This is a genomic window from Paraburkholderia suaedae, from assembly GCF_040812055.1.
Classification (GTDB): Bacteria; Pseudomonadota; Gammaproteobacteria; order Burkholderiales; family Burkholderiaceae; genus Paraburkholderia.
Genome location: NZ_JBFOAH010000030.1, coordinates 1 through 57,671, shown reverse-complemented (window position 1 = coordinate 57,671; position 57,671 = coordinate 1). Strand labels below are relative to the sequence as shown.

Here is a 57,671-nt window from a genome sequence, read left to right as displayed (position 1 = left end):
AATGACCACCATCGCAATCGAGACTTCGAGGCAGACCGGCGCGGCGCACGAGACGCAATGGCTTGCCAGCTTCGTCCGGCAGCCGATTCTGAACGGGGACGGCATGCTGTGCGGCTACGAGCTCAAGGTCCGCGCGCCCGAAGTGCCGCCGGCCGAAGCCACCGCAGCCACCGCAGCCACCGCAGCAAGCCAGCCGTCAGACCCCGATGCCTTGCCCGGCCGCGCGTGCGATCCGGCGCAACTGGCGGCGCGCGCTATCGTCCGCGGCCTGCTTCAAGGCGATGTGCGCGGCGCGCTCACCGGGCATGTCGCGTATGTCGACGTCAGCCGCGAGATGCTGCTCGACGACTCCATCGTGCGCCTGCCTGCCGATCGCTTCATGTTCGAGCTCGCGCCGCCGCTCGCGGTCGACGACGAACTGATCGCGCGTATCGTGCAGCTCCATGGCCGGCGCTATCGTTTCGTGCTCGACGAAGTGACGCAGCCCAACGAGAGCTTCGCCAAACTGCTGCCGTATGCCGAGGTCGTGAAGATCGACGTCGCGCGTACGCCGGGTGCGCTGCTGCCCAAGCTCGCGAGCGTGCTGAAGTCGGCGGGCAAGCTGCTGGTCGCATCGGGTATCGACACGCAGGCCGATTTCGAAGCCACGCAAGCGCTCGGCTTCGACCGCTTTCAGGGCTACTTCTTCGCGCGCGCGCAAAGCGCGGCCTCGCGCCGCGTCAGCGCCCCCCGCCACGCGCTGCTCAATCTGCTGCAATTGCTGGCGGGCGAGCCCACCGTCGCGCAACTCGAAGCCGAACTGAAGCTCAATCCGCTGCTGGTCATGCATCTGATGAAGCTCGCGAATGCGAGCGGTCTGGCAGTGGGCCATAAAGTGACGACGCTGCGTGACGCGATCAATGCGACCGGCACCGACCGCATCGCGCGCTGGACGCAGTTGCTGCTGTATGCGGATGGCCGCAAGGTCGCGCTCGAGGACGACCCGTTGCTGCAACTCGCGGCGACCCGCGCGCGCTTCATGGAACTGGCGATCGAGCGTCTGCCCGAGGCGGGCCGCGACGAGGCAGACGCCGCGTTTCTCACGGGCGTGTTTTCATTCGTCGACGCGGTGTTCGGCGGCTCGCTCGAAAGCACGTTGAATGTGCTGACGCTGTCGCGTCCGATCCAGGCCGCGATCCTGCGTCGCGAGGGCAAGCTGGGCGAACTGCTGAGCGTGATCGAGGCCCTCGAGGGGGGTGAGTGGGAGAACCTCGCCATGCTGTGCGAACGCCTGTCGCCGTTGACGCTGGAAGAGGTCGCGCAGATGGGCCTCGCCGCGGCGGCGTGGGCGGGCGTCGCGGACCACAGCGCGCAGGGACTGGAACGGATCGAGGATTGACTGGCCGCGACGGGGAGCGGGCGCGGCGCTACAGCTTTTAAGCGCGGGCACGGTCTGAGCCCGCATGAACCGCATGACCCACAGCGCGCACGTCCGGCATACGCCGCCCCCGCGGACTGGGCAGTCTCGAACAGCTTGAAGCAGGGCAGACACTGAATCGGTGAGAGTGAAGCCAGGGCATATGATCAACGATCACGCCACGTCCTCACATCGTCTCCATTTCCCGCATCTGCCCCAAGCCGAAAAAACGGCTTAATTCCTTTGCCAGTTCGTTGAGCACGCTCATCTCCTTCTGCGAGATGCGGCGCGGCTCCTGAGTATGCGACCAGTCGCCGTATAGCAGCGACACTGTCTGGTCGCTCTCGTCGACGACCGGCAGCAGCAAGAACGCGCGGGTGTCGTCGAACGAGCGGCGGAACCACTCCGGTAATCGCGCGACCATCTTCGGGTCGCGCGCGTTCTCGATGAAGATGCCCACCGAATTCGCGATGGCCAGATGAAACACGTCGGGCTCGAACGCGCTGTTGAAGGTCAGCTTGGGAAGCGCCGAATCGATCTTGGGACCTAGACCAAGCCGTGCCTTGAACGTGCCGTTGCTGTGCTTGACGAACACCACCGTGCGCGCAAAGCCGAGGCCGGCCAGCACGGTTTCCGCGGCCATGGCGAGCGCGGGCGCGAGCGGGCTGCCTTCGGGCAGGCCGCGCAGATCCTTGACGCCCACCGCGATGCGCGCCTCGGGGTCGAGCGCCTCGCGTGCGATGGCATCCGCATTCGCGCGCAACTCGACGATCTCGGCCATCACGCCGTCGCCGCCTTCCTCGCGGGCGAGCGCCACACTCATTTCCAGCAGCACCTCGGGGTCGGTATTCAACGCGCTGCTATAGTCCTGCGCGAGTTCGGCGATGCGCGCTTCACGTTCGCAGTCAGGCATGCTCTGCTGGGTCAGCACGTCGGCGACCGCCGTCGAGTAATTGGTGATGGCGCGCAGCCACTGTACCTGGCGGGGTTCTTCCACGTCCTGCGGATCGAACTCGCGCATGCCCGAGCGGATCGTGTCGGGCAGACGCCAACGCACGGCCGCTTCGGCGCCGATCTCGTCGAAGGTCACGCCGAGCACCAGCACGCAGGCTTCGGCTTCGTGCGTGCCCTCGTCGATATGCCGGCGAATCTGGTCCCACTCGGCGTCCAGATAGAACACCACCAGCAGCTTGCCGATCTGCCGCATCAGCGTGCAGACCACCGCTTCCTCGCCGGCACGCAGATCGCCGCGCTCGGTGAGCTTGCGCGCGACGCAGCCCGACAGCAGCGTGCGGTTCAGTTCGAGTTTCGCGTCGATGCGGCGCGGCGCGCTGTGATGAAAGTGATCGACGATCTTCAGGCCGACGACGAGATGGCCGACCGCGTCCATGCCGAGCACCATCAACGCGCGCGATACGGTGGTGATATTGCCGCCGAACGCCATGTACATGGCCGAGTTGGCGAGCCGCAGCACTTTCTGCGTCAATGCGAAGTCCGACAGCACCACCTGCACGAGGCCCGTGAAATCGAGGTCGTCATTGTTCACCGCTGCCATAGTCGTGCGCAGCGACTGCGACAGCATGGGGAAATCGCCCCGCTCGCTCATTCGCGTCCAAAGCCGGTCGAGCACTGCCGCCTTTAGCATGTGAGTCCCGCAAATACCATACACGTTCCATTGATTGCCACGCCGGCTCGCGGCCGGCTTGTTCCACTGAGTAAGCGTTGCGCCCGCACGGCTAGGCGCAGTGCAAGTGAAGCGTGCGCGCTTCGAAACGCTGCGCAAGTTCTTCCGAAGGCAGCGCCTTGCAGACGAGCCATCCCTGAATATGATCGCATCCCATCTCGGTGAGCAGCGTGCGCTGCGCTTCTGTTTCGACGCCTTCGGCGACCAGCTCGAGGTCGAGTGTCTGCGCGAGCCCGACCACCGCGCTAACGATTGCCTGATCGTTTCGCGAGGTTAGCAGATTCTCGACGAAACTCCGGTCGATCTTGAGCTTGGCGAGCGGAAACCGTTGCAGATAAGCGAGGCTCGAATAGCCAGTGCCGAAGTCGTCGACGGCAAAGCGGATGCCCATCGCGGTCAACTCTTCGAGCAGACCCGTGGCGTGGGCCGGGTCGTGCATCAGCAGGCTTTCGGTGATCTCGAACACGAGGCGGCGCGGATCGATGCCGGTCAGCGCGATCGCCTCGCGCACGCTGTCCTTGAAGCGCGGATCGCGGAACTGCTGCGGCGACACGTTCACGGCCACGTATTGCAGCGAGATGCCTTGCGCGTCCCACTGAATCAATTGCATGCACGCGACCTTCAGCACCCAGTTGCCGAGGAAGTTGATCAGGCCGATCGACTCGGCGAGCGGAATGAACATCGACGGCGGCACGAGCCCATGCACCGGATGAGCCCAGCGGATCAACGCCTCGACGCCGACCACGCCATGCGTGCGGCTGCTGGTGATGGGCTGGAAGTGCAGCGCGAACTCGCCGTTGCGCACGCCGTCGTAGAGATCGGCTTCGAGCTTCAGGCGTTCGGCGTCGGCGGGGTTGTCGTCCGGCACGTAGAAAGCGAGCGTGTTGCCGCCGGCCGCCTTGGCTTGCAGCAGCGCATGGTCGGCCCAGCGCAGCAGGTGAGTGTCGTGCGCGGCGGTGTCGTTGACGTGGCGCACGTCGGGGTAGAGCGCGATACCGATGCTCGCCGACAGATGCACCTGCTGGCCCTTGAACACATACGGCTGCTGGATCGCGGCCAACAGGCGCCGCGCCAGCGCTTCCGCGGCGGCGGCCGCGTCGGTGCGGCTGGCGGCGGGCTTGACGAGGATCGCGAACTCGTCGCTCGCCACGCGCGCCACGGTTTCGCTCGGGCTCGTCATGTTCAACAGGCGCCGCGACGTGTCGCGCAGCATCTCGTCGCCGGCGTCGTAGCCGAGCGCGCGGTTCACGCGCTGATAGTCGTCGAGGTCGAGCAGCAGCAGCGCCGCCGGCGTGCCGTGCGCGTCGGCCTGCTGCTGGGCGTCGAGCAGCGCGGGCAGCAGCGCCGACTGGTTGGCGAGATGGGTCAGGCGATCCAGATGCAGTGCCTTGGTCAGGCGCTCCTCGGTGGCGCACCATGCCGATACGTCGAAGCCGGCGATCGCATAGCCGTCGATGCCCTCGTGGCTGCTGCGCACGACGCGCAGCTCGACGGTGATCGGATAGGTCAGCGACTTGATCAGGCCGAGGGTCGCCTTCTCGACGTGGCGTGTGCTCGACGCGCGCGCAAGCAGTGCGTCGAGGCGCGGCACGTCGGCGGGCGCGACGAGGTCGTGCAGAGAGATGGTCTCCAGATACTCGCGGTGGTAGCCGATGAAGCGCAAGCTCGCGTCCGACACATAGATGAAGCGCAGCGCGGCATCGACGTGCGCCAGCAGGTCGACTGCGCCGACTACCTGTTCCAGTTGCAGAGCGCGGTTCGCGCCGGTCTGCCGGGTGCCGTTCACCTGCCGGCCGAACGCACAGAACCGGTCTATGACCGTGCGCAAGGAGCCCCGGCGGGGGGCGGTGATGCTGTTCGCTTCCATGTTTGTCGCTGGCAACCTGGGTTCGTCTGGCTGGCGGGGCGGTGTCCGGCTGTGCCGCTTGGGCGGTCAAGAGGTATCAGGCCGGCTCATCAGAACGAGATAACGACCCGTGCTGGAAAAACTTTAGTGGCTGCCGCCAAAAACAATGCGCAGGCCGGCCTCGCACAATGCGTACGCAGGCCACGCACATCCGTGGCAGCGACGGCGGGCGCAATTCGGTTAAAGTGGCGGCGCTCGATGTCGTTAATATGGCATCCCTGTCCTGCAGCGGCGCCCAGGACGTTGCTGCGGCGTAGCTCTTCCGAACACTTGCACCGATGATCCATGTCCGAACGTCATTTTGCCAGGAGCCATGCCCGGCGCATCGAGGTGCTTGACGCGTCCGCCGAGGCCGCATCCGCCGCGCAGTTCGTCTACCTGGGCCGCCAGCCGATTCTCGATCGCGACGGCGCGCTCCATGCCTATGAGCTGCTGTTCAGAGCCGGTGCGCACAACTACGCCGAGATCAACTGCGACACCAAGGCCACCGCGCAGGTCGTCGCGCACACGATCGGCGGGATCGGTGTGCCGGCCGTGCTGGGGCAGCACCGCGGTTTCGTCAACATCGACCGCGCGCTGCTGTTCAACGACATCGTCCATCTGTTGCCGCCCGAGCGCTTCGTGCTCGAGATCCTCGAAACGGTCAGGTTCGACGCGCAGCTGACGCGCCGCCTCAGCGAGTTGCGCCGCGCCGGCTTTCAGATCGCGCTCGACGATGTCAGCGAACTCTCGGACGAGCTGATGTACGTGCTGCCGTACACCGATATCGTCAAAGTGGACTTTTTGCAGGCCGGACGTGGCGCGCTCGACAAGCTAGCCGCCGTCGTGCGCGGCTACGGCAAGACCTTGCTGGCCGAGAAGGTGGAGACGCGTGGCGATTTCATGCTCGCGCGCGAACTCGGCTTCGATCTGTTCCAGGGCTACTTCTTCGCGCGGCCCCAGGTGCTGAGCGCGCCGCGCAACCGCTCGCTGCGGCCGGGGCTGCTGCGCCTGCTCGCGCTGCTCGCGCGCGATGCCGGCATCGGCGATCTGGAAGCCGAGCTCAAGCTGAACCCGAGCGTGGTGGTGCAACTGCTGCGGCTCGTCAATTCGAGCGCGTTCGGGCTCGGCCGCAATATCGCGTCGCTGCGCGAGGCGATCATCGCCACCGGCACGCGGCAGATTGCGCGCTGGGCGCAACTGCTGCTGTACGCGGACAGCGGCGACTTGCCGTGGCGCGCCGATCCGCTCGTGCAACTGGCCGGCACGCGCTCGCGTTTCATGGAACTGGCCGCCAGCTGGCTGCGCCCGTCCGACGACCAGTTTGCCGATGCGGCGTTCATGACCGGTATTTTCTCGCTGGTGCATGTGGTGCTCGACAGCACGCCGGCGGCGGTCCTGGACAAGCTCGGCCTCGCGCCGCGCATTCGCGAGGCGATCGTCGGGCACACGGGCGAACTCGGCGCACTGTTGCGTCTGGCCGAAGTGGCAGGCGAGGGCGGCGACGCGGCGTCGCTTGCCGCCGCGCCTGATGCGCCGGCCGGCTTTGCGACGCTTACGCCGGATGTGTTGTCCGACCTCAACCTGTCCGCGGCGGCATGGTTCGGCGCGCACGTCGAGGAGACGGCTGGCTGAGCCGGACTGCCGCGCGCCGCGCGTCTTTCGTGGCCGCTTCGTACGCAGCGCGGGCGGCCGTGATTCAATAGCGCGTGCAACGAGAAGCGGGTTGCGTGCAACGCCCCCGCGCCACGATCACGCAACAAACCGCATACTCGCGCGAGGAGAAGCACATGCAGAGAAGATTTATAACCACCGCACTGGCCACCATCATTTCGGCCGGCTTCGCTGTCTATTCGCTGTGCGCGTCGGCCGCGCTCAAGCCGGGCGACGACGCGCCGCCGTTCACCGTGCAGGCATCGCTCGGCGGCAAGACCTACACGTATTCACTCGCCGACGCGTTGAAGCAAGGGCCGGTCGTGCTGTACTTCTATCCGGCGGCTTTCACCACGGGCTGCACGATCGAAGCGCACGAGTTCGCGGATGCGGTCGACCAATACAAGCAGTACGGCGCGACGGTGATCGGCGTATCGCACGACAACATCGACACCTTGACGAAGTTCTCGGTCAGCGAATGCCGCAGCAAATTCCCGGTTGCAGCGGACGCCGATGCGAAAGTGATCGGCGCGTATGACGCGGGCATGCCGATGCGCAGCTCGATGGCCAATCGCGTGTCGTATGTGATCGCGCCCGACGGCAAGATCATCTACGAATACACCAGCCTGTCGCCGGAAAAGCACGTCGCGAACACGTTGAAAGCAGTCAAGGATTGGGCCGAAGCGCACAAGTCGCGGTAACGTGGGGTTCGGTTGCGGCGGCGCGTTGTCCGTGATGGTTTTTGCGCTGACGATGCGGCGTCGCTGTGCCAGGTTGAATTGTCTTTTTCCGGGGTGAGCTGACGATGCCGATTGTGGTTGCGCTAATGGCGCTGATCGGGCTGGTGTACGGGGCTGTGCGCGCGTTCCATGCATTGGAGGCAGCGTTCGGCCTGGCTGTTGCCCTCGGTGTAGCCGTGCTGGTGGCGGCGCTGCTGATTGCTGCCGCCGCGTATGGGTGGCGACGCCGCCAGGAAGTCGCACCGAACGTGCGCGATGGCGACTGGACGCACGAGCTCAAGGGCAACTGGGGCTCGGTGCGGCTCGCGGCCGGCAAGCGGCTGTGCGAGATCGATGTCGGCGAGGAGCGCGGCGCTTATATCTTTGCCGACATACAGGGCGCCGAAGTGCAGGGCCGCGATGATCTGGTGCAGTTGGCCTTGAAGGTCAAAGATCCCAGGCATGGCGATTGGCTGGTGCCGATGTCGAGCGAGCGGCAGGCGCGGCAATGGCAGCGGATTTTTTTGCTGGCGAGGGAGCAGAAGCTTTGAGCGCGCCTGGCCATTGAGCACGCCGTAGCAATCAGCACCATCGCCGCGTCGACTTCGTGCCTCCCGAATACCTTGTTGAAGACCTGAGAGTGGCGCGTATCGCCAGCGCCCACGGCGCCAGGCGATCTATCAAACAGACGGCGCCGCACCGCTTCTGCGCGCCTTCCTCGACTCCCACCGCTGCCGGAGCCGATCCATATACAGATACACCACCGGCGTCGTGTACAGCGTGAGCATCTGACTGACGATCAGCCCGCCGACGATGGAGATGCCCAATGGCGCCCGCAATTCGGCGCCTTCGCCGTGCCCGAACGCGAGCGGCAACGCGCCGAGCAGCGCCGCGAAGGTGGTCATCATGATGGGCCGGAAGCGCAGCAGGCAGGCCTGGAAAATTGCGTCGCGCGAGGACATCCCCTGGCGCGACGCTTCGATGGCGAAATCCACCATCATGATCGCGTTCTTCTTCACGATACCGATCAGCAGGATCACGCCGATCAGCGCGATGATGCTGAACTCCGTCTTGAAGAGCAGCAGCGCGAGCAACGCACCGACGCCCGCCGAAGGCAGCGTCGAGAGAATCGTCAGCGGGTGGATGTAGCTCTCGTACAGCATGCCCAGCACGATGTACACCGCCGCAAGTGCGCTCAGGATCAGGATCGGCTGGTCGGACAACGACTGCTGGAACGCCTGCGCCGTGCCCTGGAAGCTGCCGTGGATCGTGGCCGGCATGCCGATTTGAGCCATGGTGTCGTAGATCGCCTGCGTCGCGGTGGAGAGGGACACGCCCGGCGGCAGATTGAACGAGATCGTCGAGGCCACGAACTGGCTCTGGTGGTTGACCGAGAGCGGCGTGGTGCCCGGCCCGAAGCTGGCGATCGCCGACAACGGCACCATGGTCTCCTTCGACGTCGACACGGCCGCGCCCGACGACGCACTCGACTTGCCGCTCGCCGCAATCGAGTTGATCGCCTGGTTGCGCGCGGAATCGGCGGCGATGCTGGCCGCGCTCGCCGCCGTGGTGCCCGCCGTGCCGCCGGCGGCCGCGCTGGTGCTGGCGCTCGTCGGCGCGTTCTTCTTCGACGTGACCGTGCCCGCCGGCGCGTTGGTGGTCTGCGAGCCGCTCGCGCTGCCGCCCGACGTGCTGATGTAGAGCTGCCTGAGCATCTCGGGACTCTGCCAGTATTGCGGTGCGACTTCCATCACGACGTGATACTGGTTCAGCGGGTTGTAAATGGTCGACACCTGGCGCTGGCCGAACGCGTCGTACAGGGTGTTGTCGATCTGCGAGGGCTTGATCCCGAAGCGCGACGCGGTGGCGCGGTCGATCGTCACCATCGCTTCGAGGCCGCCTTGCTGCTGGTCGGAGTTCACGTCCGTCAGTTCGCGGCGCGCCTGCAACGCCTCGGTGAGCCTGGGCCCCCACAGGTACAGCTGGGGCGTCGAATCGGCCAGCAGCGTGAACTGGTATTGCGCGTTCGACTGCCGTCCGCCGACGCGGATGTCCTGCACCGCCTGCAGAAAGGTGCGGGCGCCCGCGACGTTGCCGAGCGGCGCGCGCAGTTGCTGCATCACCTGCTCGGCGGAGAGCTTGCGTTCGGTCTTCGGTTTGAGCGACACGAACATGAAGCCCGAGTTGGTCTGCCGGCCGCCGGTGAAACCCACCACGCTGTCCACCGCCGGGTTCTTGCCGACGATATCCATCATTTGCGCGAACTTGCCCTTCATTGCCTGGAACGACGTGCTCTGGTCGGCCTGAATGCCGCCGATCAGCCGGCCGGTGTCCTGCTGCGGAAAGAAGCCCTTCGGCACGATGACGTACAGCCAGACGTTCAGGCCGATCGTCAACAGCAGAATGGTGACGATCACGCGCGGATGCAGCAGCGCCCAGCCGAGCGTGCGCTCGTAGCCGCGCTGCATCGACGCGAAGCCGCGTTCCAGCCAGCGCCCGAGACGGCCTTCCTGCTTTTTCTCGTACGACTCGTGCAGCAGACGCGAGCACATCATCGGCGTGAGCGTGAGCGAGACGACCAGCGACACGCCGATCGCGAGCGAGAGCGTCAGCGCGAACTCGCGGAACAGCCTGCCGACAATGCCGCCCATCAGCAGGATCGGCAGGAACACGGCGACCAGCGAAATGCTGATCGACATCACCGTGAAGCCGACTTCGCGCGCGCCGAGAAACGCGGCCTTCATACGCGGCACGCCGTTCTCGATATGCCGGGAGATGTTCTCCAGCACCACGATCGCGTCGTCGACCACGAAGCCGGTCGCGATGGTCAACGCCATCAGCGACAGGTTGTCGATCGAGAAACCCAGCAGGTACATGGCACCGAACGTGCCGATGATCGAGATCGGCACCGCCACGCTCGGAATCAGCGTGGCGCGCCAGTTACGCAGGAACAGGAACACCACCATCACCACCAGCACCACAGCGATCATCAGCGTGCGGCCGGTGTCGCGCAGCGACGCGCGGATCGTGGTGGAGCGATCCGCGGTGGGCGAGATGTCGACCGCGGCGGGCAGCGACGCGCGCAGTTGCGGCAGCATCGCCGTCACCCGGTCGATGGTGTCTATGATGTTCGCGCCCGGCTGACGGTACAGGATCACCAGCACCGAACGCTTGCCGTTGAAGAGTCCCAGGTTGCGCAGATCCTCGACCGAATCGACCACCTCGGCGACGTCGGAGAGTTTCACCGCCGCGCCGTTGCGGTACGCGATCACCAGGTCTTCATATTGCGACGCCCTGGTTGCCTGGTCGTTGGTGTAGATCTGCACGCGGTTCCCGCCGAACTCGATCGAGCCCTTCGGACTGTTCGCGTTGGCCGCGGCGAGCGCGGCGCGCACGTCTTCCAGACCAATGCCGTAGTGCGCGAGCGCCTGCGGCTGCAGTTCGACGCGCACGGCCGGATTGGCCGAGCCGCTCACGTCCACTTCGCCGACGCCGGCCACCTGCGACAGCGACTGCTGCAGCACGGTAGCCGCCGAATCGTACAGCTGGCCGGCGCTCAGCGTGTTCGACGTGAGCGCCAGAATCATGATCGGCGCGTCGGCGGGGTTGACCTTGTGATACGTGGGGTTGCTGCGCAGGCTGCTCGGCAGATCGGCGCGCGCGGCGTTGATGGCGGCCTGCACGTCGCGCGCGGCGCCGTCGATATTGCGGTTCAGGCCGAACTGCATGGTGATCCGCGTCGAGCCCACGGAGCTGGTCGAGGTCATTTCCGTGACGTCGGCGATCGAGCCCAGATGCCGCTCCAGTGGACTGGCGACACTGGTGGCCACGGTCTCCGGGCTCGCGCCCGGCAACGAGGCCTGAATCGAAATGGTCGGGAAGTCGACTTGCGGCAGCGGCGCGACCGGCAGTTTGGTGAACGCGACGATACCGGCCAGCGCAACGCCGATCGCCAGCAACGTCGTGGCGACCGGGCGCGAGATAAACGGACGCGACAGATTCATCGCTCAGGTCCCCGCATCGGCGGCGGGCGGCGCCGTCGGCTTGCCGCGGTTAAAGCGCTCGCGCGCGCGGCGGCCGAGCGAATCGAACGCGAGGTAGATCACCGGCGTGGTGAACAGCGTCAACAGCTGACTGACGATCAGCCCGCCCGCGATCGCGATACCGAGCGGCCGGCGCAGCTCCGAACCTGCACCGGTGCCGAGCATCAGCGGCAGTGCGCCGAGCAGTGCGGCAAGGGTGGTCATCAGGATCGGCCGAAAGCGCAGCAGACACGCCTGGTAGATCGCTTCGCGCGGCGGCTTGCCTTCCTCGCGCTCGGCGTACAGCGCGAAGTCGATCATCATGATCGCGTTCTTCTTCACGATGCCGATCAGCAGCACGATCCCGATGATGCCGATGATGTCCAGATCATGCCCCGTGATCAGCAGCGCGAGCAACGCGCCGACCCCCGCCGACGGCAGCGTGGAGAGAATCGTAATCGGATGGATGAAGCTCTCGTAGAGCACGCCGAGCACGATGTACATCGTGACGATGGCCGCGAGAATCAGGAGCAGCTCGTTGCTCAGCGACGCCTGGAACGCGAGCGCCGCGCCCTGGTAGCGCGTCTGGAACGATGCCGGCAAGCCGATGTCCTTCTGCGCCTGAGCGATCGCCTTGACCGCCGCGCCGAGCGACGAGCCCGGTGCGAGGTTGAACGACACCGTGGTGGCCGGGAACTGGCTCAGATGCGTGACGAGCAGCGGCGCCGGTTGTTCGACGAACTTCGCGACCGCCGACAGCGGCACCTGGCCGCCTGTCGACGTGGAAGAGGGCAGGTAGATCGAGTTGAGCGAGTCGGTGTAGTGCTGCATCTCCGGCAAGGCTTCCAGAATCACGCGGTACTGGTTCGACTGGGTGAAGATGGTCGAGATGATGCGCTGGCCGTACGCGTCGTACAGTGCGTTGTCGATGGTGGCTGGCGTGATGCCGAAGCGCGACGCGGTGGGGCGGTCGATCTGGATGAACACCGAGCGGCCGTTGTCCTGCAGATTGGTCGCCACGTCCGCGAGTTCGGGCGCCTGTTTCAGCCGGTCGACCAGCTTCGGCACCCACGTCGTGAATTCGCTGATGTTCGCATCGGTCAGCATGAACTGGTACTGCGTCGGGCTCACGGTGGAGTCGATCGTCAGATCCTGCACCGGCTGCATGAAGAGCGACGCACCCGCGATATGCGCGACGTCCTTCTGCAACTGGCGGATCACCTCGCTCGCGGTGTTGCTGCGGTCGTCGCGCGGCTTGAGGTTGATCAGCATGCGGCCGCTGTTGAGCGTGATGTTGTTGCCGTCCACGCCGATGAACGAGGTCAGGCTTTCGACGTCCGGATTCTTCAGGATCTGCGCGGCGAGTTCCTGCTGGCGCTCGGCCATCGACGCATACGACACCGACTGCGGCGCCTGCGTGATCGCCTGGATCACGCCGGTATCCTGAACCGGGAAGAAACCCTTCGGAATGAACACATAGAGCACTGCGGTCAGCACCAGCGTGAGCAGCGCGACCACCAGCGTGGAGCGTTGCCGGTTCAGCACCCACGTGAGCGCGACCGCATAGCGGGCGATCACCCAGTCGATGAAGCGGTGCGCTTTCGCCTCGAAGCGGTGGCTGTCATGCGGCGGCGTGTGGCGCAGCAGCTTCGCGCACATCATCGGCACGAGCGTCAGCGAGACGACCGCCGAAATCACGATGGTCACCGCCAGCGTAATCGCAAATTCATGGAACAAGCGGCCCACCACGTCGCCCATGAAGAGCAGCGGAATCAGCACGGCGATCAGCGATACGGTCAGCGAAATGATCGTGAAGCCGATCTGCTTCGAGCCCTTCAGGGCCGCTTCGAGCGGCGGATCGCCGTCCTCGACGTAGCGCGCGATGTTCTCGATCATCACAATCGCGTCGTCGACCACGAAGCCGGTGGCGATGGTCAGCGCCATCAGCGACAGGTTGTCGAGCGAGAAGCCGCACAGGTACATCACGGCTAGCGTGCCGATCAGCGACAGCGGCACCGACAGGCTCGGAATGATGGTGGCATAGACGTTGGCGAGGAACAGGTACATCACCAGCACCACCAGCACCACCGACATCGCCAGTTCGAACTGCACGTCGCGCACCGATGCGCGGATCGTCGTGGTGCGGTCGGTGACGATCTGCACGTCGAGCGCTGCGGGCAGCGCCTGTTGCAATTGCGGCAGCAGCGCCTTGATGTGTTCCACCACCTGAATCACGTTGGCGCCCGGCTGGCGCTGCACGTTCAGGATGATCGCCGGCGTGCCGTCGACCCACGCGCCGAGCTTGGTGTTCTCCGCGCCCTGGACGATCTTCGCGACGTCGGTCAACATCACCGGACGGCCGCTCTTGTATGCGATCACCGCGCTCTGGTACTGGTCGGCGTCGGTCAACTGGTCGTTCGAGTTGATCGTGTAGTTGCGCGTCGGACCGTCGAAATTGCCCTTCGGCGTATTGACGTTCAGGTTGGAGACGGTGGTGCGCAGGTCGTCCAGATTGAGGCCGTACGCGGCGAGCGCGCGCGGGTTCGCCTGAATCCGCACCGCCGGGCGCTGGCCGCCCGACACGCTCACCAGACCCACGCCCGCGACCTGGGAGATTTTCTGCGCGAGACGGGTGTCGGCCATGTCCTGCACCTGGGTCATCGGCAGCGACTTCGAGGTGATCGCGAGCGTCATGATCGGCGCGTCGGCCGGATTGACCTTCGCGTAGATCGGCGGCGCGGGCAGGTCGGAGGGCAGCAGGTTGCCCGCCGCGTTGATCGCGGCCTGGACTTCCTGCTCGGCGATGTCGAGCGGCAGATCGAGGCTGAATTGCAGCGTGATGATCGACGAGCCGGCCGAGCTTTGCGACGACATCTGATTGAGCGACGGCATCTGGCCGAATTGCCGCTCGAGCGGCGCCGTCACGGACGAGGTCATCACTTCCGGGCTCGCGCCCGGATAGAACGTCTGCACCTGGATGGTCGGATAGTCGACCTGAGGCAGCGCCGACAGCGGCAAAAAGCGCAGCGCGACGAGGCCGACCAGCATGATCGCCGCCATCAGCAGCGCAGTGCCGACGGGACGCAGAATAAAAGCGCGGGATGGATTCATGCGATCAGTGCCGTGCCTTTATTGCGAAGCTTGCGATGCGTGTCTGCCATGATGCGCGTGGGCGCCTGATGCACCCGCTGCACCCGAAGCGGTTGCCGCGCCGCTTCCACCGCTTGCACCGCGCATGCCGGAGGCGGCGCGCGGCCGGTCGGCCGGAATCGTGATCTTCGCGCCTTCGCGCAGCCGGTCAGAGCCGTCGGTCACGACGCGCTCGCCGACCTGCAGGCCCGATTTGATGCTGGTGCGTTCGCCGTCCACCGGGCCGGTTTTGACAGGGCGCACCGTGACCGTATTGTCCGGCTTCACGACGTACACGAACTGACCCATCGAGCCGTTGAGCACGGCGGTAGTCGGCACGATGACTGCGTCCTTGATGGTGTCGACCAACAGACGCGTATTGACGAACTGATTGGGAAACAGCCTGTTGCCGTCGTTCGGGAAGATCGCGCGCAGCCGCACGGTGCCGGTGGTCGTGTCGATCTGGTTGTCCATCGTCTTGAGCGTGCCGGCTGCGAGCGACCGGGTGTTGCTGCGGTCGTACGCGGTGGCAGAGAGTTGCTCGCCGTTCTGCGTGTGCTGGATGATCTGCTGCAGGTTGTCTTCCGAGGTGGTGAAAATCACGCTGATCGGGTCCAACTGCGTGATCACGACGATGCCGGTGCTGAGGCTCGACGTCACGTAGTTGCCCGGGTCGACCTGGCGCAGCCCGACGCGGCCGGACACCGGCGCCGTGATGCGCGCGTAGACGAGATCGAGCTTGAAGCTATCGACGTTCGCCTTGTCGGATTTCACGGTGCCCTCGTATTGCCGTACCAGCGACGCTTGCGTGTCCACCTGCTGGCTCGCGATCGAGTCCTGCGCAAGCAGCGTCTGATAGCGTTTCAGGTCGCGGCGGGCGGTCTCCAGCAGCGCCTCGTCGCGCACCAGCGTGCCTTGCGCATTCTCGAGCGAGATCTGATACGGACGCGGATCGATCTGGGCGAGCACGTCGCCCTTCTTGACCATCTGGCCTTCCTTGAAATACACGTCCTGCAACACGCCGCTCAACTGCGGCAGCACCGTGACCGTGGCGAGCGGGGTGACCGTGCCGAGCGCGGTCAGCACCACCGGCATCTCGCCTTGCGTGGCGGTTGCCACATGGACCGGCTGCGGCATGTTGGCCAAGGCGCCGCGGCCCCCCCGGCCGCCGCTGCGGCTGCCCGACGCGCCGCTGGCCGCACTCGCCGCGCTGGCGCCGGCGCCCGGGCCGGCCCACGGATGCCAGCGCCACAGCGCGACAGCGAGAATCACCAGGGCCGCGACGATCAGTGCGATGTTGCGGCCGCGGCGAGGCTTGACTGCGCCGGGAGGCTCGTCGGGCGCGCCCGTCGTGGTGCCGCGGGAGGACGGTGGTGAAGCCGGAGCGGCAGGGCGTTGGGATTCCGAATGCTTTTGCTGTTCGTCCATCGGTTCGGTCAGGTGGCTAACTTGGATGTGAGCCGCTCGGGGCGGTCGCGGCGATACAAAGATTCGTCGGACCGGCGGGCGCGGCATGGCAGGCGGCTTCGACAGCGGGTGCGCCGTGCTTGTTCAGCGCGATGCTACCCGGGGCGCAGGGCAGAGATGTTAGCGCAACGCGGCGCATCACAGGTTGGCAAGCGGTTTTCGATGCGGATGGCGACTCGCCGGGCGAGCGCTTTGCGACGGAAATGCATGATCCTACGTTGCGGGGTCCGTAACAGTCCACCTGCGGATTTTTCTGTAGATTACGAGCGTTACAGTCGGGTCAGGCGAAGGCGTAGTCCGGCTCAGCAGGTCGCCTTCCGGCTATGTCCGCGCTGCGAGGTATGCGGGACATCGCCGGGTGGCTCAGATTCATCCGTGAGCCAATCTCGAGGCGCGGCACCCATGCGCCGAATAGTGCCGGGACGTTTTGCCGGCACGAATGAGGCCCGCTCTAATTTTGCTTGACTTAGTCAGCATAACCGTAAAGAATCCGCTTCTATCTCGAAAGACGATTACAGATTTCGCTCCTGCAGTTCTGAACTCGCCACGCTCCGCAGTGTCCGCTCCAGCATCTTCCCCCCGTTGCTCGTCAAGGCCCGCGCGGGTATCGCAGCGGCGGCCCAACTTTCGAATGACCGTCTCTCAGGTTCTAGCACGGCCCTCGGAATGGCTAGAACTTTTTAAGGCGTCACGGCAACGTGACGCTTTTTTTTCGTTCTTATTGACGCACAACAAAGTCTGCACCAATCGATAACGACGCGTTAACACACAACATAGTCTGCTCCAACGGTAAAATACGTGATGCGGTGCAGCATTTGTCAGGGAAAGAGCTATCAGAGCGCCCGATGCTTCCAGCATAAGAACACAACGCCGGGCGCGTCGGCCGGGAGTGCCTTTTACATCTGGCGTAAACTTGACTCTGGACGGGCAGAAGAGGGCGGCGGTGAGAGTCCTGCGGCGTTGGCCCGCAGGTCCGGTTCGTATCGTTCGTTCCTGGTTTCCACGTTCGAGCCTGATAAGGGCGGTTGAGCCTATCGCCCACGTCCTGCAAACCACCACCTCGTGTGTTGGGAGGCGAAATGACGAAGGTACCTGACGACTTTCCGCATGATGTCGCGCCAGCCGCGCTCGCCGGGGCACAGCCGAAGCTGGCGGCGCGCATGATCGACGTCCAGTTTGTCGTCGGACTGACCGAAGAAGAGCGATTGGACCGATGGCAGATATGTGAGGACCTGGCACTGCAACTGATGGTGCCCGCCCGGAAGGACGCCGCAAAGTACCCGCAGAAGGCTCACGATGTGGTGCTTGGGCGCATCGGGGACGCTATCGTGGGCAAGGACTGGTGCAATGTAGTCGAAATGAACTGGATCATTGCCCGGTTGCGCGAACTGCTCGATGGTGATCCCTCATCGGCTACCGGGCGTGTGTCGAAAGCCGGCTCAGATTCACCGGACATTTTCATCCATCTGGCCGCGAAGTAATCCGGCGACACTGATGTCTTCGTCGAGGGCGTCCCAATGCAGACCCGCGCCTGAGGCGGAGATGCGGAATCCGTCGCGTTGTCCAGGCGTTGCCGCGGCCAGTCGCGGGAAACACCGTAGTGGAATTTTGAGCCTGCGGCCGTCGCCCAGGACGACGGTGAAGCTGATTTCGTCAAACAGCAGGTCTGTTGCGAACGGTGTCATCACGATACCTTCTGCAGTTTCGTCGGTAGTGTCGCAGTAAAGCTCTGCGGCAAGATTCGCCACTCCATATTGTTGACGGGCGCGCAATGGCAAAAACGAAGAAGACACTGCCTCCATGCATCGGCACGGTGCTCAAACGCCTGCACTACCCCCTGAATGTGATGTTGTTGTGCGTGCGGTGGCACGTGGCCTACTCACTGAGTCTGCGCAATCTCGAAGAATGAAATGAACGCGTCCCGCCCGTGAGCGTGGGAGCAAAAGAAGGTGGATCCTCACGGGCCAACGGCATCGATGTGCCCACGCGGAAAATATGAGTTTTCCCAGGCCTGTCACCCGTCTGCGTGGACTCGCAGGTGAGCCTGCGAAATCTCGAAGAGATGATGTCGGAGCGCGGAATCTCGGTCGACCGTTCAACCGTGCACCGATGGGCGGTGAAGTTGCTGCCGGTGATGGAGAAGCTCTTTCGGCGACGCAAGCACCCGGTGGGCAAGAGCTGGCGCATGGACGAAACGTATATCGAGATTAACGGCCAGTGGCAATACCTGTACCGGGTCGTGGATAGGGACGGAGCCACCGTCGATTTCCTGTTGCGAGCCCACCGGGACAAGGTTGCGGCACGGCGGTACTTTGAGAAGGCAATCAGACACAACGGCGAGCCCGGGACGGTAACCATCGACAAAAGCGGAGCCAACCTGGCGGCGCTCGAGAGCATCAACGCCGGCCGGGAGCAGCCCATGAAGGTTCGTCAGGCGAAGTACCTGAACAACATCGTGGAGCAGGATCATCGGGCGATCAAACGCCGAACGCGATCCATGATGGACTTCAAGGATTTCCGATGTGCTCGCATTCTGCTCGGCGGTATAGAGTTGATGCACATGATCGCCAAGGGGCAAATGCAGACCCACGGTTTGAATCAGACATCTGCCGACCAATTTTACTCGCTTGCCAAATAAGGATTCCTATTTGCTAAGGATGGCTTCTCCACGCCACGCCTTATCGCGACAAAACCTGTCGCTTTCTCTCAGAGTCAAGGACTGCAAGCGCTCGTCGCAGCGGCACCATGTGTTTCGCATAGCGCGTGAGACGGAATGCCAGCGGCCTCTTCACAGGCAAGTACGCAACCCTGCAAAAATGTCGTTGCGGTGCGGTAGATAAAAGTTTCGGTATCGGGGATTACGCATTCGATCGTGTGTGGCGAACGACGCGCCGCGCACGCTTCGGTGCGTATGAAACCACGGAGCCGAATAGTCTTCATATGGGTCCGCCGAAAAGCCCGGATAAGGCGCGAACGGACCAGCCGTCCATTCCCAGACCGAGTCGCCCCACTCGATCAGCCCATTGCAAGCCGCATACTCCCATTCGGCCTCCGTAGGCAAGCGCCGGCCTCGCCAGCGGCAAAAGGCTTCCGCTTCGTACGCGTTGACGTGACAAACCGGCAGTGATAGGGGCAGCGGTTCCCAGCGCCCGAACCAGCGATGCTCCCATCGTGCGGAGCCGCCGCGTGCCGCTTCGCGCCACCGCCGCGGCGCCTTCAACCCGGAGGCCGTCAACCACGCGATTCCGTCGTTCGACCACCAGCGTTCATCCTGATAGCCGTTCGCCGCAACGAACTCTGCAAACCGGGCGTTGCTCACGCATTGGCGGTCGATCTGCACCGGCCCAATCGGCACGGCGTGCCGCCATTTTTCGTTGTCGAACACGAATCCTTCGTCACGCGATCCTCCGATCAGGAACGTCTCGCCCTCAATCGCGATTTCGCCCGCGCCAGAGGAACGCTCGACGGGCGACATCGCCAAAGGTGCGTGCGCGGCATAGTCCAGCGTCTGCCGCATGTAGGTCAGTGCCTCGGCATGCATGTCCTCATGGTACAAGGCAAGACGGAAGTAATAGAGATCCTCGTCAGAATTCGTGACTGCCGCCAGTTTTGTGCGTACATATTCCAGCACTGCGCCTGTGTAGTCGATAATCTGTGCAAGCGGCGGCAGGTTCAGATGCCAGCGAACGTCGTGAGCCACGCGACCCGAATCGAACCATCGGTCCGCGTCTGCCAGCAGCGAGAGGCGGGTGGGCGCGAACCGGCCCTGCGAGTCCCGTTGCGGATCCCGCAGTATCCAGTACTCCGTGAACCAGGAAATATGCGCATACTCCCACAATGGCGGATTGATCCCGGGATCGCAGGGCACCTGCATCTGCGCGGGTGTCAGGTCCGCGAGGATGGCCCATGTGCGCCGGTGAGCATCGACAAATGCCGCATCCAGCTGGGTCTTGTCCAGTTTACGTGTTCCCGCTGGGTTAATTTGTAACCTCATCCGTCCTCCAATGGCCAGAATTTTCATTGCCAGCCCTGCACTGCGTAGCGCCAACAACGGAAACTGGCAGACCGCATATCGTTGGTTCAGGTTCCTGCGCACAGGCTATCAGGTTTCACTTGGCGCCGAGTGGCCTGCGGCCGAGCCACTGCAGGAGCCACCGGCCTGTCTGATCGCATTGCACGCCCGGCGGTCGGCTCCGACTATCGCCAGGTTTGCCGATGCCTGCCCGGATCGTCCGCTGGTGGTCGTGCTTACCGGCACCGATCTCTACCGGGACATTCGCGTGGACGATTCCGCGCGCCGTTCGCTCGACCTCGCTACACATCTGGTCGTGCTGCAGGAAGAAGGGCTGGCCGAAATGCCTGCTGCACATCGCGCGAAATGCCGTGTCATTTACCAGTCCGCTCCGGCGCCCAAATCAGATATTCCCGCAATTCGCGGACGGCGAACCTTCGACGTGGTGCTGGTGGGTCATATGCGCACAGAGAAAGATCCGCGCACACCGATGCGCGCACTGGAACGGCTGCCCGACGATTCGCGAGTGCGACTGATCCATATCGGTCGCGCGCTGGAAGAGGAGTATCGGCTCGCGGCGCAGGCGTTGCAAGCGCGGACATGGCCCACGGTGCAGCGGTACGTCTGGGACGGTGGGCTGTCGCATGGCGCTACGCTGCGACGCATTGCCAACGCGGACGCGATGGTCATTTCGAGTGTGATGGAAGGAGGCGCGAACGTGATCATCGAAGCGGTGAATGCGGGCGTACCGGTGCTGGCCAGCTGCATTCCAGGCAACGTCGGTATGCTGGGCCGCGACTACGACGGCTATTTCCCCCCCGGCGACGACCAGGCGCTGGCCCGGCTGCTCGATCGGGTGAGCCGGGACTGCGCATTCCTGACGGCGCTGCAGAAGCAATGTACCCGTCGGGCGCCACTGTTTGCTCCTGCACGGGAAGAGGCGGACGTTACAGGTTTGATCAGCGATGCCTTGGCGCAGAGATCTCAGTCAGCTGGAGCTAGGTCGGGGTAAGCCACAGTCACCTTCCTTCGAGATGGTCAGCTGCATGACATCGGCGAAATGCAACGCTTTTCTTCTCCCGTGCGCCGGATCGATGTAACGAATGCGGCAGGACACCAGAGACACAAACGGCATTGTCACGTTGGCGTGTTGATGACGCGATAGCCGATAGAACTCACCGCTGGCTCAGAAATCGGACGGATCTTGGGTAGACCCGGTGAAGCGATGCCACGTAGCAAAGCGTACGGCGAGCTGTTTGCGATACAGTGATGCACGCAGTAAATGTCGCTTGAGCGCGAAGTGCTGGCGGATCGGTCCGAAGCTCGACAGGAAAGCTTGCGTGCGTTTCGGGTCGCGGAAGCCACGCATCCGGCGCTCGCGTTCACGCGTAGGCTGATGGCTGTTTTCGGCACGGTTGTTCACCCGTGCACTCGCTTTGACGAAAACGTGTTTGACGTTTGCCAGTTCGGCAATTTCGGCCTTCGCCGCCGGATAGCTGCGCAACTGGTCGGTGACGATCTTGCCCGGCACTTTGGGACACGACGCCAGCTTGAGAAACTCCATCTCGATCAGCCGCTCGTGCCGGAGCACTGTCGTATCCAAGCCTAGCGCTTTGACTTGCGCGGGAGAGCGCTGTACAAGATGCAGTGTGGAAATCTCGTGGTGGCTGAGCATTGAATTCTCCGAAAGGGAGCGCGGTCAAAGCCGGTGTGTCAGTCACATCCTAGTGAGCCAAGGTTCCACTATGCCTACGGCACTGTGTCCGCCGGTTACGCAGTTACATTGATGAACGGTGGATATGCGGGTGGCTGGGCACGCCCAGTGGAGTCCGAAATGATCCGTTTCAATTCAAGGTCAACGGAAACCATCCGGCGCCCGCTTGCGCCTTCCCTCTGAGCATTAGGTTTGTCCTCAAAGCTTCGCTACCCCCACCAGTTCGGTCATACCTGAGCGCAGCGATGCGCCTCACGATGGACGTATCGGCTGCTCCGGAATCGCTAATCTGGCGGTCCCTGCATGAGAGACAGATCGGCGAATCATCATCTGCTCGAAGGGGTTCTGGTGCAAATAGGAAAGCAGGTTGAAAATTTTCTGCTCATCGCGGGTCATCAGTTCGTTTTGCTCAGACAACTCTAACCGATTTGCCGGCCCTATTTGCAACAGAGCCGGCGTTTGCGGGTTTGCTCTTTCGCCTGATCGGATTGACTTCGAGATCCCCTACGGTCAGGACATCGCGTGTCGCACACGGTGCCCGGCGAATGAGCGAGCGAATCCGCGCGAGCAATTCGACGTAAGCAAACGGTTTGGAGAGGTAGTCGTCTGCGCCCAATTCGAAGCCGGCGACCTTGTCGTCGACCGTGTCTCGTGCGGTGAGCAATAGCACCGGCGTGTTCTTCGCCATCCGCAAGCGCTTGAGCACCTCAAGCCCGCTCAGTTCCGGGAGCACCCCGTCGAGCACGATCAGATCGAACTCTTCATGTAGTGCCAGGAAGAGGCCGTTTTTCCCGTCCGCAGCGGTATCGACAGTGAAGCTTGCTTCCGTTAGCCCTTTTGAAGATAGGACGACATCTTCGGCTCGTCCTCGATAATGAGTATCCGCATTGCACGATCAATTTGATGTCGAAAACCGGTGGGATCAACCTCTTACCTACGTCCGGGTTGAGGGCAGTAGCAGCGAGACACTTCGCAGCTGGCCGAGCGGTCATGTCGCTGGACGGTACACGGAGCTCAGGTGCGTCCCGCCACGTGGCTGGGTTTTAACGACGTCAGCTCCCCATCTCGGATCAGCACAACTTCTTCCGGAAAGGACTGAACGACTTCGACGCCTTCGTTCTCAAGACGGTCGAGTAGTTCAGGCAGTCTTTTCAGCGAAGCGTTTTCGATATCGTGCAAGACAACTACCGTCCAGTCCAGTTTGGCAACGTCCGACAAGCAGCGTTCCACCCAATGGTCGTGATCATCCCAGTCGTGCGGCACACTGTTCCACGCCAGGCACGTGAAACGGTGCTGCACCAGATAAGCCAGTGCTTCTTCACTAAGAAGATGCGGCCCCAGGAGACCGAAATTGCCAAAAGGGCGAAAAAGTCGCTCCGATATACCCCGTGCGGCAATCAGCGCCTGCGTGTCTCCTATCTCACGTGTCGCATAACCTGACTCGGTGCTATCACCGAACGCGACGGAATGACTGAACGAGTGATTACCGACCTTGTGCTCGTGCGCGACTATCCGGTCAAGCAAAGCCGCGCCCTCAGCATTGCCGATGCGGTTCCCAAGCACGAAGAACGTCGATTTGATACCGCGCTCGGCCAGGATGTCCAGAATCGACTCGGTGACGCCCGGGGTCGGGCCGTTATCGAACGTAAGGGTAACTTTCTTCATAGTCCATGTTCTGCGCTACGCAGCGGCAGATCGGCCGGCACGTACGCAGTGACGTTGTGTACCGAGCCCGGTTATCGACATCTCGACGATGTCGCCGTGCGCCAGATACGTTTTCGGCGTCATGCCAAAGCCAACGCCCGCCGGTGTTCCGGTAATGATGAGATGTCCTGGGCGTAATGTCATAAACTGGCTGCAATAGCTGACGATCGTATCGACATCGAAAATCATATCGGCTGTGTTGCCGCGCTGGCGCGCGGTGCCGTTCACATCGAGCTTCAGTTCGAGCGCCCCGGGCTCGCGCAACTCGCTCGCACTCACGATCCAAGGGCCGAGCGGCGTGAAGGTATCAAAGCTCTTGCCTTTGCTCCATTGACCACCCCGCTCGACTTGCCAATGCCGGTCGGACACGTCGTTGACCATCACGTAGCCGGCAATGCACTTGCGTGCCTCCTCTTTGCCGATACGCGAGGCGGCGCTGCCAATGACGATCCCGAGTTCGATTTCCCAGTCGGTGCTGATCGAGCCCGGCGGCAACAGAATGTCGTCGCCGGGTCCGCAAATCGACGACGTCGATTTAAAGAAGACCACCGGTTCGGAAGGGATCGGCAGGCTGGCTTCCACCGCATGTTGGCGGTAATTCAGCCCAACGGCGATGATTTCCTTAACGTCGCCAAGTGGCGAGCCGATCCGTCCAGGGGCGTCCACCTTCGGCAGCTTCAATGGGTCAAGTGCTTCGAGAAAGCGCATGCCATCAGCCGACAGCACGGACTCGTCGATATCTTTGACAATCGGGCTCAAAGCGCGCACCGAGCCATCGGCGGCGAGTATGGCGGGAAGTTCGTGGCCCTGAGGCCCATAGCGAAGCAGTTTCATCGGGTACTTCCTTATCCAGGCGGGAAAATTACTGGCGCACGAACCACGGTTCTTTTTCGATCTGCAAGGGCAGAAGAATACGAACGACGCAGTTGTACCAGGCGATTGTCACGAGTAGCTCGAGGCGTTGTTGCGGACCGAGGAACCCAGCAGCGTCCCACGTGCTGTCCGTGACATGACCCTCGAGGCTGACTTCCCTCGCCAGACGAATCACAGCGCGCTCCTCGGCCGTGAAGTGTGCCGACTCCTCAAAGTCCTGCAGGCTCTCGAGCTGTTCGCGTCGCACGCCCGCGCTCAAAGCCGCATTCCAATGGTGGTCCACTTCATACGGCGCATTGGCCACGAGCCCTACGGTCACGACTGCAAGTTCGCGGAAGACTCTGGGGAAAGTGGTCTGCTTGCGCAGCGCGGTTGCCATTCCAAGAACCGCTTCCGTGAGTGCCGGGGCGTTCGCCAGTGCCAGGAAAATGTTTTCGGGATTGGGGCCCCGTTCAGCAATCAGCCGGTCATAGAGATCCGTTCTGCCGTCCGGTATGGTCTGCCTGCTCACATAGGGGATGCGTGCCATATCTAAAAACCTTCACTTTTTTCAAAAGAGATTGACCGTTGCTCCCATGAGCAACGATCAGCTACTCGACTACGCCAACTAGCCTCAACTCATGCCCAGATAGGCCTCCAGGGACGGCTCCGGCCCTCCCGGCAGCGGGCTCGTGCGATCCACGCCACGGAAGGGGGAGGCGTTCGTCAGCCAGGTCAACCGCGGCGGCAGCCCCCACGACTCGGTCACCCGGGAAATGCCGGTCAGGTCGTGGACGATTGGCTCGTCTTGCGCATCGCCGCAGTAGATCGGCGGCGGCAGCAATTCGATGCGATGACCGTCCGGATCGAGCAGGTAGACGTAGTACGAATGGCCCAGGCTGTGCCTGCCCGGTCCGAACTCCACGTTGTCGCCAAAGCCCAGACTACCCGCGACATCGCAAGCCTTCATGATTTCATTGATACCGTGGACGACGTATGCAAAATGATGCAACTCGGGGCCTGGCCGCCTGATAAAAACTATGTCGTATTGGGAATCCTTGCTGTGCAAGAAGACGCCGATCGGCTGCTCTGCGACGACCATATAATCCAGGATTCGAAACCCAAAATCGGCGTAGAAACTTGCTGCCCGTTGTACGTCGGGGGCCGTGACCTGGTAATGATCGAAGCGAAGTGCACCCCCGCCCCGAATGCTTTCAAACTTCTGGTCGACTCTTTCGACGCGGGGCATGGCGGAGCAAAACTCCAGCGGCGTTCCGCTGATGTCCGAAGCATGCAGGGTGCGTGACTGGTACGGTGCATCGACGAATTCGGCTTTGATTCCACGCTTTTCGAAGTAGAACTTGGCTTTATCCAGGTCCTCGTCGTCAAATGTCCGCAGACCAGTCCTGATACACGCGGGCGCATCAGTGGTGCGCTTCAGGATCAAGCTATGGTGTGACCGCTCTTCAACGCCTCGTAGATAGATGGTGTCATTGTCCTCGTCACTAACGGTCAGGCCAACGACTTCCGTATAGAAATCGCGGCTTCGCGCCAGGTCACGGACGGTAAAGGTAAGGTGGCTCGCACGAGTCACTTGAAACGGTGCGGGCCGGGCTGTCTTGGGTATCTGGATCATCGCATCTCCTTGGCTTCCTGACGAATGGTTTGGGGCGTAGCTTCTTAATTTGAACAGCCTTCTTCACGAGAACCGGCTTTGAACATGTCTCGTGTACGTCATTAAGGTAGTTAAATTCATGCATCTAACGCCATGATTTCCCCCACCCTGTGACGAATCCTCACGCGATTCATCGGACTGCGAATGTTGCTGCTTTCAACACCATTCCCCGTCTTAAGCACATCGTATTCTCCTATATTGTCGCCGGCGGACCGCAATCGCATATGGACGCTATGCGCTCTCCCGTCATCCGGCACCAGGCAAGCCCGGTATGCTCACACCGAAGGTCTGAAGCAGGAAAATGGTGTTAAGAAACAAAATTACCACGGTGCCTAGAATCGCAGCGACCGACACAAGCCGACTGTTCACGAACGGTCCCATGATGTCGCGCCGGCATGTAAAGATCACCAATGCGGCCATGGGGACCGGCAACGCGAAGCTCAGTACCACCTGGCTATAGACGAGTGCATCCGTTGCATTGACACCGAACGCTATGACCGCAAACGCCGGCACCATCGTCGCAATCCGGCGCAACCAGATCGGGATACGAAACCCTACGAAACCTTGCATGATCATTTGGGCCGCCATCGTTCCGACGACCGAACTCGAAACACCGGAGGCGAGTAGCGCAATCAGGAAGACACCCGCCGCGCCAGCGCCGAGCAAGGGCGTCAAGGTGTGATACGCCGTTTCGATGTCACCCACGTCAGGATGACCCGCATGAAACGCACCGGAGGCCATGACCACCATTGCCATGTTGACCAGACCCGCGAGTGTCAGCGCAATCATCACCTCGAAGTTGGAGAATCGCAGCAGGTTCCCGCGATCGGCATCAGTGCGCGCCGGCGCGCGATTTTGCGTCAGGCCGGAATGCAGATAGATGGCGTGCGGCATCACCGTGGCGCCGAACATGCCGACCGCGACGGTCAGCGCGTCACTGTTAGGTAACTGCGGCATGAACGTCCCGCGTGCGGCGGCTCTCCACGCTATGTGAACCATGAACAGTTCGGCCAAATAGGACAATGCAATGGCAGCGACAAGACAGCCGATGATTAACTCGATCGGACGAAATCCGCGCTTTTCGACCATCAGGATTGCGCACGTAATAAGTCCGGTAACCACCATGCCGGCCAGCAACGGCAGATGGAAAAGCAGCGACAAACCTATCGCGCCGCCCAGGAACTCCGCGAGATCCGTTGCCATCGCCGCGATCTCGCTGATCCCCCACATCGCATAAACCAGGGGTGCCGGAAACTGCTCGCGGCACACTTCGGCGAGGTTGCGATTCGTGACCATACCCAGTTTGGCCGACAGCGCCTGAAACAGCATCGCGACAACGTTGGCACCAAGCACTACCCAAAGCAGTGCGTAGCCGAATCGGGCACCTGCCTGAAGGTTCGTGGCGAAGTTACCGGGGTCCATGTAGGCGATCGAAGCGATCACCGCCGGTCCGGCAAATAGCAAGTTGGCGCGTCCGGAGATTCTGCGCCCTGCCAGGACCTCGCCGATGGCCTGGATAGTCCGTTCGGTGAGCCCCAGCTGTACTTTGACACTATCCATTGCGTCGAATCTCTGAGAGTCCACTTGCGTAAAACAGGTCGGTACCAAGAAGTCTATATAGAGTACTGATCAGTACTGTTTGTCTAGTATATAAGATTTCGCATCCGGAAACATGACACTGGGGTAAACCATCATTAATGGTCGTTTTCGGCGATGGGATATCGGCAAACGATTAGCAGGGAAATCCTTGAGCTGGTCGTACCAACGGGTATTGTCAAGAGAGATTTCGATGACGCTGACGGAAGCGGCAAGGGCGACCTTTGCAGACTTGGTTTCTCCGTCCTTCAAAGCGTCCTTCAGAGGCGCGGGCCGAGCCGGAGATTCGCTGTTGCCGCGTCGCCGCTGCAAGCGCTTGAACCCACCAGGAGTGAATGTGAATTGTTCAGGCTTGACTACCGGCGCATAGGAGATAGGCGGCGTTGGCGCCTGCTAAAATGCAAGTGTTTATACGTCCCGCTTCCGTCAGAAGTTTGTTTGAAAACGCAAGGAAGGTTTGCATGCCCCCTAGAAAGACGCCTGCCCAGAAGAAACTCCCATCGCGTCTACCGGTGAGCAGATCGACGCAAAGACGCCGCGAACTACTGACCACCGCAGCAGACATGTTCTTGGCGCGCGGCTACGACCGCGTCACCCTGGATGAGATCGTTGCCGAGGTAGGCGGCTCCAAGTCGAACGTCTATAAGCACTTCAAGGGCAAAGAGGGCCTCTTCATCGCTGCGCTCGAAAATCTTAGCCGCGAGATATCCGGCGAAATCCTGGCCTCTGAGGGCTTCTCGCTGCCTCTGCGTCAGGCGTTGACCAAGATCGGTCAAACGTTCTACAAGGCCGTGCTGCATCCCCGAACTATCGCAGTGCAGCGCCTGGCCATTGCCGAATCGAGTCGCTTTCCACAAGTGGGGCAGACGTGGTTTGATCAGGGGCCACGTATATTTTACGAGGCAATGACAAAGTTCTTCGAAGAGCGCCAGGCACGCGGGGAACTGCGTGCTTGCGACGCACGGGAGGCTGCCATCCTCTTTCACGACATGATGGCATTCGATTTTCCGCAACAACTCCTGCTTGGAATCATGCGCCCACCGAAGGCGTCGGTCGTCGAGGCAAAGGTTCACTCAGTCGTCGAAGCTTTCCTGAACGGGTTCGCTCAAGAGCGGGAACAAAATGTTTCGAGCGGTGGGCAGCACACCGCGGCGGCCGGCCGCCGCACTTCCGGATCGGTTGAAGGTGTAGGCGCACGCGCGCGACGATGACGCAGACGCGTCGCTTAAGACAGGTAGCCACGAAGTGATCTCTGACCGCGGAGCTTGCGTATCGTGGCGAGGTCGCACCCTTCCAGGAGCGTGGTTTCTGGACAATGCAATCGAAACGGCTACCTGTCGAGTAAAAACTCACGGCGTCGTAACCCTCACCATTGCCGGATCGCATCATACCGGCGCACTCGAGACTTACCTCCCTCGAATCACACAACTGGTTGCGGGGCATTGTCACGATGCCAAAGCGGTCGCGTAAGATAGCGCGATGAAGAAAGCCAAATCGCTCTATCACGGACATCGGTTCCCGGCGGTGGTCATCAGCCATGCGGTGCGCTGGTACTTTCGTTTTCAGCTCAGCCTTCGTGATATCGAAGAGCTGCTGTTCGAGCGCGGGGTGATTGTCAGTTACGAAACGATCCGGCGTTGGTGCGACAAGTTTGGGGCTGGCTTCGCGCATCGCGTCAAAGCGGTTCGCCGAAAGGCGGGTACCACCTGGCATGTGGACGAAGTGTTTGTTACGCTGCGCGGCGAGCCTTATTTGCTGTGGCGAGCAGTCGATCAGCACGGCGCTGAACTCGATATCCTGTTGCAGAAGCGTCGCGACAAGGCTGCGGCCAAGCGGTTTTTCAAGCGCGTGCTGGCGTCGTGTCCCAAAGTGCCGGGCAAGATCGTCACCGACCAGTTGCGCAGCTATCCGGCGGCGAAGGCCGAAATTGCCGAACTGGCAAACGTCAAACACGTTTTCGTCAAAGCGAGTGCACGGGTGAACAACCGTGCCGAAAACAGCCATCAGCCTACGCGTGAACGCGAGCGCCGGATGCGTGGCTTCCGCGACCCGAAACGCACGCAAGCTTTCCTGTCGAGCTTCGGACCGATCCGCCAGCACTTCGCGCTCAAGCGACATTTACTGCGTGCATCACTGTATCGCAAACAGCTCGCCGTACGCTTTGCTACGTGGCATCGCTTCACCGGGCTTACCCAAGATCCGTCCGACTTCTGAGCCAGCGGTACGCTCTATCGGCTATCGCGTCATCAACACGCCAACGTGACAATGCCCGGAGGTTATCTGTACCCGGCCTCCGACGACTCCGGCCCCAGTGGCTGACGCGTTTGACATGTACACGTCAGCGTCCTGTCCAGATGGTGCGTCTAGACTACTGCTGTGCTGTGGCGATTGACAGGCGACGGCGGCTCTCGTGTTCGCACGCAGGGAGTCGACCGTGAGCACGCTTTTTGTCTCTTCGAGCTAGATCCGACGCGAGCCGATTCGTGAACAGCCGTGGCGGCTGCGCTGCCGGCCCGGCGCAAAGCTCTCCGCGGCCCGCATCGTCATGTCCACACAGCATCAAGCGGAGGTCACCATGAGTCGAGATCCTGCTCGTTCAACGAGCGTCGATTTCCTGCGCGGCCTCGCGCTGATCGTGATCACACTCGATCACGACTCGCAGAGCGCGCTCTCGCATCTGACACTGCATGCCTATGCATTTTGCGACGCGGCCGAGGCCTTCGTCTTTTTCGGCGGCTATGCGAGCGCGGCCGCTTATTGCGCGATGACAGCGGGCGGTGGCGCAGTGCAGGCCTATCGCCGCTTTGTAAAACGCAGCGGGGAAATTTATCGCGGCTATCTCCTGACGGCCGCTCTGATGCTGCTTTGCGGCCTGGCGATGCTCGCGCTGCACATCCACACCGCCGCACTTACCTACACCGATGCGCAACTGTTTTTGGTCCGGCCATTCCAAACGCTGCTCGATATCGCCATGCTACGGCGCCAGCCTGATCTGGCTGCGGTGCTGCCGATGTATATAGGGTTCGCGCTGTGCGTGCCGCTGGTCGCACCGGCGATTCGCCGGCGGCCGGTCACCGCTCTGCTGGCGAGCCTGGCGTTGTGGTTGTGCGCTCCCTCGCTTTCGCATTTGCTGCCGAGCGCCGATCCTATCGGCTGGTCATTCGATCCATTCGCGTGGCAGTTGATGTTTGTGTTTGGCATGCTGTGCCGGCTGCATCCGGTGTCCCCCGTCTTCCAGGCCTCGCGCGCCGGACTGCGGCTGACGTGGATCGCGCTCGCCATAGCGCTGGCTTTCGCCACTTACAAGTTGCTGATCGAGAACCAGCCGGAAGCGGGCTATTTGAAACAGCACCTGAGTTCCCTGAGAGTCGTCAGCTTTGTCTCGATCGCCTGGCTTGTCGCCCAGTTGGGTCGGTTCGGATGGATCGACCGGCTTGCCGCGGCGCTACCGCCGATTGTCACGGTCGGTCGCCAGGGACTGACCTGTTTTATCTGGGGAACGCTCACTTCGATCGTTGCCGACACCGCGCTGCAGGTCGCGGCGCCCACTTTTCATACACGCACGCAAGCGGTTGCCGCGGCGCTATCGGCAGACTTCTTGACGATCGCAGCGGTGCTCGCCGTCGCCATCTTTAGCGCCAGGCTCAAGGCGGACGGACCAGTACTGCGGCGGCCACACACAATTGGCCGATAAGGATGCCAAAGGTTCATTGCCGCCGCCTTGGCGCGATGAACGTTGCGCAAACGGCCCGTCATGACTCAGGCAACGGTAAATAACCGATTCGGTATCCTTACGAACAAGGAGCCGGTCTTATCAACGACATCGCGAACGCGTGCAATGATGCGATACGCGAGCTGGCGTGACCGCACTAAAAGTTCCCGCTGACCTGTGCATCGAGAAGCCGCACGGAAGGTTCAGGGGCAGCCCGGTCAACTTTCACGATGAAATGCAGGCCGGTTGCAAGGCCGCTAGCGGTTGCCTGTGTTGGTGCGCGAGAGTTTGCGTCGCGCATGCTAGATACCGGTTCGCCGATGCGAGGTCGGTGATACGTTAAAATGTACTTGCATCGCAGTGATTCGAGGCATTGCATCGCTCTTAATCTGACACTCCCTAACTTCCACCTGGATTTACATGAAACTCGTTTTCAAGAATTAAGCGTGCCGCAGCGCCAAGGCCGGCCTAGGCAAGAAACGGTTTGGCCCGCGACGGGCGAACCGTTTCTGATTTGACCGCATATGTGTTACCCCTGCGTCTTTTCGCCTGGACCCAGATACATCTCCGCCACAACGAGAAAGTCACGGGACCGGCACGAGGCCAGGCACCCGATGCGCAAGCTGCTCAGCAAGCACGGACGCGCGCCGCGTACGTTGATCACCGACAAGCTCAAGAGCTATGCGGCAACGGAGAGCGATGCAGGGGTAAGGTTGTAATGCGCGTTCACTTCGTAGTTCGTGAAATGGACATATGCGGAGTTCGCAAGCGACAGAGCCGCGGTGCCACTGGTGAAACCAGTTGCATTGAAGCACCGCTTCGTCGAGAACGACGGATGTCGCTGCCGCCATGACATTGTATGCGGCGCCAATCAGCATTCCCGCACTCGATGCGACCGCCGAGACAGTGTCGGTGACTACGAGCACGTGAACTTTTTTGCCGCAGGACGAAGCCAGTTTGCCGGTGCGCTCAAGTGCACACTTGGCCTCGGCTGAGCCGTCGTAGTAAACCAAAATCGGTCCAGACTGAGTCATGGGCAATGTTTGGGTTTTGTCGCGATAAGGCGTGGCGTGGAGAAGCCATCCTTAGCAAATAGGAATCCTTATTTGGCAAGCGAGTAAAATTTGGTCGGCAGATGTCTGATTCAAACCGTGGGTCTGCATTTGCCCCTTTCGTCATGTTCTCTAATTCGGCTAATGTGGCTGCCGATCGACGCGACAGGTCCGCGAGCCACAGGCGGCGGCAAGGGAGATTGACGAAGGTCATTTATTTCGATATTCAGGCGGTGCCAATCTTTTGAGGTGAACGAAAACACCATACAGGGCTGGACTTTTTTTTGCCTTATATCGGATTACTTATTAAGTGCGTGCTTTGACGGCGACAACCGAAGTGTCGTGCTGCGCCTAGTTAGTCGTTCCAAGCAGAGTGTTCGTGTACCGCTGGAAAAGCCACGCTAGCAGAATTAATGGACACCATTAGCGCCCTTATGGGCACCGCTAGCAGAATTAGCGATCTTCAACACCATCTGGCCATCTCGCTCGACCCTGCCGGCGATGACTTCAAACTTTCGAACTTCCTGGAACTGGTTGGCGCTTAGCACCGTTCCATCGATCGCGATCCGCAAGTGGCTGGCGCGGTTGCGTTTCACTCCCGCTGCTCACGCAGCTTCTATTGTGTTGCATCGACCGGTTGAATCCGCCGTGCGCATCGTCGCCCCGGCAACGCGGACGCGTCGAAGTTGAAAAAAGATTCAGGCGCACTTGCCAGCGATGCCCGCCGCATTTAGAACGACGGCATTGCCGCCGCGGCTTTTGGCCTGGTACATCGCGTGGTCGGCATTGACCTGCAGGGTCTGTTCGTCCAGTCCGTCGTCCGGATAAACAGCCACGCCCACGCTGGCCGAAACCCCCAGGATGCAACTTTCAACTGCAAAGGGTTTTTCGACAGACTGACGCAGCTTTTCGGCGATCGAAACCGCGTCTTCAGCCTCATTCACGGCCGGTAAAATGGCGACGAATTCGTCTCCACCGATGCGCGCGATAGTGTCCGACTCGCGTAGGCATTGCTTCATACGCTTGCCGATGCGCTGCAGCAACATGTCGCCCACGGCATGGCCGTAGCGGTCGTTGACCGGCTTGAACCCGTCGATGTCGACAAACAGCAGGGCGAATTTCGTACGCGAACGTTTTGCGTTGAGTATTGCCTGCTTGAGCCGGTCGGCAAACAGAATGCGGTTAGGGAGATCGGTGAGGGGGCAATGCTGGGTGAGATAGATGATGTGCTGCTCGGCTTTCTTTCTTTCTGAGATATCTCGAAAAACCACGGTTACCCCATACATGTTGCCGGCGTTATCGCGCAAGGGGGCGCACTTGTATTCAACGGGAAAGCAGGTATTGTCCCTGCGCCAGAATACGTCTTCCAGGACATGGCGGTACTTGCCATCCGATAGCGTCGCATGGATCGGACAGTCTTCGACAGGAAAAATCGAGTTGTCGGCGTGATGGTGGTGGATAGTGTCGTGTCCGAGCCTTCCGACCAGACTGTCGGCATCTTGCCAGCCAAACATGATCATGGATGCGGCGTTCTCGGCGATGATCACGCCGTGCATGTCGAGGACATGAACCCCTTCACTGACCGAGTTCAGGATATTGTTCAGCGTGCCGTTCGCCGTTTCCAGTTGACGCCTCACTGTCGACGTCCTGACCATGGCGAGGATTTTCGCTTTCAAAACCTCTTCAGGCGCTGTTTGCGAAACAAGATCGTCAGCTCCAGCCTGAATAACGGTGGCAGGGTTTTCCAATGAATCCGGAGCGGTGAGTACAACTATCGGTGTCCATGGCAATTCCTGCATCGCCTCGATCACCCGGATCTTGCCCGCAATCTCGAGTCCCGACATGACAGGCAGATCGCTCTCCATCAATATCAGATCGACGCGTTCAGTGCAGAACATATCGAGTGCGTCGCGTCCATCGGAGGCGACGATCAAGTCGTAGCCGGATAAAGACAGGACCGGCTTCAGGAAGGCAATAAAAGCAGGGGTTACGCCGGCAAACAGGATTTTCACGACTGCGATCTCGGAGAAGCGCGGAGCCAGATATATCAGGGACAGACATAGTGCCGAAGCAGATGATGCGCCAAGCCTGGAGCATCATCAAGCGGCACCCCGCGGGTCCCCAGCCAGTCTTCAACTGCATCGGCCGGCGCCTCCGACGGCAAAAGGTCGGGAGAACAGATGGCCCACGGATGTGTGATGCTAGCCGACGATCAGACGACAACCCCTTAAGGCGTTTTTCAATCCATTGGTCGGCTCCAACATCGATGACGCCGCGCCCAGTACATCTCTGCCTATAGCCATATATTAACGACCGGCTCGTTCAATGCGTGTGAAACGGAAGAGTGAATACCTGCGCCGAGTCCAGTAAACCCTGCGCCTGTTCCTTCAGCGTCTGCGCCGCAGCGGCCGACTGCTGCACCAGCGTCACGTTTTGCTGCGTGTTTTGCTCAAGGTGCCCGATCACACCACGTACTTCGCCGATCTGCTGGGTCTGCGCACGGCAAGCCTGGTGCATCGCTTCCATGATGTGCGTCACGCGCCGCGATGCTTCGACAATGTTGGTGATCGTCGTGCCCGCCGCGTCGACCTGCCGCTCCCCCTCGTTAATCCGCGCGCTGCTCGCGCCGATGAGTTCCTTGATTTCCTTCGCCGCAGATGCGCTGCGCTGTGCGAGCATGCGCACCTCGCTGGCGACGACCGCGAAGCCGCGACCTTCAGTACCGGCCCGCGCCGCTTCGACTGCGGCATTCAACGACAGCAAATTAGTCTGGAATGCGATCGAATCGATGACGGAGATGATGTCTTCAATGCGGTTTGACGATTCGCTGATCGCGCGCATCGTGTTCACGACCTGACCAACCACGGTGCCACCCTGTGCCGACGTAGCGGAAGCATGCTTTGCCAGTTCGTCGGCGTTGCCCGCGCTTTGGGCATTGGCCGCAACGCTGGAGTCGAACTCCTCGAGCGCGCCGCTCGCCTGTTCGAGCTCGGCGGCCTGCCGTTCGGTGCGCGTACTCAGGTCGGCGTTACCCAGCGCGATTTGCTCCGTGGCGGCCGCGACGCCCTGCGCGGCGTCGCGCATCTGGGTGACGATTTCGGCGAGCCTTTGCTGCATGCGCGCCATCGCGGCGATCACGCTCGACGTATCGCCCGGCCGCAACTCGATTCGGCGCGCGAGGTTGCCCGCACGGATCGACTCGGCCAGTTCCACCACGTCGCCCGGCTCAGCCCCGAGGGCCTGGGTGATGTTGCGCACGGTCGCGTAGACGATGGCGATGCCAACCCCGCACGCGAGCAGCGTCAGCACGCCCATCAACCAGCGAAAATCGGTGCTGATCTTCCGCGCCTCGGCGCTTTCCTGCTGGTTGAGGTGCTCCTGATAGTCGATTAGCGCGTTGATCCCGGCAAGCCATTCGACAAGCGCGGGACGTGCATCATCGAGCAGGATCTTGCGCGCGCCCTCCACGTCGCCCGCCTGCTGGAGGCTGATCACCTGCTGGATCAGCGGCAGGCTTCGCTCCCGCGCGGCGTTGACCCGTGCATAGATCGCCCGTTCCTCGGCTGTGATGTCGGTACGTTCGGCGTAGATCCTGGCGAGCGGTCCGGCCGATTCCTCGTACTCGCTCGCGAGCACCTTAATGTGATTGATGACCGAAGGCAGTTCCGCCGCCGATACAAGCGTCACATCACGCACCGCAATGGAGCGGTCGTGAACACTTCCGCGAAAGTTGATCGCGTACCGTTCCTTTACGCCGTTTACGTCGATGATGTCGTCGAGCCGCGCCCGAACCATCTCGACCCGGCTGATCGCGATGATAGTCAGCGCGACGAGCGCAATGAGAACCACGCCGAACCCTGCGATCAACCGCGCCCGAATGCTCAATGTGTTCTTGTTTGTGTTCATGGGTTCCCCGTGTGCTGACGTAGCCTTGACTTGTGTGGGCCGTTGCGGGCCAAGCCACCCTGCGCGGCGCGCCCTCTCTGTTCGGGTCTAATAATAACAACAAAAAGCCCTTTTGATAATCTTTATGTATTGCCATACCGTCGTCAATTGACTTTGACTATCCTATTCCGCACCCGTACTGCGGTTTTCCTGCCGTTGCTTTGTCACTCGGACAGGATTCCCGGATCTTCGTCGAATCGTTCGTACCGGCGTACGGCAGGCCTTCGGTTCTCGCGGTCGTTGGAGATTGTCTTGCGGTGCCACGCGCTCAGACCTTCAGCGTAGGACAGATTCGACGGCCTCCGGCTTGCCATAAAGCCAGCCTTGGGCGAGTTCGATACCGCAACCCTGCAATGCGGCATGCTGATTTTCTCTTTCCACGCCTTCGGCGAGCACCAGGCAACCCCGCTTGCAGAGCCGCTCTGCTGACTCACGAATCGCGGCCATAAAGTGCGATCCCTTGTCGGCGTTGCGAATCACCGTGATGCAAAGTTTGACGATGTCCGGCCGCAACAGGCGGACGGTGTCGAAGTCGGCGAACCCGCATCCTGTGTCATCCAAAGCCAGCCGAATCCCCAGGGTGCGCAAACGATTGACCACTTCCACCAAACCCTCTGCTTCGTTGAGGGGCAGGTGCTCAGTGAGTTCGATCATCACTTCCGGTCTACCGGCTAACGCCAGCTTGTCCGCCGCGAGGGTCAAAGCATCCGGGCCCAAATTGATGGTCAGGAAGGCGTCTGGCGGTAATTTGTCTTTCGTGCGCTCGAGAGCCAATTCGGCACACAACAATTCCGCATCCACGGTACGCCCGGCGGCGGAGGCCGCATCAAATAACTTATCCGGGCGTTCAAGAGGTGAGCCCTGCGGACCTCGGGAAAGGGCTTCGAAGCCAACCACCGCACGATCGCTGACGCGCACGATCGGCTGCAGAAATGTCTGTATGCAGCGGTCCGTCAGAATCGCTGTCACGTCGGTAGAAGATCCTGCCTGGTCCACAACGTGACGTTGGGGTTGAGACCTCAACTGGTCTTCGGTCCATTGAGTCCAGCATGCCTTTGCATCCCGCTCGCCTGTTTCGGGGGACATGAGGAATACGGACAAGTCGGCGGTTATGCGAGCGCCCGTCGCGCCGCCGAATACAGTCATCAGTGACTGCCGGATCAGGTTGCGCCCTGCGTGTTCGATGGCCTCCGCCACTTCCCTGGCATCGCGCGGCAGGCCGTCCGAAAGGACACGAAAGCATGCCGCCCACCTTCCATCGGCAGCGCAACCATATCGGTCAATCACCGCATGTTGAGCCAACAAACGCGCGAGCACGCCATCTGCTGCTTCGCCAAAATCAGCCATCGCCTGGCGGCCTGCTTCATCACCGAAGATTTCAGACAGGTGCACGCTCTCCGCAATGTTCACGCTCAGGACGCCAATGATCCCGGTCATTTGCGATAATCCCGATCGCCCCGGCACGTAGACTTCAGCGACTTCATTTGCATGTATCAAACTATTTTCTATATTTGGCGAGTATCGGATCCGTCATCGGCACGGCCTGTATGATCCGGATTCGGTAAAGCTGCTGTGTGTTGCGTCAGACGACTATTTCGGGCAGAGGCCCAACTGGACCCGGCAATCATGAGCATCCCGTTTCTGTTTTGAATCCTGCTGCACCATATTCGATCAGTGTAACTTTCATCAGCATGACATGATCCGGTCGTCGAGATGGCATCTTTGTCATGTCTGCCCTGACCGTCAAAAAGTGGTCGAACTTCGGACATTCGCACGCTTATGTCGAAGGGTAGCTCAGGGTCGTCTTCGGTCCTCCGCTGTTGCCGGTAACGGTTGTCGGTGCAGAGAATCCAAAGCTCTGGCGATAGTGCTGCGGCGTCACGCCCAGGCGTCGTCGAAAAGCGCTTCTCATCCTGCCTGCATCCTTAAACCCGCATTCGTACGCGATCGACTTGAGAGGACTCACCGAGTTCTCCAGCAGTGCGCGCGCCGCATCCATTCGGGCACCTTCAACGAATTCCGCCGGGGGGATGTTCGCTTCCCGTACGAAGGTTCTTGCAAAGTTTCTGACACTCATATTGGCGACTGCGGCCAGTTCCTTGACGGAAAGCTCCGCTACAAATTGAGCCGAACCGTCTTGCCCTGGAGGCGGCCGCACGCAGCCACTGCTGGAAATCTTCGCCGAACGTTTGATTCACGAGTCCTGGACCTCCTGCAACCAGAACCAGATCGATGGGCTCGTTCACCTCGCTCCAATGACGATCCGCAATCAGACCGACACCATTCGAACACCGCAGTGGTGAGCGATCGATTCCGATGATCTCAAGCTGATAGTGCTCATCAGTCAGCAGGAAACGGTTCGCTTCCGCAAACACATCCATCGGTCCGGCGACGTCGAGCGACTGAGCACCGGTGAAAGCGATAAGGGCGACGGTCGTCATGGAGATGCGCAGTAAGTCAGGGGCAGACGGGCGCGTCTATAGCGCAATGGTGATCGAGTCCGAACTGGCTCGCGACACGCAGACGGCCATATACGACTGACGAGCCTGGGCCGTCAGGCACATGTCTTTGTGCTGAACCGCACCATTTGAATAAGGCACCACGCAGGTTCCACAAGTGCCGGTTTCGCAGGACGAAGGCGCATAGACGTTGTTTTGCCTGACCGCGTTGAGGATGGTTTGCCCTGGCGCAACTGCGATACGGAGCTTGCTGATCAACAGGTCGACCACAAAAGGGGATGCGTCGCTAGCGTCTGCGGGTGAGACGAATGCCTCGAAATGAAAGTGTGTCTCAGGCAACGTCGACTTCGCGTCACGAACCGCCTGCATCAGCGGCGCAGGGCCACAGCAATACACATGCGCACCTTCGGGCAATGCCGCTATTTCCGCCTCTACGTCGAAAAGACGGTTCTGATTGTCGTCCGAGAAATACAATACCGTGTGATCGGCGGAGGCTTCGATCTTCTTCACGAATGCGGCGGATGACCTTCTTCTTGCAAGGTAATAGAGCCGGAAGGGGGCATTGATGCTTTGGAAATGCTCGATCATCGACAGGAACGGTGTGATCCCGATGCCTCCGGCGAACATGACGTGCAAAGATGCATCTTCGGCCACGGGAAAGCTGTTCGACGGCGGCGAGCATTCAATGCTGTCGCCCACATCTAGCGACTCGTGTATCCAGCGTGATCCACCCCGACTCTCAGCAGCACGTGCCACACCTATCGTATAGGCGTCGCCGTTTGAATTCGAGCAAAGCGAATATTGACGGACGAGTCCGTTCGGCAAGCGGAGTTTGACGTGGTCCCCGGGTCCTGAAGCGGGCAGCAAAGCGCGATCGGTGGGCACGAGTACATAGGAACGGACAGTGTTCGACTCCTCTACCACGCGCTCGACGCGAACGTTCATCCAGTCAGGATCCGAGGCGCACTCAATACGGGTTTTCTTAACGTCGTCTATTGAATCCGCAACAGCAATATTTGACACAACATTCTCCGTAGTCCGAGATTCCCTATGCGAGTCGATGACTGGTTTGATCCGGTCAATTACTCTGCGGGATTATCTGGCAAGAACCCGCTCCTCAGATTGGTTGGTCTGCATGGATTACAGCCAGATTGACGCCGATTCCTGCCATCGCAGCCATGACCCTGCCCGTGGCTCGATTCGCATGCTGCTTGGCTCGAATAGCTGCCATTCGCTTCGTGCCACGTAACTCTGCAGGTTTGATAATCGACGCCGACTTACCCCACAAGCTACTCACTATGGAGAAAGACTGATGAACATCGCTGTCACTAACCCGGCGGAACGGGTCGGCCCTGCATTTTCAGTTGATGGTATGTTACTGGCCCGTCAAAAGACGCGCGAGGCGATTCGCGACATCGCGGCACGTGTCGTCCCCGGCATGGTGGAAGAAGACGCAGTTGAAATGGCCAAGCAAGTCATGTTCGATTCGGGCTTGGCGCTGACTTGGCACCCGACCCGTGTGCGCTTCGGAAGCAACACGATGAAACCCATGAAGGTGGAATCCGTTGCCGGCGTGGTGCTGAAGGAGAACGACATCTTCTTCCTCGACATTGCGCCACGCGTCGAAGCATGGGAAGGAGACGGAGGCAAATCATTCGTCGTGGGGCAGCACGCAGAATATGAACGCTGCGCCCGTGATGCCGAGCGCCTGTTCCACGAGGTACGTGCCGTCTGGTCCAAAGAGAAGCCGTCAGGAGAGAAGCTTTACGCGTTTGCCGACAAGATGGCCAAAGCGATGGGATGGGAACTGAACTTCGATTTGCCCGGCCACCGCGTTTCCGACTTCCCGCACGCCGCTATTCACAACGGCTCACTGGCCGAATTCGACGCAAGCCCAGCGGCTATGCGCTGGATTCTCGAGATACACGTCAGAGACCCGCAGGGGAGGTTCGGCGCGTTTTTCGAAGACATGCTGCTCGACGACAGCTTCTATGCATAACCGCTACTAAAGTCTGGCCAAGCGCCTTGGCGTCAGGATGTGTCACGAATCGGCGTAATGAGGCCATTTCGGGATCGGCGTAATCAAGCCACGAGATGATCGCCGTAATCGAGCCAGTGTAGGATCGGCGTATTGGAGCCACTCGATGATCGGCGTATAGGAGCCACCTGAGGATCGGCGTAATCAGGCCACTTGACCGGCTCGTTGTTATGTCGGGCTGCAGCCCCGAAACTCATTTGAATTTCCGTAACCCGGTACCTTCGGATTCTTTGTCCGGAGGGCCGATGAGTAAGAGGAGGTTCGTTAGGCGCGCGTGGAAATTAGGTTCAGAGGCGACACGGTGAGTGCCCTTGTACGCGGACTGTATCGTAAAGAGCCGCGATGCGACCTTTGTTGAAGCGCACCTTGCACGGGGATGACACTCGTGCTCTGTTCGCCGCGATCCTGAAGACGGCGCCACCAATGCCGGCACGTCTGCCGTTGTGACGACCGACAGGGAGTTGGATCGTTTTTTCGCAGCGTTCGATTTGACCAAACCGATTGGCATGCGCGATTTCGCAATTGCACGATGTATGGCCGATATGGCGTTGCGTCGCATGGAAGTCGTGCGACTGCAGCTGGGATCATTCGATTGGTCGAATGGAACGTTGACGCTAACTCATAACCAGAGCGGACGAGAATGCAAGCTACCGCTGCGGGTACAAACGGCCCACGCACTTGTCCGCTATTTACAGTACGGACGGCCCCATACGAGTAATCGGGCCGTCTTTGTCCGGCAAATCGCGCCGTACGACAAGCCCAGCGACGCCGTTGCCATCAATCACCTCATCAGAGGCACCTTCGTACGTGCCGGTCTCGACGACCGATTTCATGGCGTCCACGTGTTGCGACGCACGGCAGCAACCCGCCTCATTCAAGGTGGGGCATCGCTAAAAGAAGTTGCCGATGTACTGGGACGCTTTACACCAGGGTTGATCTTGATCGTCTGCGTAAGGTAGCGCAACCATGGCCGAAGCGTCGATCATGATCGCGCCCGGACTTTGGACCGAGCGCATCGAAGACTACCTTGTATATCGGCGCAACGCTGGATTTAATGTCGTGGGCGACGCGCCCAGACTGCGGCAATTCGGGCGGTTCGCTGATCGGCAGACGCCTCCGCAGTCACACCTTCTCGTCGAACTCCCAGGTGCCCCCGGCGTGAGCATTGAGCTCGCGCAACTGATGGAAGACCTGATCGGCGACGTGACCGCGGTGCCACAGCCGGTGCAGATCAAGATCTACTCCGACGATCAGAACACGCTTGACACCACCGCACGCAAGGTCGCCGCGCTGATCGGCAAGATTCAGGGCGTCGTGGACGCGAACGACGGCATCAATCCGGCGGGCGATGCGCTGGAATCGCACATCCGGCCGGAGGCCGCGGCAGCCGAGGGCATGGACCCGCAGTCGATTGCACAGGCCGTTTCCGACATGGTGGAAGGCAACGTTGCAACGCAATTCCAGACCGGGCCGAAGACCGTGGGTGTGCGTGTGCGTGTGCGAGCGGCCGGAGCACTGAAGCTGACCGATACGCAACTGGGGCAGTTGCAGATTCGCGCGCCGGACGGCCATCTGTTCGCGCTGGATCGTGTTGCCGAACAGGTGACGGTGACCGGTCAGCCGGAAATCAGCCGTGACAACCTCAAGCGGATGGTGGCCGTGACGGCGCGAATCGATGGCCGCGATATCGGCTCAACGATCGCCGATGTGCAGAAGGCGCGCAGCGACAAGAGCCTGTTGCCGACCGGCGTGTATTACGAGTTGGGTGGTTTGTATCAGCAACAGCCGATCGCCTTCAAAGGTGTGTTGACCGTATTTGGCGCCGCGATTGCGTTGGTGTTCGGGTTGCTGCTGTTTCTGTACGAGCGCTTCCGCGTTGCGCTGGCGGTGATGGCGATGCCTTTGCTGGCAGCGGTGCGGTGTTTATCGGCTTGTGGATGACCGGCATCGAGTTGAACATCTCCGCGATGATGGGGATGACGATGATTATCGGTATCGTGACTGAGGTAGCGATTTTTATGTATCGGAGTTGCAGGGGGCTCGTCAGCGATGAGGGGATGCAGTTCGAATAAGCATTGCTCGCGATTGGCCGCAACCGGTTGCGGCCAATCGCGATGACCACGATCGCTGCCATTCTAGCGTTGTTGCCGTTGGCGTTTGCTCTTGGGCAAGGCTCAGCGATGCAGCAGCCGCTAGCAGTAGCCATCATTTCCGGGCTGATCGTTCAACTGCCATTGGTGCTTCTGCTGTTACCGGTGCTGCTCAAACTGCTGATGAAGCGGGAAGCGTAAAGGTGCAGCCGCGCGCCCAGTGCGTGCGGGCCTGGGGATCGAGGACATCCTGCGCCTGAAAGAACCTATCTGCCTGTCCTAAATAGCTTAGCCACTACGCAGACGCCACCGCATCGAAGAGCACGGCAGAATATCCCGTACGCTTGGCAGGATTCGGCGCTTCGCGCTGGTTGTCGGATAGTGGCTGTTTGGCCAATACTGGTTCTCGTTGACATGCCGCCAGGTACGCTGATCCGATCCATTGCACTCAGTAATGTACGTTTTCCGGATGAACATCTAGGAGGATGTCCAGGTCAATCGTTGACAAACATATTAGCAACTCGGTAACGATTGTCGACGCCTTGGATGTACGCATGTGCGCCACCCGCTTGCCAACTGAGGAACCGGAAAATGAGCACCACAATCGCAGGCATCAAGATACCCGACAGCGTAATTGCACGCGCGGCCACCCAGCTGGTACGGGATACCGAAACCGACCTGCTGTACAACCACTCGCGGCGGGTTTTCCTGTTCGGCGCCCTCAGCGGAGAACGCGGGGGTCTTAAGTACGACCCGGAACTGCTGTACCTCGGCGCCATGTTCCACGACATGGGCCTGATGCCGGTGTATAGCAGCGAGGGCTACCGTTTCGAAGTGGATGGCGCCAACGCCGCGCGTGATTTCATGACGCAGCACGGCATGAACGACTACGACATTGAGCAGGTGTGGTTGTCGATTGCCCTGCACACGACGCCGGGCGTGCCTGAGCACCTGAAGCCGGTGGTCGCGCTCGTCACCGCCGGGGTCGAGATGGACGTGCTTGGGATGGCCTACCACGAGTTCAGCGACGAGCAACGGATTCAGGTCGTGGCTGCGCATCCGCGTGAGAAGGCGTTCAAGAACGGCATCATCGACGCCTTTGCGCAGGGAACGATCAAGAAACCCGAGACGACCTTCGGCAACGTTAAGGCGGACGTGCTCGAACTGCGCGATCCGTCGTACAAGCGCCTGAACTTCTGCCAGATCATCCTGGGTTCCGCATGGGACGACAGCGACGCGGGTCACGCTCACAATGCGGCCTGCGGTTGCAACACCGCTGCGACAGTGCAGGACAGCTGAACGACCACCGTCACCCCGTTGCGAAGATAGAGGATCTTTCATGAAAAAGCTGACTACCGTTTTCGGCGCACCCGTCGTCGACAACCAGAACATCAAGACCGCCGGTCCACGCGGACCGGCACTGCTCGAAGACGTATGGTTTCTCGAGAAACTGGCCCACTTCGACCGTGAAGTGATTCCTGAACGTCGCATGCACGCGAAAGGCTCCGGCGCATTCGGCACCTTCACCGTGACCCACGACATCACGCAGTACACCCGCGCGAAGATCTTCTCGGAGATCGGTAAGAAGACCGAGATGTTCGCGCGCTTCTCGACCGTCGCGGGTGAGCGCGGCGCGGCGGACGCCGAGCGGGATATCCGCGGCTTCGCGTTGAAGTTTTACACTGAAGAAGGTAACTGGGATCTGGTCGGCAACAACACGCCGGTGTTTTTCCTGCGCGATCCGCTCAAGTTCCCCGACCTGAACCATGCGATCAAGCGCGATCCGCGCACGGGTTTGCGCAGCGCAGAGAGCAACTGGGACTTCTGGACGCAACTCCCGGAAGCGCTGCATCAGGTCACGATCGTCATGAGCGATCGCGGTATTCCGAAGACGTTCCGCCACATGCACGGATTCGGCAGCCACACATTCAGCTTTATTAATGCCGCACACGAGCGCTTCTGGGTGAAGTTCCATTTCCGTTCGCAACAGGGTATCGAAAACCTGACGGATGCAGAGGCGGAAGCGCTCGTCGGCCGGGATCGCGAGACGCATCATCGCGACCTGTACGAAGCGATTGAACGCCAGGAGTCTCCCCGCTGGACGTTGTGTGTGCAGATCATGCCGGAGAAGGAAGCAGGTAGCTACCCGATTAACCCGTTCGATCTGACGAAGGTATGGCCGAAGCGTGACTACCCGCTTATCGAAGTCGGTGTGGTTGAGTTGAACCGCAATCCCGCCAATCATTTTGCCGATGTAGAACAGGCTGCTTTTTCTCCTGCCAACGTGGTGCCTGGCATCAGCTTTTCGCCCGACAAGATGTTGCAAGGCCGGCTGTTCTCATACGGAGATGCGCAACGCTATCGCCTGAGTGTCAACTACCATCAGGTTCCGGTAAATGCGCCGCGTGGAGCGAAGTACGTTCATAGCTACCATCGGGACGGTCTGTTGCGCGTCGATGCCAACACGGGAGGCGCCACCCCCTATGAGCCGAATACGCGGGGTGACTGGCAGGAGCAACCTGATTTTCGCGAACCGCCCTTGTCGATTGATGGCTCGGCGGATCACTGGAATCACCGCGTCGACGACGACTACTACTCGCAGCCAGGGGCGCTGTTCCGCCAGATGACGGCGGTGCAGCAGCAGACGTTGTTCGATAACACGGCGCGAGCGCTGAACGGCGTATCGAAACCGGTCCAGCAATTGCATATCGAACACTGCACGATGGCGGATCCGGCATACGGCGCCGGTGTGGCGAAGGCAATTGCTGAACTCGAGAAGGCAGCGGCATAGCCGTTCTGCCTTTCCGGGCGGGCTCAGTGCTGGGCGCTGGTCAAGAGGGCAAGTCATGCTTGCCCGGTCGTCTCGATTGTCAGCTCGCGGCCCCGGCACAACCGGGTAGGCGGAGGTGTTTTGTTACTGATTTGGCTTTCGAGCCGGGCGGGTTCTACGGTTTCGATGCGCGCCGGCGTTTCGAAGATGCCATCATCCATGTCGCCGTTCTGGAGTCCGAGTTGACCCGACATAAACGAATCCGGGATCTGCATACGACCTCGGCATTTGTTGATCGACACGGGAGTTGGCAAAACGGACGTGCGACAGTTGAGTGATTTCAGTCTGTGGTTGTCCGTCGCAAACTGGATACGCTGGAGGGATAGTGAACAAGCGTAATGCTGGACGTTTGCAATGGAGCGACGTTGTTGCCGAAGTATCGCGATCTTTGGACTGGGAAGACCTGGTATGGCAGGGGACCCCCCGCTGGATTGAAGGCTAGGACCGCAGGCCGCCTGCAGATAGTCTTGGTACTTCTGCAGGTACCGCAGCGATGCGCGCCCGAGCGCGATTCGGAGAACTCGAACACGACCGCCGGCGGGTGGACGACCTAGACGCCGTTCTTTTCGCGCTGGCCCATCTGAACCGGCTTTACGCCATCGGCGCACTCAAGCCCACCGTTGGCGGGTGCCTTCTGCGCGTCGGGTTATGTCTGGGAAAACTGGCCGATGTGCTTGAGCTTATCCACCGCGCCCGATGTCGGATCCAGCCTTCACGCTCTTACCCTCGACCACCCAGAAAAGCAAAGCCCCATCATCACCTGGCGTACAAGCTCGCTTGATGGAATGGGGCTTTAGTCGAGAGCATTGGTTCGCCGCGGCCACCATCATGCCGACGGTGAGCGCGCTGATCGGCACGCGCATCGGTTGGGGCTACGCGATATATACGCTGATCGCCGCAGCAGTGTCAGGGGTGCTTGCAACCCTGCTGATTCGTCCGTCCCAGAAAATCAGCTGAATGGAAAACGGCCCTATCGAAAAATGCTTTTTCCCGTTCAGTCTGAGTTGCATGGAAAGGGAAATGAGCTACACCATTTTAAGGTCCCGGTATGGCGGTGGCGGCATCTTGACAGTGATTTCGTCGCCCGAGGTTACCGGTCCCGCGGTGGTCACAACAGCCATCACGCCGGCCTTTCGCAAGAGCTTTCCTTCTGGCGAACGACCAAGAACGGCTTTCATGAGCCCAGCCTGGAAATGATCTATTTGCGCGCATGGGTTTCTCAGGCCAGTGAGCGTGACGACCGAATGCTCGCCGATATGTAATTCTGTACCCACGGGCAACGAGAGAAGATCAAGCCCGTGCGTCGTGATGTTTTCGCCGAGATCACCGGGTCGGACTCTAAACGCCTTTTCCGATAGCTCGTCGAATAATTCTCCCTGGATGAGGTGCACCTGGCGTAGATTGGGTTGCGAGGGATCCCGAGCGACACGAGAGCGGTGTTTAACCGTGGCGCCACAGTGAGCATCGCCTTCAACACCCAACCCTTTCAGCAACATGATCTGCCAAACGGATTGTTTGGAAAATGTGTGTGAGGCATTAACGTGAACCGCAATGACTTTTCCGTTCATTATCGAGTGAGCTTTAACGATTTGGCGTGGTGAAGGGTATGCATGGGTTAGTTCAGCCAGTCGACGTCTTTCAGATGACTTATTGCGGGCATTACGCTCGTCAAAATCCGAGCGTAATGCCCGCGCATCCGATTTGTACCGGAACCCTCACACACCCTCAACGAGACTACAGCGGCAGTTCGGTCTTCCGGCGGCGCGGCTTGGCCGGATCGGGCCGTGCGCACGGCAGGAATTCGCCGCGTCCGGCATCGCCGCACGGCTTTTCGCCGTCCCACACCACGTCGCCGCGCGACATCGTCAAGGCGGGCCACGCGCTCAGATGCATGCCTTCGTATGGCGTGTAATCGACGTTGTGATGCAGCATCGCGTTTTCCACATGGAACGTGCGGCTCTCGTCCCAGATGACGAGGTCGGCGTCCGCGCCAATCGCGATGCTGCCCTTGCGCGGATAGAGACCGTAGAGCTTTGCCGCGTTGGTCGAGGTCAGCGCAACGAAGCTTTGCGGTGTGATGCGGCCGGTGCGCACGCCTTCGGACCACAGCAAAGCCATGCGCGTTTCCACGCCGGGAATGCCGTTGGCGATCTGGTCGAACGAGACAGCTTCGCCATGCGCTTTCTTGCCGTCCGGACCGTCGTAGCGAAACGGCGCGTGATCGGACGAGAACACTTCGAACGCGCCGTTTTCAAGTCCGTCCCAGATTACCTGCTGGTTGGCCTTGTCGCGCGGCGGCGGGCTGCAGATGCACTTCGCGCCTTCGAAGCTGTCGTCGCAGCCTAGCGAGTCCGCGGTCAGAAAAAGATACTGCGGGCAGGTTTCGCCGTAAACCTTGAGCCCGTGGCTTTGCGCCCAGCGAATCTGCTCGACCGCTTCACGGCCCGATACGTGCACGATCAGGATCGGCACGTCCACCAGTTCGGCGAACGCGATCGCCCGATGCGTCGCCTCACGTTCCACCAGCATGGGCCGTGACGTCGCGTGATAACGTGGCGCGGTATGGCCGGCGGCGAGCAGCCGCTCCGTCAGCCACGCGATGCAGTCTGCGTTTTCCGCATGGATCATCACCATCGCGCCCTCGCTGCGCGCCACCGAGAGCGTGTCGAGCATTTCGCGATCGCTCAGCTTGAGCGCATCGTAGGTCATGTAGATCTTGAACGACGTGTAGCCTTCGGCGATCAATGCGGGCAACTCGTCGCGCAGAATCTCCGGCGTCGGGTCGGTGACGATCAGGTGGAACGCGTAGTCGATCACGGGCTTCCTGTGCGCGCGTCGATGGTAGTCGTCGATCGCTTCGCGCAGCGTGTGGCCTTTCTGCTGGCACGCGAACGGAATCACGGTCGTGGTGCCGCCGCAGGCCGCGGACGTCGTGCCGGAGAGGAAATCGTCGGCCATGATCGAGCCATCGCCGGTGGGCTGATCGAAGTGAACGTGGCTGTCGACGCCGCCGGGCGTCACGTGCCGTCCAGCCGCGTCGATTTCGCGCGCGCCGGCTTCGAGATGCAGGCCGAGCGCGACGATGCGGCCGTTGCGAATGCCGATGTCGCTGGTGAAGATGTCCGCGGCCGTGACCACGCGGGCGTTGCGAATGACGGTATCGAAGGTTTGCATGTCAAATTTCCTGAACGAGCCGGCCCCAGCCGGTGATGCGGCGTGTATCGACGCCGCAGCGGCGCAACATGTCCCATACGATGGTGGTGACGGTGTCGAACACCGGCACGCCGTGTTGCGCTTCCCAATGCGCAACGCGGTGCGCGGCGTAAAGATTGGTGCAGAAGGTCGTCACCGCTTGCACGCCTTCGGCCACCACGTCGGCCACCTGACGGTCGAGCGTCGCTTCGTCGACGAGCGCAAAGGCAAAGTTTTCCTGAAGTTCCAGATGGCTTTCGCGGCTCGCATCGATGCCGAGCGCGGCGTAGTTCGCAACAATCTTCTGCTGCACGTCCGCGAGATACGGCGAGACGAGGCCGAGCCGGCGAATGCCGAAGGCCTCCAGCGCGCGATTGAGCGCGAGTACGGATGTGCTGGCGGGTATGCCCGTCGTCTCCGTGATCGCGGCGCACAGCGCTTCGTCCTGATCGAAGCCAAGCCAGCCGGCGGACGTGCCGCTCCAGCCAATCATGTCGACATGTGCATCGGCGAGCAGGCGCGCGGCATCGAGAATGCGTTCGCGCTGGAACTGGCCGAGCGCGTCAGGACTGAGCGCGATCTGCGTGACGGAAAAACGCGCGAAATGCACGCTGACTTCAGGCAGCCCGGCTACCAGCGCCTGCGTCAGCGGTTCGAGGGAAGTATTGGATGAGGGCGTCAGAATGCCCAGACGGATACGTCGGCTCATGAACGGATAGTAGAAATAGGGGGATAAGGGCGAAGCGGATTCGGGCAGCGCCGCCAGACCGCATCGACGGCGCGTTGAGCGTCAGCGCGGATCTGGTGTTCGTCGACACATAACGCGCGGCCTTGCTCGATCACGAGCCGGCCGTCGACGATCACACTTTCCACGTCCGGGCCGGTGGCGTTGTGCACGAGCGTGCCGAGCGGATCGATGCTCGGCGTCAGATGCAGTTGGCGAAAATCGAAGATTGCCAGATCGGCGAGCCGGCCAACATCGAGTGTGCCGAGCCGCGCGCCCCAGCCGAGCGCGGCGGCGCCATGGCGCGTGGCCATCGCGAACACGTCGGACGGTTGCCAGTCGTTGCCCACCGCGCCGGCTTGCAGACGGCCCATCGCGAGCGCCCAGCGCATCACGTCGATCATGTCGCCGTGCATGGTGTCGGTGGCGAGGCACAACGGCGCGCCGGCGTCGAGCAGGCGGCGCGTCGGTGCGATACGCCCTGACATCGCGTTGCCGAGCGGAATGTGCACCACGTGCGCGCCGCTTCGGCCCAGACGCGCGATGTCGGCGTCGTCGACGTGAATGCAGTGGCCTGCGAGCAGCCGGCTGTCGAGCAGGCCGATTTCGTCGAGCAATTCCACCGGCGAGCGACCATGCTGCTGACGGACCCAATCGACTTCATCCGTGCTTTGCGCGAGGTGCGTGCTGATCGGCAGATCGTGACGGCGGGCTAGCGTGGCGATGTCTTCGAGCAGCGCGACTGAACAGGTGTCCGGCGCATGCGCGGTGAGGTGCGCCTGGATGCGGCCGTTCGCCTGACCGGCCCAACGCGCGACGAACGCGTCGGCACGTTCCAGCTGGCGCTCGCCGAGGGCGCGGTCAAAGCGCCGTTCGCCTGCCAGCACCGAGGCGAAATCCACGTCCGCGAGCCGCTGGCTGGCGAACACTCGCACGCCGGTCTGCGCGATACCTTCGACGGTTGCGTCGGCATGCACGAAGCTGTCCGCAAGCGTGGTGCAGCCGGCGCGCAGCGCTTCGAGCGCGCCGAGCCGCGACAGCGCGCGGGCTTCTTCAGCGTCAAGCCACGAGGCCTGCGGCAACCCCGGCGTATAGGACGGCGCGAAGCCGCAATCCGGCGCCACGCCACGCACAAAGTTCAGGCCCGCGTGATAGTGCGCGTTGACGAATCCCGGCGTCACAACGCGTCCCGGCAGCGACAGCGTGCGCGTCGCCGCGGGCCGCGCGTCGCCGATATAGGCGATGTGTGCGCCACGAATGCCGAGTTGCGCCGCGTGGGCCGAGCCGTCGGCGAAAATCAGCGTGGCATCCGCGATCAGCAGATCGAGCGGGCCGTTCGGGACGGGCGTGTCGTGCGTATCGTGCGTGCTCATGCCGCCATCCAGCCGCCGTCCACCATCAGCGTGGTGCCGGTCGTGAAAGTCGAGAGGTCGCTGCACAGGAACAGCACCGCGCGCGCGACGTCGTCCGGCTGTCCGAGACGCGGCCAGGGCGTGCGCCGGTTGGCGCGTTCGAGCACGGCCGGATCGACCGCACGGCCGCCGGCGCCGGTCCGGATCTTGCCCGGCGCGACCGCGTTGCAGACGATGCCGTGCGGCGCGTAATCGGTGGCGATCTGGCGCGTCATATAGTCGATCGCGGCCTTGGTTGTGCCGTAGCCGAGGTCGCCTGGCGCGGCGATCATGCCGTGCTGTGACGACAGATTGACGATCCGCCCGCGCACTTCGCCTTCAGGCGCTTGCTGAAGCATCTGCCGGACGGCCGCGCGGCAGCAGCGGAATACGCCTGTCAGATTGACGTCGAGAAGACGTTGCCAGTCTGCGTCTTCGAGTTCCAGCAGCGGCCGTGCATGACGAACACAGGCGTTGTTGACCAGCACGTCGAGCCGCCCGAAGCGCTCGACCGTGTGTGCCACCAGCGCATCGACCTGTGCCGTGTCGGATACGTCGGTCGCGACGAAATGGGCGTGGCCGCCATCGCGCGCGATCAGTGCGGCGGTCGGCTCGCCGCCTTCGATCACGTCCGTCGTGACGTCGGCGATCACGACCGTCGCGCCGTTGACGGCGAGCTGGCGCGCAGTCGCCCGGCCGATGCCCGACGCGGCGCCGGTGACGATGCATACCTTGCCGGCCATGTTCACGCTTACGGCCGGGGAGGGCGAGGGTAGGGTCATGACGTTACTCGTACAATCGCGGGGCAGGCGTTCACGCGCCCAGCGTGGTTATCCAGTGATGGAAGTCGGCTTCCGCTTCGGCCAGATCGAACCGTGGCGCAAAGCCGGTATCGGCGACCAGCCGCGTGTTGTCCATCGACGCGCGGTCGTAATCGGCGAAGTAATCGATATTCGGCGCCTCCCCGTGCTGCGCAATGCGCCACGTGAACGCGGGATAACGCCGCGCGAGCCGTTCGCACAGGTCGGCGACGCTCCACTCGAAACCCGCGGCGAGGTTGTAGACGGAGTGAGGCCAGTGCGGCGCTTCGAGCAAGGCAAGCAGCGCCGAGGCCGCATCGCGCACGTAGAGCCAGTCGCGGCGGCCGGCGCGTGGCAGCACGGCGGTTTCGCCCCGGCGCGCTTTCGTGACCACCTGCAGCGGCGCGCTCAAGGTGTCGCGTACGCCCGAGTCGGCTTCCCACGGGCCGAAGCAGGTGCCGAGCCGTCCGATCACGAGCGGTACGCCGTGCAACGCGGAAAGACGCAATGCAGCGTCTTCGGCGGCGCGTTTGGAGATGCCGTAGAGGCCTTCGGGCAGTAGCGGCGTGACGTCTTCGACGAGCGGGTGCGGCGCGCGGCCGCTCAGTCCGTACGCCGAGCCGGAACTGCCATGAAGAATGCGTTCGACACCCGCATCGGCGGCCGTGGCAATGGCGGCGAGCACACCGCCGACGTTCACCTCGAAAATGGTCTGCGGCATGTGACGCTCGCGCTGCGCGTCCGCGGTGATCGCGGCGAGCGTGACGAGCCGCGACGGCCGATGTGTGCGCATTGCCTCGCGCAACGCATCGCCATCGCGTACGTCGCCGGTCAGCGCAACGAAACGGCCCGGCAGCGCGGCAAATGCCTGCAACGCTTGCGCGCGCGGCGCGCTACGGTCGAAGCCGATGACCGTCTCGCCGCCGGCGAGCAGGCGCTCGACAAGCGCGAGACCGACGAAACCGCTGCTGCCCGTGATGAACGTGGTCATCTCAGGCAGGCTCCATCACCGCTTCCGGCCGCAGCAGCGAGAGGATATGGCGCTTGTAGTCGTTGAATTCGGCGCTGGTCGGATCGCGCGGCCGGTCGAGTGCGATCGGCAACAGTTCGCGAATGCGGCCCGGACGCGCCGACATCACCGCGACATGCGTGCCGAGCGCAAGCGATTCGTCGATACCGTGCGTGACGAACACGATCGTGCTGCGACTTTCGCGCCAGATGCGGATCAGCTCGGCGTGCATGTCCATCTTGGTCTGCTCGTCGAGCGCGCCGAACGGCTCGTCCATCAGAATCACTTCCGGGTTCATCAACAGCGCGCGCGCAATGCCCACGCGCTGGTTCATACCGCCGGAGAGCTCGCTCGGGAAGTGATTTTCGAAACCCTTGAGACCGACCATCTCGATGAAGCGCTGCGCGCGCTCGCGGCGTTCCGGTTTGGCGACGTTGCCCATCTTCAGATGAAACGCGACGTTCTCCCACACCGGTAGCCACGGCATCAGGTTGGCCTGCTGGAACACCACACCGCGGTCCGCGCCCGGCCCGGTGACGATCGAGCCGCCGACGCTCACCGTGCCCGAAGAAGGATTGTCGAAACCGGCGATCATGTTCAGCAGCGTGGACTTGCCGCAGCCGCTCGGGCCAAGCAGACAAAGGAAGTCGTTGCGCTGGACCTTGAGACTCACGTTGTCGAGCGCGGTGACCACCTGTTTGCGCTTGGTGTCTTCGAACGTGCGCGAGACGCTATCGATTGTGATGAGGGTCATGCTGTCAACCTTCCCTTGCTTGCAGAGTAGAACCGCGTTGCCAGCGCAGAACGCGCCCGGCGATGTACTTGATCATGTAGTCGCTCAGGAAACCGAGCAGACCGATGCTCACCATCGACGCGATCACGATGTCGTAGCGCAGGAAGTAATACGAATCCCACAGTACGTAGCCCACGCCGCTCTTCACCGCGACCATCTCGGCCGTCACCGTCAGCATCCATGCGGAGCCGATCGCGATGCGCAGCCCCGAGAAGATGCTTGGCAACGCAGCGGGAAATACGATGTGCCGCAGCAACATCGAGGACGTGCCGCCCGTCATCGCGCCGGCGCGCAGCAGGTTGCGGTCGCAGGTCTTCACGCCGTGAATCGTGCTGAGCAGCACCGGGAAGAACGACCCCATGAAGACGAGAAAGATCGCCGGCTTGTTGGCGATGCCGAACCAGATGATCGCGAGCGGAATCCACGAGACGGGCGGCACCGGGCGCAGCGTCTGCAGAGTCGGTTCGAGCAGCGATTCGATCGAGCGCGACCAGCCGATCGCCATGCCAATGGCGACGCCCAGCACCGTGGCGATCGAAAAGCCCGCGAACACGCGGCCGGAACTGGCCGCGATATCGAAGAGCCAGTGGCCGGAGTAGGTCTGCGTGTTGCCGTCGGTGCTGAAAATCCAGTCGGCCCAGGCGAGCGCGACCTGCGACGGCGCCGGCAGCAACGCCGCCGGCAGGATGCCCGAGCGGGAGAACGCCTCCCAGCCGGCCAGCAGCAGCACCGGCACGATGCCGCGCTCGATCCGCTTGTAGAAGCGTGAGGAAAACAGGGTTGACATGGCGCGGTCCGGATCAGTAACCGAGTTCGGTCTTGGGTTTGCCGGTCACTTTCTCGAGGAAGCTGTAGTCGAGGTTCTTCTGTACGGCATCGCTGACGTCCGAATTCACGTACTTCAGGTCGCGCATCATTTTTGCAATCGACACAGCGGAGGCGCGATACATCTTGTAGTCCGGATAGAGGTTGTCGGCCGCGCCGGTGGCGATGGTCTTGTCGAGGCCCGTCACTTTCTGGATCGTATTGACGAAGAGCGGCTTGTTGGCGGCCATCATGTCGTCCACCTTGACGATCGCGCGAACGGTTTCCAGCACGCCTTGCGGATTGCTCTCGATCACATCCGGGCGCGTGACGATCAGGTTGGTCAGCTTGCCGGCCGCCTGGTCATACGGAAACGCGAAGAACTTGGCCGCCTTGACCTGGCGGATCTGCGTGGCGAACGGCTCGACCGAAGTGATCAGCTCGACTTCGCCGCGGCGCAACGCCTGTACGTGGTCCGCCGGATTCGGAATGTTGACGAACTGGACATCCTTGTTGATGTCGATGCCGTGCGTGAGGAACGCGCCGCGCATGTGAATGTCCTGCGCGTTGCCGCGCGAGGCCGCCACGCGGAACGGCTTGCCGTCCTTCTTGTACTGCATGATGAGTTTCTTCAGGCCGTCCCAGTCGCCCGGCTGTACCGGCAGGTTGTTGGCGATCAGCACCTGCGAGCCGCCGTTGATCTGGCCGGAGATGCCGACCACCTTGAAGCCCTTGTCGAGCGCCGTCGCATAGTGCAGATAGGTGACCTGCGCGACGTCGATGCTCTTCGAGAGCAAGGCGGTCAGCACGTCGTTGCCCGTGTTGAACGAGGTCGCCGTGAGTTTGACGCCGGTGGCGTACTGCGGCGTCAGCGACAATGGCGTGCAGTGCGCACACTTGGCGTAGCCGAGGTTGATCGGATCGGCATCCTTGGCGTGGCCGACCGTCGGCATGAGCGCAGTGGCAACGACGAGGGGCGCGAGCAGCACGCGTGCGGCGCGCTGCAGGGCGGCGAGAGACGGGCGGATGAATCGCATCAGAGGAGCTCCGTTATTGTCACAAAATGAAATACGTTTGTGACAAATAAAGCAATAGTCGTGCCAATCGATTGTCAGGCCGTCTCCAGCGACTTCGAGCGATATGCTTGTACATGGCTTAAGTCCGCGTGGCCGCGTGTATCCGCGTTACAGGTACTGTGAGGCAAAACGACGCGATCCATATCGCCAGCCGGCCGGCGAAACCGGTCTGCCGCTGCGCGCACAAACCTGGCACCGTTCGGGTGCCTTTGGGATACGTAAGCGGTGCCGGGGTACGCTGATGGTGCAAATTCGAACAATTACAATTATTTTTGTCACAATATATAATTGTATTGTCACAAAAAACCGTTGGTCAGTCGAGGAAAGCTAGCGTGTTAACCGACAAAGCATCCCTCCGCCCGCGTAAGGCGCGGCCGGCCGCCCAGATCCTGGATGCGGAAGACAACTCCGACACGATCTACGAGCGCATCCTGACCGCCGTGATGGAGCACCGGCTGATTCCGGGCACCCAACTCGTCGAGGAAAAGCTCGCCGCCGTGTTCAAGGTGAACCGCACGCGAATCCGCAAGGTGCTGGCGCGGCTCACGCACGAAGGCATCGTCACCACCATCCCGAATCGCGGAGCGTTTATCGCTAGCCCGTCGGTGCAGGATGCACGCCATATCTTCCAGGCGCGGCGCATTCTGGAGCCGGCGCTAGTCCGCAGCCTGGTCGAACGTGGCAGCGCCGAAGGTTCCCGGCGACTCCATGCGCACGTCGCCAGGGAACGCGCCGCGCGAGAAAAGGGCGACAAGCATGCGGTGATTCGCCTCTCCGGTGAATTTCATGTGCTAATCGCCGAGATGGTGGGAAGCCCGCCGCTCACCAAACTGATGCGCGAACTCGCGTCGCTGACCTGCCTCATCATCTTGCTGTTCGATTCGCCGAACGTGCCGGCCTGCCCGAACCATGAGCACACGGAAATCGTCGAGCTGATGGAGAAAGGCGAACTGGAGGCGGCGATCGCGGCAGCGGTCGGACATCTCGATCATATCGAGGCGACGCTTGACCTGTCGTTGCCTGAAGACACCGAGGTCGATCTGAACGCCATCTTCGGATGAACGCGCATCGCCTTCGCTTTTGAACATCGCCATTGCGCCATTGCACCTGACCGGAACCGTGATGAAACTCCTGATCGTCAACCCGAACATTTCGTCGAGCGTCACCAATCTGATCGAAGCCGAAGCGCGCCGTGTCGCTTTAGCCGATACACAGATCGAGATGGCGACGGCGGCGAGCGGCGTCGCCTACATTGAAACCCGTTTCGAGGCGCTGCTGGGCGCGCACGCGGTGGCGAACATCGCCGGCGAGCGCAAGGGCGAATACGACGCGCTGCTGGTTGCGGCGTTCGGCGACCCAGGCCTGCTTGAGTTGCGTGAAGTGCTCGACGTGCCGGTTGTCGGCATGACCGAAGCGGCGCTGATGACCGCCGCCCAACTCGGTCAGCGGATCGGCATCATTGCGATTTCGCGACGTATCACGGCCTGGTATCGCGAATGCGTGGACCGTTATGGCATGCTCGGCCGGCTGGCGGGCATCCGTCATCTCGACCGGCCGCTTCGCGATCCCGGTACGGTTCAGGAAGATCATGGCGCGCACCTGATCGAACTGAGCCATCGTGCGGTGGAGGAAGATGGCGCCGACGTGCTGATTCTAGCCGGCGCGCCGCTAGCAGGATTGGCGCGCAGCGTGGCGGACCGGCTGCCGGTGCCGGTGGTCGATGGCGTATCGAGCGGAGTGTGTCAGGCGCAGGCGTTGACCCGGCTCGCCACCGCGCGCGCTCAGGCTGGCAGTTTCGCGAAGTTGCCGGCAAAGCCCATTGCCGGGCTCTCAGGTGGCCTGGCCACATTGCTATTGCGTGAATGAGAAGCGCCGGGGCGCGAAGTCCAGTTGAACTCATGCGATAGCCTCTCAACTGGTTGCGGATTTCGCTCTAGCGCAATCGGGATGTGGAGAGGTGATGTGGCGTGAGCGCGCAGGGGCCGGGGCTTCCTCCCAGGCGAAGACCCGCTCGATGGTCCCGAAGCGATGCTCGAAAATGGCCGGATTAAAGGAAATCGGTATCCGGCACAGGAGATAGCGTCGTTGGCAGATACGCTGTGTTGGGCGAGCAGTTCGTTTCATACTGAACTGCTGCAGAAATCCTGGACAGAAATGAGTGTTAGTGTTTCGGAGCAATTTTCCCCACAGCACGGGAGGTTGGCGATGAAACACCAACAGTATTCGGTGGAGCAGATTGTGGCCGCGC

The 57,671-nt window shown here is 61.5% G+C and carries 46 protein-coding genes and 5 pseudogenes; 19 read left to right on the top strand and 32 right to left on the bottom strand.

The window, feature by feature from the left end:
- The first annotated feature begins 1 nt into the window (after position 1).
- The gene (locus ABQJ48_RS30745; protein WP_367841721.1) at positions 2–1,378 is read left to right on the top strand and encodes an EAL and HDOD domain-containing protein; all 1,377 of its coding nucleotides are present in this window, start codon (positions 2–4) and stop codon (positions 1,376–1,378) included.
- A 205-nt stretch (positions 1,379–1,583) separates the two neighbouring features.
- Here the strand turns inward: ABQJ48_RS30745 and ABQJ48_RS30740 are convergent, their stop codons facing one another.
- On the bottom strand, positions 1,584–3,041 hold the full coding sequence (locus tag ABQJ48_RS30740; RefSeq protein ID WP_367841720.1) for an HDOD domain-containing protein: 1,458 nt from the start codon (positions 3,039–3,041) through the stop codon (positions 1,584–1,586).
- 91 nt (positions 3,042–3,132) lie between these two features.
- Positions 3,133–4,947, bottom strand: a complete 1,815-nt coding sequence (locus ABQJ48_RS30735) for a putative bifunctional diguanylate cyclase/phosphodiesterase (RefSeq protein WP_367841719.1) — start codon at positions 4,945–4,947, stop codon at positions 3,133–3,135.
- 324 nt (positions 4,948–5,271) lie between these two features.
- Here ABQJ48_RS30735 and ABQJ48_RS30730 point away from each other — a divergent pair, with 324 nt between their 5' ends.
- From ABQJ48_RS30730 to ABQJ48_RS30720, 3 genes are all read left to right on the top strand, one after another.
- Positions 5,272–6,600 (top strand): EAL and HDOD domain-containing protein, encoded by a 1,329-nt coding sequence (locus ABQJ48_RS30730; protein ID WP_367841718.1) that lies wholly within the window; start codon positions 5,272–5,274, stop codon positions 6,598–6,600.
- A gap of 155 nt (positions 6,601–6,755) precedes the next feature.
- Entirely contained in the window at positions 6,756–7,319 is a 564-nt protein-coding gene (locus tag ABQJ48_RS30725) for a peroxiredoxin (protein ID WP_367841717.1), read from the top strand.
- A gap of 104 nt (positions 7,320–7,423) precedes the next feature.
- Positions 7,424–7,888, top strand: coding sequence for a hypothetical protein (locus ABQJ48_RS30720; RefSeq protein WP_367841716.1), 465 nt, complete (start codon positions 7,424–7,426; stop codon positions 7,886–7,888).
- 129 nt (positions 7,889–8,017) lie between these two features.
- Here ABQJ48_RS30720 and ABQJ48_RS30715 read toward each other — a convergent pair whose 3' ends face one another.
- From ABQJ48_RS30715 to ABQJ48_RS30705, 3 genes are read right to left on the bottom strand one after another with little or no spacing between them, the layout of a single operon-like run.
- Positions 8,018–11,341: an efflux RND transporter permease subunit gene (locus ABQJ48_RS30715; protein ID WP_367841715.1), complete on the bottom strand. Its 3,324-nt coding sequence runs from the start codon at positions 11,339–11,341 to the stop codon at positions 8,018–8,020.
- A gap of 3 nt (positions 11,342–11,344) precedes the next feature.
- Complete coding sequence (locus tag ABQJ48_RS30710; RefSeq protein WP_367841714.1) at positions 11,345–14,470, bottom strand: MdtB/MuxB family multidrug efflux RND transporter permease subunit; 3,126 nt, start codon at positions 14,468–14,470, stop codon at positions 11,345–11,347.
- Between the two features lie 18 nt (positions 14,471–14,488).
- On the bottom strand, positions 14,489–15,916 hold the full coding sequence (locus tag ABQJ48_RS30705; RefSeq protein WP_367841713.1) for an MdtA/MuxA family multidrug efflux RND transporter periplasmic adaptor subunit: 1,428 nt from the start codon (positions 15,914–15,916) through the stop codon (positions 14,489–14,491).
- Positions 15,917–17,034: 1,118 nt separating this feature from the next.
- On the opposite strand from ABQJ48_RS30705, the gene ABQJ48_RS30700 reads away from it, so the two are divergent.
- Positions 17,035–17,436, top strand: a complete 402-nt coding sequence (locus ABQJ48_RS30700; protein WP_367841712.1) for a hypothetical protein — start codon at positions 17,035–17,037, stop codon at positions 17,434–17,436.
- Here ABQJ48_RS30700 and ABQJ48_RS30695 read toward each other — a convergent pair.
- Entirely contained in the window at positions 17,401–17,748 is a 348-nt protein-coding gene (locus tag ABQJ48_RS30695) for a DUF2442 domain-containing protein (RefSeq protein WP_367841711.1), read from the bottom strand. The genes ABQJ48_RS30700 and ABQJ48_RS30695 overlap by 36 nt on opposite strands.
- On the opposite strand from ABQJ48_RS30695, the pseudogene ABQJ48_RS30690 reads away from it, so the two are divergent.
- Together ABQJ48_RS30690 and ABQJ48_RS30685 are read left to right on the top strand one after the other, a co-directional pair.
- Positions 17,727–17,840, top strand: a pseudogene (locus ABQJ48_RS30690) (IS6 family transposase); the annotation flags it as partial. The gene ABQJ48_RS30695 and the pseudogene ABQJ48_RS30690 sit on opposite strands and share 22 nt — an antisense overlap.
- Before the next feature lie 153 nt (positions 17,841–17,993).
- A pseudogene (locus tag ABQJ48_RS30685) lies at positions 17,994–18,593 on the top strand (IS6 family transposase); the annotation flags it as partial.
- A 150-nt stretch (positions 18,594–18,743) separates the two neighbouring features.
- On the opposite strand, the gene senA reads toward ABQJ48_RS30685, so the two are convergent.
- On the bottom strand, positions 18,744–19,976 hold the full coding sequence (senA, locus tag ABQJ48_RS30680) for a selenoneine synthase SenA (protein ID WP_367841710.1): 1,233 nt from the start codon (positions 19,974–19,976) through the stop codon (positions 18,744–18,746).
- Between senA and senB the strand changes: the two genes are divergently transcribed.
- A complete protein-coding gene (gene senB, locus ABQJ48_RS30675) occupies positions 19,948–20,979 on the top strand; it encodes a selenoneine biosynthesis selenosugar synthase SenB (protein ID WP_367841735.1) in 1,032 nt (343 codons plus the stop codon). The two genes, senA and senB, sit on opposite strands and share 29 nt — an antisense overlap.
- Before the next feature lie 174 nt (positions 20,980–21,153).
- On the opposite strand, the pseudogene ABQJ48_RS30670 reads toward senB, so the two are convergent.
- From ABQJ48_RS30670 to ABQJ48_RS30635, 8 genes and pseudogenes are all read right to left on the bottom strand, one after another.
- Positions 21,154–21,519: pseudogene (locus tag ABQJ48_RS30670) on the bottom strand (DDE-type integrase/transposase/recombinase); the annotation flags it as partial.
- Positions 21,520–22,138: 619 nt separating this feature from the next.
- Positions 22,139–22,569, bottom strand: a pseudogene (locus ABQJ48_RS30665) (response regulator); the annotation flags it as partial.
- A gap of 126 nt (positions 22,570–22,695) precedes the next feature.
- Positions 22,696–23,346, bottom strand: coding sequence for a polysaccharide deacetylase family protein (locus ABQJ48_RS30660; RefSeq protein ID WP_367841709.1), 651 nt, complete (start codon positions 23,344–23,346; stop codon positions 22,696–22,698).
- 15 nt (positions 23,347–23,361) lie between these two features.
- Positions 23,362–24,219, bottom strand: coding sequence for a fumarylacetoacetate hydrolase family protein (locus tag ABQJ48_RS30655; RefSeq protein ID WP_367841708.1), 858 nt, complete (start codon positions 24,217–24,219; stop codon positions 23,362–23,364).
- A 28-nt stretch (positions 24,220–24,247) separates the two neighbouring features.
- Positions 24,248–24,787, bottom strand: a complete 540-nt coding sequence (locus ABQJ48_RS30650) for a carboxymuconolactone decarboxylase family protein (RefSeq protein ID WP_367841707.1) — start codon at positions 24,785–24,787, stop codon at positions 24,248–24,250.
- A gap of 84 nt (positions 24,788–24,871) precedes the next feature.
- Positions 24,872–25,873, bottom strand: coding sequence for a VOC family protein (locus tag ABQJ48_RS30645; protein ID WP_367841706.1), 1,002 nt, complete (start codon positions 25,871–25,873; stop codon positions 24,872–24,874).
- Between the two features lie 285 nt (positions 25,874–26,158).
- Positions 26,159–27,472: an Nramp family divalent metal transporter gene (locus tag ABQJ48_RS30640; protein ID WP_367841705.1), complete on the bottom strand. Its 1,314-nt coding sequence runs from the start codon at positions 27,470–27,472 to the stop codon at positions 26,159–26,161.
- Between the two features lie 69 nt (positions 27,473–27,541).
- Positions 27,542–27,760 carry a hypothetical protein gene (locus tag ABQJ48_RS30635; protein ID WP_367841704.1) on the bottom strand — a complete coding sequence of 73 codons (219 nt, stop codon included), beginning with the start codon at positions 27,758–27,760 and terminating at the stop codon, positions 27,542–27,544.
- A gap of 209 nt (positions 27,761–27,969) precedes the next feature.
- Here ABQJ48_RS30635 and ABQJ48_RS30630 point away from each other — a divergent pair, with 209 nt between their 5' ends.
- From ABQJ48_RS30630 to opgC, 3 genes are all read left to right on the top strand, one after another.
- Complete coding sequence (locus ABQJ48_RS30630) at positions 27,970–28,719, top strand: TetR/AcrR family transcriptional regulator C-terminal domain-containing protein (RefSeq protein WP_367841703.1); 750 nt, start codon at positions 27,970–27,972, stop codon at positions 28,717–28,719.
- 268 nt (positions 28,720–28,987) lie between these two features.
- Complete coding sequence (locus ABQJ48_RS30625; protein WP_367841702.1) at positions 28,988–29,722, top strand: IS6 family transposase; 735 nt, start codon at positions 28,988–28,990, stop codon at positions 29,720–29,722.
- A 361-nt stretch (positions 29,723–30,083) separates the two neighbouring features.
- Positions 30,084–31,202, top strand: a complete 1,119-nt coding sequence (gene opgC, locus ABQJ48_RS30620) for an OpgC domain-containing protein (RefSeq protein ID WP_367841701.1) — start codon at positions 30,084–30,086, stop codon at positions 31,200–31,202.
- A 1,480-nt stretch (positions 31,203–32,682) separates the two neighbouring features.
- On the opposite strand, the gene ABQJ48_RS30615 is transcribed toward opgC, so the two are convergent.
- From ABQJ48_RS30615 to ABQJ48_RS30585, 7 genes are all read right to left on the bottom strand, one after another.
- A complete protein-coding gene (locus ABQJ48_RS30615) occupies positions 32,683–32,868 on the bottom strand; it encodes a hypothetical protein (protein ID WP_367841700.1) in 186 nt (61 codons plus the stop codon).
- A gap of 102 nt (positions 32,869–32,970) precedes the next feature.
- Complete coding sequence (locus ABQJ48_RS30610) at positions 32,971–34,284, bottom strand: diguanylate cyclase domain-containing protein (RefSeq protein ID WP_367841699.1); 1,314 nt, start codon at positions 34,282–34,284, stop codon at positions 32,971–32,973.
- A 310-nt stretch (positions 34,285–34,594) separates the two neighbouring features.
- Positions 34,595–36,178 (bottom strand): methyl-accepting chemotaxis protein, encoded by a 1,584-nt coding sequence (locus ABQJ48_RS30605; RefSeq protein ID WP_367841698.1) that lies wholly within the window; start codon positions 36,176–36,178, stop codon positions 34,595–34,597.
- Between the two features lie 315 nt (positions 36,179–36,493).
- Positions 36,494–37,654: an EAL domain-containing protein gene (locus ABQJ48_RS30600; RefSeq protein ID WP_367841697.1), complete on the bottom strand. Its 1,161-nt coding sequence runs from the start codon at positions 37,652–37,654 to the stop codon at positions 36,494–36,496.
- Positions 37,655–37,994: 340 nt separating this feature from the next.
- Positions 37,995–38,294 carry a helix-turn-helix domain-containing protein gene (locus ABQJ48_RS30595; RefSeq protein WP_367841696.1) on the bottom strand — a complete coding sequence of 100 codons (300 nt, stop codon included), beginning with the start codon at positions 38,292–38,294 and terminating at the stop codon, positions 37,995–37,997.
- Positions 38,227–38,658 carry a DJ-1/PfpI family protein gene (locus ABQJ48_RS30590; RefSeq protein WP_367841695.1) on the bottom strand — a complete coding sequence of 144 codons (432 nt, stop codon included), beginning with the start codon at positions 38,656–38,658 and terminating at the stop codon, positions 38,227–38,229. Before ABQJ48_RS30590 ends, ABQJ48_RS30595 begins: the two co-directional genes overlap by 68 nt.
- 36 nt (positions 38,659–38,694) lie before the next feature.
- Positions 38,695–39,699: a PDR/VanB family oxidoreductase gene (locus ABQJ48_RS30585; RefSeq protein WP_367841694.1), complete on the bottom strand. Its 1,005-nt coding sequence runs from the start codon at positions 39,697–39,699 to the stop codon at positions 38,695–38,697.
- A gap of 289 nt (positions 39,700–39,988) precedes the next feature.
- Between ABQJ48_RS30585 and ABQJ48_RS30580 the strand changes: the two genes are divergently transcribed.
- The 5 genes and pseudogenes from ABQJ48_RS30580 (at position 39,989) to ABQJ48_RS30560 (ending at position 45,595) form a co-directional block, all read left to right on the top strand.
- Positions 39,989–40,675 (top strand): M24 family metallopeptidase, encoded by a 687-nt coding sequence (locus ABQJ48_RS30580; RefSeq protein ID WP_367841693.1) that lies wholly within the window; start codon positions 39,989–39,991, stop codon positions 40,673–40,675.
- 500 nt (positions 40,676–41,175) lie between these two features.
- A complete protein-coding gene (locus ABQJ48_RS30575; protein WP_367841692.1) occupies positions 41,176–41,673 on the top strand; it encodes a tyrosine-type recombinase/integrase in 498 nt (165 codons plus the stop codon).
- 190 nt (positions 41,674–41,863) lie between these two features.
- Positions 41,864–43,005: pseudogene (locus ABQJ48_RS30570) on the top strand (efflux RND transporter permease subunit); the annotation flags it as partial.
- A gap of 390 nt (positions 43,006–43,395) precedes the next feature.
- Positions 43,396–44,103, top strand: a complete 708-nt coding sequence (locus ABQJ48_RS30565; protein WP_367841691.1) for an HD domain-containing protein — start codon at positions 43,396–43,398, stop codon at positions 44,101–44,103.
- Positions 44,104–44,143: 40 nt separating this feature from the next.
- Complete coding sequence (locus tag ABQJ48_RS30560; protein WP_367841690.1) at positions 44,144–45,595, top strand: catalase; 1,452 nt, start codon at positions 44,144–44,146, stop codon at positions 45,593–45,595.
- Positions 45,596–45,648: 53 nt separating this feature from the next.
- Here the strand turns inward: ABQJ48_RS30560 and ABQJ48_RS30555 are convergent, their stop codons facing one another.
- Positions 45,649–45,849, bottom strand: a complete 201-nt coding sequence (locus tag ABQJ48_RS30555; protein WP_367841689.1) for a hypothetical protein — start codon at positions 45,847–45,849, stop codon at positions 45,649–45,651.
- 481 nt (positions 45,850–46,330) lie between these two features.
- Here ABQJ48_RS30555 and ABQJ48_RS30550 point away from each other — a divergent pair, with 481 nt between their 5' ends.
- Positions 46,331–46,591, top strand: coding sequence for a hypothetical protein (locus tag ABQJ48_RS30550; RefSeq protein ID WP_367841688.1), 261 nt, complete (start codon positions 46,331–46,333; stop codon positions 46,589–46,591).
- 68 nt (positions 46,592–46,659) lie between these two features.
- On the opposite strand, the gene ABQJ48_RS30545 is transcribed toward ABQJ48_RS30550, so the two are convergent.
- From ABQJ48_RS30545 to ABQJ48_RS30505, 9 genes are all read right to left on the bottom strand, one after another.
- Entirely contained in the window at positions 46,660–47,202 is a 543-nt protein-coding gene (locus ABQJ48_RS30545; protein ID WP_367841687.1) for an MOSC domain-containing protein, read from the bottom strand.
- Between the two features lie 166 nt (positions 47,203–47,368).
- Positions 47,369–48,808, bottom strand: a complete 1,440-nt coding sequence (gene hydA, locus ABQJ48_RS30540; protein WP_367841686.1) for a dihydropyrimidinase — start codon at positions 48,806–48,808, stop codon at positions 47,369–47,371.
- A gap of 1 nt (position 48,809) precedes the next feature.
- Positions 48,810–49,535 (bottom strand): maleate cis-trans isomerase family protein, encoded by a 726-nt coding sequence (locus ABQJ48_RS30535; protein WP_367841685.1) that lies wholly within the window; start codon positions 49,533–49,535, stop codon positions 48,810–48,812.
- Positions 49,532–50,923, bottom strand: coding sequence for an amidohydrolase family protein (locus tag ABQJ48_RS30530; protein WP_367841684.1), 1,392 nt, complete (start codon positions 50,921–50,923; stop codon positions 49,532–49,534). Before ABQJ48_RS30530 ends, ABQJ48_RS30535 begins: the two co-directional genes overlap by 4 nt.
- Positions 50,920–51,723, bottom strand: a complete 804-nt coding sequence (locus tag ABQJ48_RS30525; RefSeq protein WP_367841683.1) for an SDR family NAD(P)-dependent oxidoreductase — start codon at positions 51,721–51,723, stop codon at positions 50,920–50,922. The genes ABQJ48_RS30530 and ABQJ48_RS30525 overlap by 4 nt, the downstream gene beginning before the upstream one ends.
- Positions 51,724–51,754: 31 nt before the next feature.
- On the bottom strand, positions 51,755–52,732 hold the full coding sequence (locus ABQJ48_RS30520) for an NAD-dependent epimerase/dehydratase family protein (protein WP_367841682.1): 978 nt from the start codon (positions 52,730–52,732) through the stop codon (positions 51,755–51,757).
- Between the two features lies 1 nt (position 52,733).
- Positions 52,734–53,504 carry an ABC transporter ATP-binding protein gene (locus ABQJ48_RS30515; protein ID WP_367841681.1) on the bottom strand — a complete coding sequence of 257 codons (771 nt, stop codon included), beginning with the start codon at positions 53,502–53,504 and terminating at the stop codon, positions 52,734–52,736.
- 4 nt (positions 53,505–53,508) lie between these two features.
- A complete protein-coding gene (locus tag ABQJ48_RS30510; protein ID WP_367841680.1) occupies positions 53,509–54,330 on the bottom strand; it encodes an ABC transporter permease in 822 nt (273 codons plus the stop codon).
- 13 nt (positions 54,331–54,343) lie between these two features.
- Positions 54,344–55,384: an ABC transporter substrate-binding protein gene (locus tag ABQJ48_RS30505; protein ID WP_367841679.1), complete on the bottom strand. Its 1,041-nt coding sequence runs from the start codon at positions 55,382–55,384 to the stop codon at positions 54,344–54,346.
- 371 nt (positions 55,385–55,755) lie between these two features.
- Here ABQJ48_RS30505 and ABQJ48_RS30500 point away from each other — a divergent pair, with 371 nt between their 5' ends.
- The gene (locus ABQJ48_RS30500) at positions 55,756–56,484 is read left to right on the top strand and encodes a GntR family transcriptional regulator (RefSeq protein WP_367841678.1); all 729 of its coding nucleotides are present in this window, start codon (positions 55,756–55,758) and stop codon (positions 56,482–56,484) included.
- Between the two features lie 61 nt (positions 56,485–56,545).
- The gene (locus ABQJ48_RS30495; protein ID WP_367841677.1) at positions 56,546–57,289 is read left to right on the top strand and encodes an aspartate/glutamate racemase family protein; all 744 of its coding nucleotides are present in this window, start codon (positions 56,546–56,548) and stop codon (positions 57,287–57,289) included.
- Positions 57,290–57,671 lie beyond the last annotated feature (382 nt).

Excerpts from the sequence above, each read along its gene's own strand:
- ABQJ48_RS30745 (WP_367841721.1), top strand. The coding sequence starts at position 2 with ATGACCACCATCGCAATCGAGACTTCGAGGCAGACCGGCGCGGCGCAC.
- ABQJ48_RS30740 (WP_367841720.1), bottom strand. The coding sequence starts at position 3,041 with ATGCTAAAGGCGGCAGTGCTCGACCGGCTTTGGACGCGAATGAGCGAG.
- ABQJ48_RS30735 (WP_367841719.1), bottom strand. The coding sequence starts at position 4,947 with ATGGAAGCGAACAGCATCACCGCCCCCCGCCGGGGCTCCTTGCGCACG.
- ABQJ48_RS30730 (WP_367841718.1), top strand. The coding sequence starts at position 5,272 with ATGTCCGAACGTCATTTTGCCAGGAGCCATGCCCGGCGCATCGAGGTG.
- ABQJ48_RS30725 (WP_367841717.1), top strand. The coding sequence starts at position 6,756 with ATGCAGAGAAGATTTATAACCACCGCACTGGCCACCATCATTTCGGCC.
- ABQJ48_RS30720 (WP_367841716.1), top strand. The coding sequence starts at position 7,424 with ATGCCGATTGTGGTTGCGCTAATGGCGCTGATCGGGCTGGTGTACGGG.
- ABQJ48_RS30715 (WP_367841715.1), bottom strand. The coding sequence starts at position 11,341 with ATGAATCTGTCGCGTCCGTTTATCTCGCGCCCGGTCGCCACGACGTTG.
- ABQJ48_RS30710 (WP_367841714.1), bottom strand. The coding sequence starts at position 14,470 with ATGAATCCATCCCGCGCTTTTATTCTGCGTCCCGTCGGCACTGCGCTG.
- ABQJ48_RS30705 (WP_367841713.1), bottom strand. The coding sequence starts at position 15,916 with ATGGACGAACAGCAAAAGCATTCGGAATCCCAACGCCCTGCCGCTCCG.
- ABQJ48_RS30700 (WP_367841712.1), top strand. The coding sequence starts at position 17,035 with ATGACGAAGGTACCTGACGACTTTCCGCATGATGTCGCGCCAGCCGCG.
- senA (WP_367841710.1), bottom strand. The coding sequence starts at position 19,976 with ATGAAAATTCTGGCCATTGGAGGACGGATGAGGTTACAAATTAACCCA.
- ABQJ48_RS30660 (WP_367841709.1), bottom strand. The coding sequence starts at position 23,346 with ATGAAGAAAGTTACCCTTACGTTCGATAACGGCCCGACCCCGGGCGTC.
- ABQJ48_RS30655 (WP_367841708.1), bottom strand. The coding sequence starts at position 24,219 with ATGAAACTGCTTCGCTATGGGCCTCAGGGCCACGAACTTCCCGCCATA.
- ABQJ48_RS30650 (WP_367841707.1), bottom strand. The coding sequence starts at position 24,787 with ATGGCACGCATCCCCTATGTGAGCAGGCAGACCATACCGGACGGCAGA.
- ABQJ48_RS30645 (WP_367841706.1), bottom strand. The coding sequence starts at position 25,873 with ATGATCCAGATACCCAAGACAGCCCGGCCCGCACCGTTTCAAGTGACT.
- ABQJ48_RS30640 (WP_367841705.1), bottom strand. The coding sequence starts at position 27,472 with ATGGATAGTGTCAAAGTACAGCTGGGGCTCACCGAACGGACTATCCAG.
- ABQJ48_RS30630 (WP_367841703.1), top strand. The coding sequence starts at position 27,970 with ATGCCCCCTAGAAAGACGCCTGCCCAGAAGAAACTCCCATCGCGTCTA.
- ABQJ48_RS30625 (WP_367841702.1), top strand. The coding sequence starts at position 28,988 with ATGAAGAAAGCCAAATCGCTCTATCACGGACATCGGTTCCCGGCGGTG.
- opgC (WP_367841701.1), top strand. The coding sequence starts at position 30,084 with ATGAGTCGAGATCCTGCTCGTTCAACGAGCGTCGATTTCCTGCGCGGC.
- ABQJ48_RS30605 (WP_367841698.1), bottom strand. The coding sequence starts at position 36,178 with ATGAACACAAACAAGAACACATTGAGCATTCGGGCGCGGTTGATCGCA.
- ABQJ48_RS30600 (WP_367841697.1), bottom strand. The coding sequence starts at position 37,654 with ATGACCGGGATCATTGGCGTCCTGAGCGTGAACATTGCGGAGAGCGTG.
- ABQJ48_RS30595 (WP_367841696.1), bottom strand. The coding sequence starts at position 38,294 with ATGAGTGTCAGAAACTTTGCAAGAACCTTCGTACGGGAAGCGAACATC.
- ABQJ48_RS30590 (WP_367841695.1), bottom strand. The coding sequence starts at position 38,658 with ATGACGACCGTCGCCCTTATCGCTTTCACCGGTGCTCAGTCGCTCGAC.
- ABQJ48_RS30580 (WP_367841693.1), top strand. The coding sequence starts at position 39,989 with ATGAACATCGCTGTCACTAACCCGGCGGAACGGGTCGGCCCTGCATTT.
- ABQJ48_RS30565 (WP_367841691.1), top strand. The coding sequence starts at position 43,396 with ATGAGCACCACAATCGCAGGCATCAAGATACCCGACAGCGTAATTGCA.
- ABQJ48_RS30560 (WP_367841690.1), top strand. The coding sequence starts at position 44,144 with ATGAAAAAGCTGACTACCGTTTTCGGCGCACCCGTCGTCGACAACCAG.
- ABQJ48_RS30555 (WP_367841689.1), bottom strand. The coding sequence starts at position 45,849 with ATGCAGATCCCGGATTCGTTTATGTCGGGTCAACTCGGACTCCAGAAC.
- ABQJ48_RS30550 (WP_367841688.1), top strand. The coding sequence starts at position 46,331 with ATGTCGGATCCAGCCTTCACGCTCTTACCCTCGACCACCCAGAAAAGC.
- ABQJ48_RS30545 (WP_367841687.1), bottom strand. The coding sequence starts at position 47,202 with ATGAACGGAAAAGTCATTGCGGTTCACGTTAATGCCTCACACACATTT.
- hydA (WP_367841686.1), bottom strand. The coding sequence starts at position 48,808 with ATGCAAACCTTCGATACCGTCATTCGCAACGCCCGCGTGGTCACGGCC.
- ABQJ48_RS30535 (WP_367841685.1), bottom strand. The coding sequence starts at position 49,535 with ATGAGCCGACGTATCCGTCTGGGCATTCTGACGCCCTCATCCAATACT.
- ABQJ48_RS30530 (WP_367841684.1), bottom strand. The coding sequence starts at position 50,923 with ATGAGCACGCACGATACGCACGACACGCCCGTCCCGAACGGCCCGCTC.
- ABQJ48_RS30525 (WP_367841683.1), bottom strand. The coding sequence starts at position 51,723 with ATGACCCTACCCTCGCCCTCCCCGGCCGTAAGCGTGAACATGGCCGGC.
- ABQJ48_RS30520 (WP_367841682.1), bottom strand. The coding sequence starts at position 52,732 with ATGACCACGTTCATCACGGGCAGCAGCGGTTTCGTCGGTCTCGCGCTT.
- ABQJ48_RS30515 (WP_367841681.1), bottom strand. The coding sequence starts at position 53,504 with ATGACCCTCATCACAATCGATAGCGTCTCGCGCACGTTCGAAGACACC.
- ABQJ48_RS30510 (WP_367841680.1), bottom strand. The coding sequence starts at position 54,330 with ATGTCAACCCTGTTTTCCTCACGCTTCTACAAGCGGATCGAGCGCGGC.
- ABQJ48_RS30505 (WP_367841679.1), bottom strand. The coding sequence starts at position 55,384 with ATGCGATTCATCCGCCCGTCTCTCGCCGCCCTGCAGCGCGCCGCACGC.
- ABQJ48_RS30495 (WP_367841677.1), top strand. The coding sequence starts at position 56,546 with ATGAAACTCCTGATCGTCAACCCGAACATTTCGTCGAGCGTCACCAAT.